A 55016-nucleotide genomic window follows, 5' to 3' on the forward strand; every position below is an offset into this window, starting at 1 on the left:
GGCTTTTTGGCTATTTAGAGATTTTTGATCGAAACCAACGCTATTTTCGAGCCGGAGATGAAAGGACTTTTGGGTTTGTTATCCCGGATCTCTTTAGAATTATGCCTTCAGATGTACTTGTAACAGACGAAGAATACGAAAGATATTTTGAAGAGGAAGCCAAAGGCAAGAACTTTCGCTGCAAAGAAATCATGCCCGATACTGGCAGTCTTTTTGACATGATTGAGGAATATACACCAGAGATTCCGGATTTACCGCCAAGCCCGACCCAGGTGCTGCAGGAACAGGTTCTCCAGCAGCAGTTAGCGACAGCTGAGGCCATTGAGAAGCAGGAAGCAGACAAAATTGAGCAGCAGCTGGCCCAGGCAGAAATGTTTGAAACCATCTTACAGATGTTAGAACCACAGGGAGGGGGTGAATAGAATGGTCGCAATGTACGCAGATTTAGTTGAGTTAGGCTTAAGAGCCTTAACCGCAGAAGATGCAGCAGAGTTTAATTGCCCGATGGTACCCGCGTTTTTAAGAGCGCAGGTCAAGGCAGAAGTGGACAAACGTGGGAAGTTATACGCGTAAGGATTCAGGAAGAGGGCGTCGATTGACGTCCTTTTTCGATTTTGAAAGGACAACCGAGTGGAGCATTTTAGATTAATTGTGGAGATCGCCATCGGCATCACAGCACTGGTGGCCTTTGGAAAGCTGGTGCTGCAGCCTGTTCGAATCCAGGCACAAAGAGTAGCTGTGATCGAAGAAGGGATTCAAAGCATGTTACACGACCGGATTTATCAGGCGTGCACTTTTTATATCAAACGCGGCTGGGTAACCGTTTCGGATTTAAAGAATCTGGAGCACATGTTTGAGCCATACGAAGACATGGGCGGCAATGGAACAGCGAAAGAATTGTATGAGCGGGTCAAAGACCTGCCCATTAGGGAGGAGTAGACATGGAATATATCGTACAAGACTTCTTGATTTTAGTCCCTGTGCTCTACGTGCTGGGACTTTTTTTAAAGGGCACACCCAAAGTACCCAACTGGTTAATCCCCTGGGTCATCGGCGTTTTAGGCGTTGCTTTGGGCTTTGGTATCGGCGGGTTTAATGTGGCCGCGGCGATCCAGGGCATTCTGGCAGCCGCAGCGGCGGTTTATGGGAACCAGCTGTGGAAGCAGGTGGTAAATGGGATTAATGAAAAGAAGGAGGATAAAGAATAATGGCAAGTATTTTTTTAGCAATTGGGCATGGTATTTCCAGTAATGGCAACTGGGATTCTGGCTGTGTCGACGGCGATTATACTGAAGCGGGTTTAATGCAGCCAATCGTCGGCGCTGCCATCGAGGTTTTGAGAAAATACGGCGTCGATGTGCATACCGACTATCCGGAAAATGATATGAATATTTCCGCATGCGTAGAATACGCGAATAACCACGGTTTGGATTTATACGTTTCGTTGCACTGCGACTGGAACCAGGCACCGTCTGGGACCTATCCAATTGTGCATCCGAACAGCAACAGCGGCTATCAGCTGGCACAGTGTATTAACGCTTCTGTGATGCTGCGTATGGGGATTGGCACCCGCGGCATTTTAAAGCGTGACGACTGGGAAGTGACCGACACCAATATGACCGGCTGTATTTTTGAAACCGGTTCGATTCGAGCGGATATCAACACGCTGTTAAACGCGAGTGCTTACGGACAGGCAGTGGCTTACGGGATTCTGGATTATCTGGGCATCGCTTATGACGGAAACGCTCCGGCGCCAAGTCCAGAACCAACACCGACGCCAGACCCACAGCCAAGCAATGATAACCCGTATGGCTTTACGTCCATCTTCAGTGGCAGCTATTACCTTTCTTACGGTGATGGCCCCGACGAAAATATCCGCCAGTTCCAGAGAGACTGCAATTTTTGCGGCTACTGGGGCGAGATAGGTCCGCTAACCGAAGATGCGCTCTACGGATCCGAAAGCCAATACGCTTGTGAATGCATCCAGCGGTTCCATGGCTTAACCGTTGACGGTGAGTACGGAATCAAGACGGACATTGCGCTCATGACCGAGATCGCGCGGATTCAGGAGGCACTGAAATGTCATGGTTATGATGTAGCGATTGATGGCGGTGCGGGACCGGTCACCATTGCTGCGCTGAAAGACTTCCAGGCGAAAAATGGACTGGAAGTGGACGGCATCTGTGGCGATCTGACCAGAGCTGCTTTAGGGATTTAATTCTCGTGCAAATCTCGCGATAAAATGGCTTTGAATAGTCGATTCTTTTAATTTTATCGTATAAATCTCGTGTATTCAGGCCGTCCTTCGGGGCGGCTGTTTTTTGTTGTTTCATCTTAAGAAAGGTGATATACTTAAGGTAAACATAGGAAAGGGGAGAAAGATATGTTTGGTAACAATAATCAGCAGCCCACCAGCGATCCTGAATTTGGTCAGAGAGCATTTTTATACGCAATGTTTACACTGGGCCTTTAGGTCGTCGCGATCATCGGGAGTTGGACCGGTATCGAGATACTTCGGTATATTGGTTATGCATCTATTGCACTTGGAGTATTGGCTTTCATCACAGGAAACAAAGAACTGGCGGCAGATCCATCAAATAAAAAGGCTAAAATAGGGAAGTGGATCGGCCTGATTTTTGTCCTATTACAGCTCTTGGGTGCCGTTGTCGTCATAGCGTTTTATAGCTTTATGGTTTAAATATGAGATTGGGAAGCCCATGAGGGCTTCTTTTTGTTTAAAATCCACTCCGCAGGGGTATAATTAATCTCGAACACACATACCTCTTACTTTTTAAAATACAAATTACTCTCCCAACTAACTTTTCCTTTTTTAGAGCTCTCGGTCTTCGGATCGGGAGTTTTTTATTGTCGTGTATATAATAATCCCTAAGAATAGATGGAATTTGTCTCGCTTGCTTTTTGAGAACGAAAGTTCTATAATTTAGACACAAACGTTCTTTGGTGAGGTGGTTTTATGCGACGTAAGTACAGTAACGTAAGGGTTGATCTACTAAAGATGTGCACTAAGTATATTCCAAAAGGGTTCTACGCCGATGGGAAGCAATACGAGATTAAAGAAATTGTAGAAGTTAAGAAAGGTTTTATCCGCTGCGGCTCGCCCGGACTGCGCTATCTTGTCATAACGGATAAGAAGAATGCGGAGCTGCTTTTCGACAACCGAACAAAGCAATGGACGGCCATTATTTTCGACCCGCTAAAAGAGGAGAAAAAGGCCAGGGAAGAAATACTGGAAGACCTAAAATATTTAAATTAAAATGGGGGATAAAAATGAAAATAGCGCAAGAGTACAAAGGCTACTATTTGGATGTATTCTATAAGGATGGGGTTGTGAATGGCATCATCCAGCAAACACAGGATCGACTTCAGGGGATGACGGTTGAGGAAGTTGTACGGGAGTTTAAAAAGAAAGTAAACCACATTAGCTAAGTTACTATAATTAGTATAGGGATTCATCGAGCACGCATGTTGTCGTGCTTTTTTTATGCGATTTTTTGCATTAACTAAAATCAAGAAAAAGCTTAAGACCTTCAGTGGTCTGAGCACCGATGAAGCCATCGCCACACCCGAGGCGGTGGTGCGCACCGCCAAAGCCCTGGGCACTCTGATGGACCCCATCATCAGCGATATTACCAATGTGATGTATTACGATAATATTGAGACCGCCTGACCCGGCGCTAAGGTTATCTAAAAAACACGAAAGGAGAAAAAAATGGAAACTGTCACCACAAAAAGCCTGGATCTGGAATTTCTGTTAGAAAACGGCGATACCGATACCCTGAGCCTGCCCGACTATCTGGACGGCCTTACCCAAGAGCAGATTACCGCGGCGGCTGACATCGTCATCGCGCAGAATATTTTCCACCCCGGCGGCTTTGCCTACCAGAAGCTTAAGAGCTACGAATACGTTGATAAAACCGTCCGAAAGACCGAACTGGAGATCTGACGGAAAACCCCTGGGGCACAGCACACTTTTGCGCTGTGCCCCTTTTATGATGACAGCGCCACCCCAGGTTGCGGATATGCAAACAACGGCTGGTAGACGGCCGGGACACTTTCGGTTAAAATAAGAGGAAAAGGGACGGAGGTGTCTGAACATGGGCTTTAGCGAAAATTTAAGGCGGATCCGGAGGGAGCGGGGTATCTCCCAGGAGGAGCTGGCAGAACAGCTGAAGGTGAGCCGCCAGGCTGTATCGAAATGGGAGCAGGGAAACGGCTACCCCGAGGTCGAGAAGCTGCTTTTCCTTTCAGAGGTGTTATCGGTCTCTCTGGACCGTCTGATGAGCTTGAATACAGAGGTCGGCGGGGAGGAACACGCCGGCGCCAAAGGCAGCGGACAGACCGGGCGGATTTTAATCGCCTCCTTTGATGGAAAATCAATTGTGAACTGCTGCCGTGTACAGGCGTCCCCCCGGTTCAGGACAAGGAAAGATGCGCCCAAATACGCCCTGTTCGGCGTGGACGGCAGCTCTTTCTGGGGAGACAATAACACGGTGCTGGGCTGGTATCGTGAGGAGGAGGCCCTTGATCGGGAAATTTTGGAAATAAAGAATGCTCTGGCGGAAGGCTGCGTCTCCTATACCCTCAAGTATGCGGTTAAGGTAAAGCGGCGCTGGGGTAAAATAAAGATTGTGGAATAGCACCATCTGTGCTATGCTTGATGCAGTTGAAAAGAGAGGTGGTATTTCTTGAAACGCTGCATTGTAATGACTGGAATAGCCTGCAAATCATTTTAAAATAACAGGAGGATAAAATGACTATTCCAGAGAAAAAAATCTATCCCCGTACGGGTGACAGACAAACGATTTATTTAAAGAATGTGATCACCAACCCCAGCATAACGGTTGGCGATTATACCATGTATAACGACTTTACCAGCGACCCCGCATTGTTTGAGAAAAACAATGTTTTATACCAGTACCCTGTAAACCACGACCGGCTGCTGATCGGGAAATTCTGTTCCATCGCCTGCGGCGCGCGTTTTCTGTTTAACAGCGCAAACCACACCATGCGCTCGCTCTCAACCTATCCCTTCCCGCTTTTTTTTGAGGAGTGGGACCTTGACCCACGAGACGTGGCAGCGTCCTGGGACAATAAAGGAGACATCGTCATCGGCAATGATGTCTGGATCGGCTATGAGGCGGTCATACTGGCTGGCGTGACCATCGGTGACGGGGCAGTCATCGGCGCCCGGGCGGTGGTCACAAAAGATGTTCCGCCCTACACCATCGTGGGCGGGGTGCCCGCCCGGCCCATTAAAAAGCGTTTTTCCGACAGGACCATTGCCGATCTGCTTGAAATAAAGTGGTGGGACTGGCCCAGGGAAAGAATTGCCCGGAACCTCGCCGCCATACAAAAAGGCTGTACCGGACAGCTGAAATAAAATTGACCGGATGATCGAAACAGAGGCACGGCACATTTTTGTGCTGTGCCTCTCGTTTTATGTTATACTAAAGCCATAGTTACTGAACCGGAGGAAATCAGAATATGTCCACCCTGTTTCTTCACGGGCTCGGCCAGAACGAACTGAATTTGAGCTTGGACCCGCTGCTTTACTATCTATCCCTTGACGATGGAGAAATCGCATGCCCGGCACTGGTGCTCTGCGGAGAAAAGGACAGGGCCAACAAGCTATAGTAATAAACTTTTAAATTGGAGGGAAATACGATGAAATTAGGCATTATCCGATGTATGCAGACAGAAGATTTCTGTCCGGGAACCATGGATTTTAAAGTGATTAAGGAAAGAAAAGGTGCCTTTGAAAATGTAACAGAAGATATTGAGCTTATCGGCTTTACCAGCTGCGGTGGGTGCCCTGGAAAGAAAGCCATTCTCAGGGCAAGAGAGCTTGTGAAAAGAGGGGCGGACACCATCGCCTTTGCCTCCTGTATCCAGAACGGAAACCCTATCGGCTATCCATGCCCATTTGCCAGGAAAATGAAGGAGATTGTCCAGAATGACCTGAAGGATGAAGAGATTCAGATTATTGATTATACGCATTGAGTACTTCTGGGATGATTGTTTAGATAATTTCACTTATCCGGAGGAATCCTATGAATCTTAAAAAAATTGGTTTTGATGAAATTTCAAACTGGCTGAAGGCTCTGATCATGGATTATGGGTTTAGTATTGAGACACTTTCAAATTATCTTTTTCTAACGCGTGAGCAGATCCTTTGGCTTTCAGATGGAAAACTGGATTTTCTCTCAGATGAAAATCTGGATAGCGGCCGTGTTTTCGATAAAGTGGCTGCCCTGTATCTCAGCGCCGAGGAGGATAGAGACCTGGAGCTGGCTGGATTTTTGGGTGTGCTGATCAACTATCACCGCCTGTCACAGCAGACGATTGCTAAAATGTCAGGTGTTGAAGTAATGGATGTCGAGAACCTTTTGCAGGGCCGGTATGAAATGATCTCTGAAAGCGCCAAATACCGCATGGCGGTAACGGTGATGTCCTTGCGGTTCTGTTTAAAAGAAAGTGAGCCTAAAGATTATAGAATTAAGTTTAAAAAGAAGTAGAATTTAAAATCCTTGCCATAGTGTTCTTCTTTGGACATTATGTGATCGTATTGGCGATATTTCAGTCGTATATCGTTTGGATTTGTTATATGGTTATCGTACAAGTCAAGATTGGAGGTGCGCGGCAAATGAATTTCGGCTACAGCACAGAAGCAACCGATTATCTGAAGCAAAAGGATAAAAAACTGGGTGAAGTCATTGAGAAAATTGGGATGATTGAGCGCGCCGCGGATACGGATCTGTTCGCATCGGTCGTTCACCATATTGTTGGCCAACAGATTTCAACAAAGGCCCAGGCGACGATCTGGCAACGGATCAACGATGGCCTCGGCACCTTAAACGCGGACGTCATCCTGGACGCGGGCATCGAGCGGCTGCAGGCCTTTGGAATCAGTTTCCGCAAAGCAACGTACATTACCGACTTTGCAGAAAAGGTTAAGACCGGCGCTTTTGATCTGGAGGGAATCTGGGATAAATCCGACGAGGAGGCCATCGCCAGCCTTGTGTCCTTAAGGGGCATTGGCGTATGGACCGCAGAAATGATTTTACTGTTCTGTATGGAGCGTCAAAATGTTTTCAGCTATGACGATCTGGCCATTAGGCGCGGCCTGCGCATGGTGTACCATCATCGGGAGATTGACAGAGAGCGTTTTGAGCGGTACCGCAGGCGCTACAGTCCCTACTGCAGTGTTGCGAGCCTGTACCTTTGGGCTGTGGCAGGCGGCGCGGTTCCTGAGATGAAGGATTACGCGCCAAAGAGAAAGCCTGTTAAAAAGAAAAAGACGTGTAAAGCCACAGAATAATTGAAAGCAGGAGGATGAAAATGTCAGATGTAAGAATTTATACCACTCACTATGCTTCGCCCCTGGGCGGAATTACCATTGCCAGCGACGGCGCAGCGCTGACAGGGCTTTGGTTTGACGGGCAGAAATACTTTGGTGATACGCTGCCAGAGCAATACGTGGCGGGGGAGCTGCCTGTCTTTGATGCGGCAAAAAATTGGCTGGATATTTATTTTCAGGGTAAGTCGCCTGATTTTACGCCGCCGCTGCTGCTTGACGCCAGTCCCTTTCGCAGGGCAGTATGGGAGATACTGCTTACCATTCCTTTTGGGCAGACCATGACTTACGGAGAAATCGCGGATAAAATCGCAGAGCAAAAGGGCACTGACAGAATGTCCGCCCAGGCGGTCGGAGGCGCTGTGGGGCATAATCCCATTTCCATTATTGTGCCCTGCCACAGGGTGGTGGGAACGAGCGGCAGCCTGACAGGCTACGCGGGCGGCATTGATAAAAAAGTAAAGCTGCTCACACTGGAAAAAACAGAGATGTCGGGCTTTTTTATTCCTAAAAAGGGAACGGCGCTGTAAAATAAGAGAGCTAACAATGAAAATTAGAAGGATGATCATTGACGATTATGACAAGGTTTATGCGCTTTGGACGCTTTGTAAAGGAATGGGTTTGAATGATTTAGATGATTCAAAAGAAGGCATTGAACGTTTTTTAAACCGAAATCCTGATACATGTTTTGTTGCAGTAAATAATGGCCGTATCCAGGGTGTGATTTTGGCTGGAAACGATGGACGCAGAGGCTATATCCATCACACAGCGGTTCATCCTGATTATAGAATGCAGGGGATTGCAAGCAGACTGGTCAAAAACGCAATGGTCGCTTTAAAGAATTGCGGCATCAATTCGAACAGATATATAACCCAATACTGCACAAGGAAATAGCCTGTTCTGGCGGTTTTAAACCCTCAAGCCCACTGCAAACAGAGGGCTTGAGGGGATATGTCTGGTAAATCAGCTGACCACACTGCTGCCTAATCTTCTGAGTTCTTTCTCAAGTTTCAGAATCAGATGGTTCAGTGAAAAGATACAGACATCTTCGGTTTTGACAGCGGTTTCCCTTTGGAGAATTTCACCACTATAGATCAACCGCCCTTCAATCAGCGTCTGAAAAATCAGCTCGAGCTCAGGTCGATCAAAGCCCGTGTTTCCAGAAGTAACTTTGATCTTAACTTTTTCGAGAAGAGCATCTTGACCGTTATACAGAGCATCTTTTTGAGTGGAATTTACAATGCAATCAAATATAATTTGTATTATTGTAATATCAGAATCGGAAAATAAAGGGAAAGATATTTGTGTCATGGTAAAACCCCCTTTCTGCATTCAGGTAAACCATTACTTTCTTTTATTATACCACGATTTATTATATGACAAAGTTAAAAAAGTGGTAAAAATTTGCTATATTTAGAATATAGGTTTCTCTATGGTAATTAGCATTCATAAATATTCATTAAAATCTATATAACACCATGTCTATATAAAGATACAAAAGTAGAATCACTTAAAAAGGTTGTTTTAATATTAAAAACGTTTAGAAGCTTTTCAGATAATTTGAAAATAACCAATACTTCTTTGTTGAAGGTAGATAATTTTTTTAAGAAACACTAAAGAATGGCCGGCGGATTTGGAAAATTTTTTATTTGTATCAAAATAAAAGAATGCCCTATAGTCAATATAGATAATATTATTTAAAAGATAATATAGGGTGCAGCTATCTTTTGTATATGGAGCACGGCGCATTTTTGCGCCATGCCTTCTTTTTATGCTATACTTACCTTAGCTAAAAAGTCGAAAAAAGCAGGGAGGCTGCAAAAATGATGAGAAACCCAGAACAGACAGTCGGCAATATGGCGGATAAAGCCAGTATGGCCCTGATCAGCTATATTGATGGGGAGGGATATCCGGTCACAAGGGCCATGCTGAAGCCCAGAGATCGGGAGGGAATAAAAACTTTCTGGTTTACCACCAATACCTCATCCAATAAGGTAAAGCATTTCCTTCAAAACCCTAAGGCGAGCATCTATTTCGTCGACAGGCGTTATTTCCGTGGAGCCAGCCTGAGCGGAACCGTCGAGGTTTTAGAGACGCCCGAGGCCAAGGAGCGGATCTGGCGGGACGGTGATACCATGTATTACAGTGAAGGCATTACAGACCCAGACTACTGCGTGCTGAAATTCACAGCCACGAAGGGCAGCTATTACAGCAATTTTAATTCGGAAGATTTTGAAGTGTAAAGGACATGCGGTTTACAGGCATGAGAGAGCAGGCGGGACATGATTAAAAAAGCAGAGATCGATAACGGACGCGGCTTTGACTGGGGGCGTGCCTCGCGGGATTACGCCAGATACCGGGATATCTACCCCCGGGAGTTTTACCAGAAAATCCTGGACATGGGCGCGTGCGTCAAAGGACAGCGTGTGCTGGATATGGGCACCGGCACCGGCGTGCTGCCCCGCAATTTATATCCATACGGCGCAGCCTTTACGGGCATTGATATTTCGGAAAACCAGATTCAGCAGGCCATCCTCCTGGCAGAGGAGCAGCGGGCAGAGATTGACTTTTTCTGTATGCCTGCCGAGAAAATGGATTTACCAGACTTAAGCTTTGACGTGGTCACCGCGTGCCAGTGCTTTACCTACTTTGACCATGAAGCCCTCGCGCCCAGGCTGTCTAAAATACTCTGCGCCCAGGGGCGCTTAATTGTCCTATACATGGCCTGGCTGCCTTTTGAAGACCCCGTTGCGGGGCAGAGCGAGGCTCTTGTTTTAAAGTATAATCCTGAATGGACCGGCTGCGGAGAAAAGAGGCACCCCATTGCCATACCCGAAATCTACAGCCAGTACTTTACCATTGAAAGCCAGGAGGTTTTTGATTTAAGGGTGCCTTTCAGCCGGGAGAGCTGGAACGGACGGATGAAAGCCTGCCGAGGGATCGAGGCGTCTCTGCCTGAGGAGGACATCGCCGCCTTTGATGCGGAGCATCGACATCTTTTGGCCGCGGCCGCGCCAGAGAAATTCAAGGTTCGGCACTACGCTGCCATAAGCGTCCTGAGGAAACGATAAGCATGGCCGCTGCCAGTATTTCTCTAAATTAAAAAATATAATGGAAAGGTCAGACAAGGGAATCATGGAAAAAAAGAAAACAATCAAAGGCTGCCTTTGCGCCATTTTCTGTGAGATACTATTTGGGCTGAGCTACTTATTTACCAAGCATGCCACCACGTCGGTGGACTCGCTCACGCTGCTGAGCTGGCGCTTCGCTACCGCTTTTCTGGTCATCAATCTGTGTGTGTCTTTGGGAGTGGTTAAGATCAGCCTGAGAGGAAAGCGGCTGCTGCCTTTGTTTTGGATTGCCGTTTTCCAGCCGGTGATCTATTTTGTGGGTGAGACTGTGGGCATCAGCCTGACCACTGCCTCGGAAAGCGGCGCGGTTCTCTCCGTCATACCGGCAGCGACCCTGATAGCAGGGGGACTGATTCTAAAGGAAAAGCCCACGAAGCTGCAGGCTGCAGGAGTGTGCATCACCATGGCTGGGGTGATGGTCTGTGTCCTCTCCAAGGGGATGGAGGCCTCCTTTAACCCGCTGGGGTATCTTATGCTCCTGATGGCCGTGATTTCCTACAGCCTGTACTCTGTTTTTTCTGAAAAAGCCGTTTCCTTTTCCAGCGCGGAAAAAACCTATGTGATGATTGCCTTCGGCGCCGTCGTTTTTACGGCTGCTGCCCTTGTCCAGAACCTGAGAACCGGCACATTGCCGGAATTTTTATCCGCTCCTTTTACGAATCCTGCTCTTTTAACCGCGGTTTTGTACCAGGGCATTGGCTGCTCAATCCTGGCCTTTTTACTTTACAATCTGGCGATCGCCACGATTGGCACCAACCGCTCAGCGTCCTTTGTGGGGATATCCACCGTGGTTTCCATTCTGGCGGGCGTGTTTTTCCTGAAGGAACAATTTTCCACATTTCAGGCGGCAGGGGCTTTCTTTGTCATCGGCGGCGTCTATCTGGCGAATCTGACGCGCAAAAGCAAGTCTGCCCGGCCTAACAGAAGGAACGCCAAAAATGCTGAGTAAATGACTGTATTCTAAATTAAAGGAGGAAATTATCATGAAAAAGGTAAAAATCACGGTTCTCAGAACAATGCTGAATCAGGATCTGGCAGAGGAGTACGGGGTGGACGGCCTTACCGCCTGCCCTATGCTCAGGGAGGGACAGACCTTTTATGCCGACTACGCAAAGCCTGAGGGGCTCTGTGATGAGGCCTGGAAAGCCATCTACCAGTATGCCTTTGCTCTGGCCCACGGCGCGGATAAGGAGCTGTTTTATTATGGCGACTGGATCAAAAAACCCGGCGTAGCCATCTGCAGCTGTAACGATGGGCTGCGGCCAGTTATTTTCAAGCTGGAAGCCACCGACGAGGAGGGGCAGATCAACTATACGCCAGTGCGTTAGTATGAGTCTTTAGAAAAGCAGGAGCATTCTCCTGCTTTTTTATTTTGCTCAAAAATTCTGGCGTACTATTGACAAGTACACTTGGCGGTGATATGATAATAGTGCCAATAAAACTTGGCAGAAAGATGGAGGATGAGCATTATGGATAAAGAAGAAATTTTAGCTAAAAGCCGTCTGGAAAAAAAGGATGAGGGCATGACTGAAGCCGAAAACAGAGGACGCAGAATTGGGGCAATGGCATTTTCCGCTGTTTTTATCTTTATTGTGCTGTTTAACCTGTTCAACGGCCAGTCAAATTATGCGCCCATGGCCATGTTCTGGGCCTTCCTCTCAGCAGAGGCCTATCCTAAATACCGTTTTACAAAACAAAAGGCTTATCTTGTCACAACCATCGCGGGAGGGGTGGCGTCACTGGCATCACTCGCAAGCTTTGTGCTGTCTGTACTGGGGTAAAGGGCTTTGAACGGGGAATTAATTCTAAAAAACCGCTTAAAGGAAATCCGAAAGGAAAAGAAACTGTCCCAGTCCGCTCTGGCCGAGCTGGTTGGTGTCTCCCGCAACACCATCAGCTCCATCGAGACGGGTCAGTTTAACCCAACGGCAAAATTAGCATTGATTTTGTGCATTGCCCTGGATAAGAAGTTCGAGGAGCTGTTCTATTTTTAAATTTGTGTTTATTTACTTCACCGCGGTCACCTTGATCCTGCGGAAGGTCTCAAAGCAGGTGCCGTCAGCCCAGATCCAGAATGGCTTCACAACCCCTGAGCCTGAGTCCGGATATCAGCCGGCTGCCCCATTCCTTCTGATGTCTGGAAGCCTGCGCGCACTTTTCGCCGTTAAATTCAAAAGTTCCCAATGATATGAACCTCCTGTCCATAGAGTAATCCTATTATAATTCAGAACAGGCCTGAAGGCAATGCGCTGTCCCGGTATCCGCGCGCGAATGCCAAGTGGTTTAGGAAATTTCGCAGTTTAAGCTGAAATAGATTGTCTGTTCTGATCAAGATGTGTTAAAATAAAAGCACATTACTTAAAGAGAAAATTATCATATTTAAATTTAAATAAAGGGGAGCGTCATGCAGGGAAGCGCTTATATTTATTTGTTCCCACTGCACACCGGGCATAATCGAATAAAACACTAAAGGGACACTGGCTGTCACCCAAAAAGGAACTGAAGGCTGAACGCTGGCAGTTCCTTTTTTATTGTGAAAAACTTAACATCCCAGCGGGAGCAGGACAATGCTGATCTCAAAGGGAAAGCTGGAGCTGGTGGAGGAGACCCTGAAGGAGGATGGAAGAACCCCGCTGAACTATTATAAATTCATCTACGATGAAATGCCCTGCTGCCCGGACTGCGGCGCTCCCATGCACGAAAGGAGCCGTTTAAGCGGTAAAGACGGGCGGAGCTTTACTGGCATGGACGGCACCCCCAGCAAAGTCGAGATACGCCGTGTGGTCTGTGATAATGAAGCCTGCTACAACCATACCCATCCAAAGCGCGACCTTCCAGATATTCTGGTGCCTTATGGCCGTTACGATGCCGAAGTGCACCAGGCGGTCGCCGATGGCAGAAACGAGGTGCCCTGTTCGCCAAGCACGGTCCGGCGGATGCTCAAAAAGATGGCTGGTCAGCTCGTGATGCTTTTGTGGGCGTTTACCGAGATGGGAATGCGCCTGTCCATTTGTGAAGAGGATTGCAGATCCGCGGATTTATGGTCCACTCTGCGGGACGCTGCGGCTGGATTTGACCGCTGGTATCTCCGGGCGGTCAAAATGAACGTTAACCGTTTTGGCGCTTTGTACTGGCAATGCAGCGACACAGGCTGAGCCTGCGTGCTAAGATGTCTGTATCATCCAAAAGCGATGAAATTCTTAAATCAAACTGGAGGTACAGTGATGAAAGACAACAGAGAACGCCCGGGAAACACCCGCGGCTCTGTTCATGGTGCAAAAAATCAGGAAATAATGGAAAATACGGCGCGGACAGATATGGAATGCGCCAATGTGGTGGTCACCCTGTGCGGCGAGCAGCCTGTGGTATCAAGCCGCCGGGTAGCCTCGGATTTTGGCAAGGAGCACAAGAGTGTGCTGCGGCGCATCGCCCAGCTTAACCGGGAGACCACAGCGCAGAATTGTGCCGGTCTCTTTATTCCCTGGTCCTACGCCGACTCGGCGGGCAGGAAGCGAAAGGCTTATCAGATCACCCGGGACGGCTTCACCCTGCTCATCATGAGCTTTACCGGCTCCCGGGCCCTGGAATGGAAGATCCGCTATATGCAGGCCTTTAACCAGATGGAGGAAAAGCTGCGAAGCCAGACGCCAGCGCTGCCCGAGGGCGACGCCCTCATGGCCATGGCGGTGCTGGAGGCAGAGGATATCATCAAAAACTTGAAGTCTGAAGCCGAGTACGCCAGAAAGGTGCTCGACAATAAAGGCCTGACACCCATTACCGGCATCGCCAAGGATTATGGTATGACCGCCGAGTTTATGAACCGCCTCCTGCACAGTCTGGGCGTACAGTACCGCATCGGCAAGCGCTGGTATCTTTACTCGGACTACCAGGCCGAGGGCTACGCGGCTACCAAGACCGGCACCATTTATAAAAAGGATGGCACTGCCAAGGTGGTGGAGAGCCTGCAGTGGACACCGAAGGGTCGGCGTTTTCTGTACGATCTGCTTGGAGAAAACAACCTGTATCCTGTACTGGAGCGTGAACAGCATGAATCTGCTGAGTGAATTTCTCGCCTTTTTCGCCTGGCTCAGCCGCCACCCCAGAAGGGGGCTGGAATACAAAGGCTTCTGGATTTATCTGCTGTACCAGAACAACCAGAGCGCTGTCAGAGACCCAGGCGGCGACTGGCGCTGGCCCGTATGGTTTGAGGTGGATAATCCCGGGCTCAAAGCCTTTTTGAACATTGAGGACCGGCGGCAGGTCGCCTACTACAGAAGCCGGCTGATCCGGGATGGGCGCATCGATTACCGGAAGGCCGGCGGCGTTTATCAGTATGCCTTAAAGCCCTTTGACCACAAAACAATCCAGACGACCATCTGTCTGGAGGACCACACCAGCCTGCGGGTATGGACCGCAGCGGGGGATAACGGCATGGGTTCCGCCAAGGCCGGGAATCCCTGCGGGTTCTGGATTCCCCCGGCCCTCACCGAGGAGGAGCGCAGAGAACTGGCTCTGAAATACCCAAATGATATTCAGCGTTTCTGGGCAGAGCAGGACTTAAGAGAGCAGAAAGCAAGAGAGGAGGAAGCCAAATGGGCCTATTAAAGGAAACCTACGCCGATCTTTACGGTGAGCGGTTCGACACCAACCCTGCCTATACCGAGTATGACTGCATGGCCGAGGGCACCCTGCACATCAGCCTGATGGCACGCACCCTTTCCGAGGCCGAGGATGCCTTTGCCGATATCCTGGGGCATGCCGAGGACAATGTACCGGGTCTTAAGCTCAGGCTCCAGTGGGTAGACGAACAATGAGCATTGAGCTTGCCCGCTGGGTACGTGGCAATCGAAACGCCAGAGGCCTTACCCAGCCTCAGTTGGCAGAGGCCGTTGGCGTGAGCGATAAAACGATCTTCAGGGCTGAGCGGGGCGATTCCATCAGCGCCTACACCCTCGATCAGCTTGTCCGATATTTTGGTAAGCCCCTGCCGGAGGAGCCTCCCAGCTTTATCGGCCACTTCTCCCTGATCCTCTACCGTGAATATCTGTAACGCACAGCCCGGGACTGCGCCTTTTATCCAGATAAGAAAAAAGCCGAAAGCCTGAATCAAAGCTGCTTCAATGGAGAATTGAGAATGCAGAATGGAGAATTAGAGGGACAAAATGCTGCGCATTTTGATTGGATTTGCGGCCAAAGGCCGCTGTTTCAATCGCTTTTTCACCAGAAAAAGGGTCCAATCATTCTCAATTCTCAATTCTACATTCTCCATTAAACAACACTCTTTTTAAAGCATTGCTTCTTATATTAAAGTTTTTATACAGCCCTAAGCACAGCACATTTCTGCGCTGTGCTCTTTTAAAAAAAGTTTTCTTAAATTAAATCCTCATGGCCGATTCAAACGTTATATAATACAAGGGGACGCCCGGAGGAGGAAAAACTTGACGCGTGAAGATATTTTACTGAGAAAAATTGAAAATGGCGACCGGCAGGCACTGGATAGGCTGATTAATGACTATTATCCGGATATTTTAAGGTACTGCCTCTGGCACACCCGGGACAGAACCGCCGCTGAGGACACTGCCCAGGAAACCTTTCTTAAAGTGGTGCGTTTTTGGGACAGCTACCGGCACCAGGGGCATTTCAGGGCCTGGCTCTATAAAATCGCCGCCAATGTGTGCCGCGACGCGTGGCGCAAAGCTGACGAGGAACCTTTGCCGGAAAACCTCACCTATGATGAAGCCGGCTTTGGCCGCGCGGAATCGGACGCGGATTTTATCCGTATGGTAGAGGCGCTGCCGGAGGATGCCCGTGAGCTGGTGCTTCTGCGCTTCGCTCAGGACCTTACCCTGCGGGAGATCGCGGAGGTCACCGGGCTTCCCATGCGCACTGTTCAGTCACGCCTGAGGGCAGCCCTGAAAAAAATTAAAAAACAGCTGTTAAAAGGAGAGCTATGCCATGAATCATAAATTAGAAAAGAAAATGAGGAGAGCCTTAAAGGCGCCGGTTCCAGTATCCGAGGAGCATCTGGAAGCGACAAAGGAGGCTGCATACGGGCTTTATGCCGGCCGCAGTCAGCGGCAGAAAATATCCTTTCCAGCGTTTCTGTTGGCGCAGGTACGTTTTTGCGGCGTTTGGGTCTGGCTTCTGCAGGGCGGTGCCCTGTTTGCCCTCTTTCTGGTTTTAAACAGCGTTCTTGGCGGTGATTTAAACGCCATAAAGCCGCGTCACCTGCCAGAGCTGCTCAGCCTGTGCGCAGTGTTAATCGCAGCCACAAGCCTGCCGGGCATCAGCCGCTCTTTCAGGTACCGTATGGTTGAGATGGAGGCAGCGACACGTTTATCATTGCCGGGTCTCATTCTGTGCCGGCTGCTCATTCTGGGGCTGACGGACTTTTTCATTCTGGCCGTCACCTTTGCCGCAGCCATCTGGCAGACCAGCCTGAGCGGGCTGGACGCTGCGGTGTATCTGCTGCTGCCCTTTTTATCCGCCTGCCTTGGCAGCCTCCTGATCATCCGGCATGCGCCCGGAGAGCGCCTGCTGTTCTTTGGCACTTTGTTCTGCGGCGTGCTTTTTCTGGCTTTGTGGCTGGCTGGAAATCTGAAACCAGGCATCTATGAGCAGACCGGGGCGCTGGCGGTGCTCGCGGTCCTCTGCGGCGCGGCTGTTTTAGTGCAGTGCCGGAAGCTCATCAGAGATTATCACATTGAATAGGAAGTGAAACGATGGAACTTAAAATCAACCGATTGACCAAACAATATAAGGATAAGCTGGCCGTGGACAATGTCAGCCTGAAGCTGACGCCGGGCATCTGGGGGCTTCTGGGTGCCAATGGCGCGGGAAAAACCACCATGATGCGCATGGTGGCAGGCATTTTAAAGCCGACCTCTGGCGGTGTGTTTTACGACGGTTTAAGCATTGACGACCTGGGGGAGAGCTATCGGGATATTTTCGGGTATCTGCCCCAGACCTTTGGCTTTTATCCTGAATTTACAGTAAAAAGTTATCTGGAATATATGAGCGCTTTGAAGGGGATTGGCAAAAAGGACGCGTCTCTGACAATTGAGCGCCTGCTCCAGATGCTTGCGCTGAGCGATGTGAAAAACAAAAAGATCCGCAGGCTGTCCGGCGGCATGCAGCGCAGAGTAGGGATTGCCCAGGCCCTGCTCAACGATCCTGAAATCCTGATTCTGGATGAACCCACCAGCGGCCTGGACCCGGGCGAGCGGGTGCGTTTCCGAAATATTCTGGCCGAGTTCGCGAAAGAGCGGATTATATTAATTTCCACCCATATTGTATCCGACGTGGAAAACATTGCCACCCGCAACGCTGTCATGAAGGACGGACGGATTATTGCGGCAGGCAGCACCGATGCGCTGGTGGACGTTATGAAGGGCCGCGTATGGCGTACCGAGGTGTCTGAAAGCGATCTGTTTAAATGTGAGCGCCTTGTCCGTATCGCCAATATCCGGAGCGAATCCGGAGGGCGGGTCTCACTTCGCTATCTGGCAGAAAACCCCGTACTGCCGGGCTCAGCGCCAGAAACGCCGCGTCTCGAGGACTTATACCTCTGGCTTTTCCCAGAGGATTCAGGCACAGAGGAGGTGCGGTGATGCTTAGCGTACTCTATATGGAATTTAAACGTCTTTTCCGGAGCCGTATGGTATGGATACTGTGCGCCGCGTCTCTGGTGGTCGCTCTGCTGCTCTGCGTGATGGTGGTGGACAACGTCAGCTATGGCCGCCGGGATGACCCAGAAGCCAAAATTGGCCTGGGGGCAGTCGCAGCGGTCAAGGAAGCCTACAGGCCTCTTTATGGGGCGGTTACACCTGAAAAGCTGGAGTCCGCCTTTGAAACATATATCAACACATCAAATGCTTATGAGGAAAAAATGCCGGCCTCGGTTTATAAAGAAAAAATAGTGCCAATTCAGCCGGCCCTCAGCTGGATTTTCAGCGCCTTTGACGATTCTGAAATCACAAGCGCCGACGAGGTGGGAGGCTTTTACGCCCAGCGCCTCCGCAATATTGAAAACCAGCTGGCGGATAAATACGCCAACGCGCCGCAGGCAAAGCAAGCGGCACTGGCGCTTAACAGCAGGGTAGAAACTCCTTTTAATTATGTTTACGGTTATGGGGATACCAGTCCGGATATCATCGTTTTGCTGCTCCTGGTTCTTGGGCTGTTCTGTACCGCCATGGCCGCGCCGGTTTTTTCCGCGGACTACCATAGCCGGGCCGATGATATCCAGCGCTGTACCCGCTATGGCAGAGGCAGGCTGGGCGCCGCGCGGTCACTGGCGGTGCTTATCCTGGTTTTAGCCATAGCAGTCGTCAGCATGGGTGTTTATCTGATTATTTTAAACAGCATTTTTGGCTGGGAGGGGCTTTCATCCTCCCTTCAGACCGCCTTTGCGGCCTGGGGGATCGCCCCCATGAACGTGGGCGATATGGTGCGTATGACTTTTTTTGCCGGTATTCTCACCCTGCTGGCCACAGCTTCCTGCAGCCTGTTTGTGTCCTCCCGGTGCAAATCGCCCACAACAGCGCTCATCATCAGCTTCTGCGTCACCCTTCTGCCTGTTTTCCTGGGCTTTGCGGGCGTTAATGTAAAATGGCTGTACGCGCTGCTGCCCTCAGGCGGAACGGCCATAGAGAACAGCTTCTACTACGCTCTGACACTCAACAGCCTCGAGTTCCTTCACCTTGGGAGCTTTACCCTGTGGCTGCCCTACGCTTATATTCTTTTTGCCGCAGTGGAGATCCCGCTGTTTATCCTGCTGACCATACTGTCCCACAAAAAAAGAGAAGCTTATTAAGAAGAGCACGGCGCAAAAATGCGCCGTGCTCTTTCTATTCGCCGATAATTTTGATGAGCGCGTGCTTATCGCGCTTGCCGTCAAACTCAAAATAAAAGATCTGTTCCCAGGTTCCAAAATCCAGACGGCCATTTGTGACCGCTACGACCACCTCGCGGCCCATGACGGTCCGCTTGAGATGTGCGTCGGCGTTATCCTCAAAACCGTTATGATGATACTGGCTGTAGGGCTTTTCCGGAGCCAGTTTTTCGAGCCATACCTCATAATCGTGGTGCAGGCCGCTCTCGTCATCATTGATGAACACACTGGCGGTGATGTTCATGGCGTTGACCAGCACCAGGCCCTCACGGATTCCGCTGTCGGCCAGCGCCGCCTCGACATCCGGTGTAATATTGACAAGACCTCTGCGGGTCGGCAGGTTAAAATGCAGTTCTTTTCGATAAGATTTCATAAGTCCTCCTATAAATAAAATTAATAACATTCAAAGAAGCGCTCAAAGACGCGTTTCTGATAAACAACGGAACCGATGACCTGAACATTGTCCTTATTAAGGTCATAAATCTCCACTTCAAAGGCAGGATTGTGGGGCTGGAGAATAACCTGATTCTTCCGGAAAGAGACCTTCCGGATCTTGAGATCCGACTCGCCCACATGCAGGGCGGTCAGATCGCCGGATTTTAAAAAGGTGTTGAGCCTGACCACCACAAAATCGTTTTTCATGAGTGTGGGTTCCATGCTGGCGTCGGTAATCTCCATGGCGAAGACCGGGCCCCATTTTGCCAGCTGGTCGCTGGGCAGTGTGAGGGTGTGGATGGTTTTCTCGTTGGAAAAAACCGGCAGCTGGTATTTGATGCTCCCGAAAACCGAAAGCGTCACCTCCGCCCCAAAGGGTTCGGTGTCGTCGAGCACCTCGCGCTCATACATGGAGCCCGGCCGGCCCATCAGCCACAGAGGGCTGACGTCAAAGTACGCTGCCATCTCCCGGATGGTGGTGATTTTTGGTGCCATCTCGCCCCGGGTATAACGTGAAATACTCGGGGGAGAAAGGTTAAACTTCCGGGACATCGAATAGGTGGTTTCATTGAAATTTGTCATCAGGTATTTTAGACGCTGGCCAAAGACCTGCTTATCGACGGTATGTTTTTTATCCATCGTACACCTCCGCTTTTGTATATCATACACCAAACGAGTGCAAAACACAATATCAAGACATGTATCTTCTATATATATTACGTAACACAACCTTATAGCGCGGTCTCTCTTAAAGCCTGCGTGTATTTTCCTGAATACAATTGATTTTTCTGAGTTCAGGGTATATAATACAAGTACAAATTCGTTTACAAAAACTAAAGAATCGAGGGTGGAAAAATAGTGTTAAAAAACCTGATTGAGTCGATATACTGGCGCCTGTTCTATGTGAAAATGCGGAATAATTATTCCCACCAGGACCAGTAGATCCGTAAACGAAACAAAAACGGCCGGAGCGATCCGGTCGTTTTTACGTTGTTCAGTATCTCTGGCAACCGCGCTTCATGGATTTTGCCCATTTCAGACTTCCGGCAGGGCTGTCTCTAAAAATAAGCTCAATCACTTTATTTCCTCCACTCTGTACAGATCTGTTCTTCTGGCTGACAGAATGGGCAGCTCCTCCCGGACTGTGTCAACGACACGAGTGTCGATTTCGACCGAGACCGTTCCGGGCTTTTCATCAAGACCGGCGATTCTATCGCCCCAGGGGCCAATTACGCAGGAATGTCCCCAGGCCGCGTACTTGGCTTTTTCATCCCGGGCAGAGGAGCAGGCTGCGATATAGAGCTGGTTATCCACAGCCCGGGAGCGCAGCGCCAGTTCCCAGTGGGCAGGCCCGGTAGTCATGTTAAAGGCGGCGGGCAGTACTGCCAGCTTTGCCCCGTGTTCTGCCATAATGCGAAACTGCTCAGGGAACCGGATGTCAAAACAAACCGCCACGCCCACAGGGCCGAAGGGGGTTTCCACAACGGTGATGGAATCTCCAGCAGTTAAAACATGTGACTCTTTAAAGGAGATACCGTTTTTGACGTCTACATCAAAAAGATGAACCTTCCGGTGCCCTCCGAGCAGGCGGCCATCCGGGCCGAATACGAAACAGGAGTTATAGATATGCCCATTCTCCAGCTCGGGGATGGAGCCAGCGAACAGCGTGATTCCCAGTTCCCCGGCCAGTTTGGACATACGGGTATTGGCAGGCCCGTCCGCAGGCTCGGCCGCGGTCAGGAAATCACTCCCGGCATAGGGGCATACATACATTTCGGGCAGCAGCACCATCCCGGCGCCATCCGCCGCAGCGGCACGGATCATTTTTTCAGCAGTGTTTATATTTGTTTCCTTATCCGCTGTCAGCGGCATCTGACAGCAGGCGAACTTTGTTTTCATGGGAACCTCCGGTTTTTTCGCCATAATTTGCGGTTTCTTTTATTATAACTGAAAAGACTGAAAGAAGTTTTTAATTACCTGGGGAAAACTTCAATTAATTGTAACCCTTTCCTGATTTAAATAGTTCTAAAGAAAACTTTGATAAATTCTTGAAGATTTGTTATAATAGTGGTCGTTTAAGAAGTGCTATATAATAAATAAGAAGAAATTTGATTTTGAGGTTAAGGTTTGGAGAAGGAATTAGTTTTAACCATTGATTGTGGCACCCAGGGCATTCGGGCCATTGTGTTCGACAAAACAGGACGGGCGCTGGCAAAGACCGAGAAAAGGTTTGAGGGCTACTACTCTAAGAAGCCGCATTACGTGGAGGCGCCGCCCGCCATGTTCTGGGAGGATCTGGCTTCGGTTACCCTGGAGATGAAGCGCTGCTATCCTGAATACATCGCGGCGCTTTCGGGTATGAACATCGCGGTGCAGCGCGATATTGCCACCATTGTGGACGAGAAGGGCGAGGGGCTGCGGGATTTCATCAGCTGGATGGACCGGCGGACGCTGGAAAAACCGTTGACGATTCCGCAGCCTTACCGTTTCGCCTTCTGGATAGCGGGCAAAAAAGCCTTTACCGAGAGCTTTAACACCGGCACCCACGCGCACTGGATTAAGGTGCATGAGCCGGAGCTGTGGAGCGCTGCAGATAAATACATTTTTCTTTCGACTTACCTGATCAATAAACTGACCGGCCGGATGGTGGACGCGACCTCCAATATCGCGGGCCACTTTCCCTTTGATTTCAAGCATAAGAAATGGTGCGGTCCTTACGAAATCAAGCGCCAGATCATCCAGATCGAGCGTGAAAAGCTTTGTGACCTGGTGGATTCCTGCCAGGTCATCGGTGTCATTACACCCGAGGCCGCCCAAAAAACAGGACTGCCAGAAGGTCTGCCCCTTGTAGGTTCCGGCACCGATAAGGGCTGTGAGACCATTGGCGTCGGCTGTGTGAACGAAGGCTGCGCCAGCGTATCCCTTGGCACCCAGGCCACTGTGGAGACAACCTCCAGGCGTTATTATGAGCTGGTTCCCTTTTATCCGCCCTTCCCCGGGGTGGACCCAAAGGCCTTTAACCCTGAGATCACCGTTTACCACGGTTTCTGGATGATCAACTGGTTTATCGAAACCTTTGCCGGTAAGGAGCGGGAGGACTGTGAGAAGCGGGGCGAGAATCTGCTTGATTATCTGAACGGACAGCTGCTTACGGTGCCCGCGGGTTCCGGCGGCCTGGTGCTGCAGCCTTACTGGGGGCAGGAATCCTTTAAACCTGAGGCAAAGGGTTCAATCATCGGCTTCAGCGAGCGCCACAGTAAGTACCATATTTACAGAAGCATCATCGAGGGGCTGGCCTTCGCGCTCCTGGAAGGCCTTGAAACCATTGAGAAGAAATCCGGCGTTCGGGTGGAAACCATCGGCCTGTCCGGCGGGGGCTCCCGCAGTGACAACATCGCCCAGATCATGGCCAACGTTTTTGGCCGGGAGGTCTACCGGGTTCAGACCTATGAGACAACCGGGCTCGGCGGCGCCATGGCCACCTATGTTGGCCTGGGCGTCTACCCGGACCTTGAGACAGCCGGGGCGGAGATGGTGCGAAAATCACGCCGTTTCCTGCCAGATTTCGAAGAAAACAAGCTTTACGCTGATTTATACCGCAAGGTGTACAAAAGAGCGTATAAGCGCTATAAACCGCTCTATAAACGGCTGGGAAAAATCGAGAGCGCGCAATAACAAGCAAGCATTACAAATAATGATTGATGATTAATAAAAATGAGGCATAATACATGAACAAAACTTACAAAATGGGCCTTGACGTAGGCTCAACCACCATTAAGGTGGTTGTAATGGACGAGAACGACACGATTATTTACAAAGAATACCGAAGGCATCTGTCCAATATCAAGCTGACCATGGCAGAGCTTTTAAAAGAAACCTTTGAAAAGGTGGGCGACATCACGACCAGAGTCTGTGTGACGGGCTCCGGCGGGCTGATGATTTCAAAATGGCTGGACATTCCCTTTATTCAGGAAGTGGTGGCCGGGACCGTTGCGGTTGAACGGCTGATTCCTGAAACGAACTGCGCCATTGAGCTGGGAGGCGAGGACGCCAAGATCACCTTCTTTGAGGGCAATATCGAGCAGCGAATGAACGGCACCTGCGCTGGGGGAACCGGGGCTTTTATCGACCAGATGGCAACCCTGTTAAAAACGGATGCCGCCGGCCTCAATGAGCTGGCGAAAACCCACCAGACCATTTATCCCATCGCTTCACGCTGCGGGGTATTTTCCAAAACGGATATTCAGCCTCTGCTCAATGAGGGAGCCGCCAAAGAGGACATCGCGGCTTCCATTTTTCAGGCAGTGGTTAACCAGACCATCAGCGGCCTGGCCTGCGGACACCCCATCCGTGGAAATGTCGCCTTTCTGGGCGGCCCGCTTTACTTCCTGTCTGAGCTCAGACAGCGTTTTATTGAGACCCTGAAGCTGTCGCCAGAGCAGGTGATCTTCCCGGAAGGCTCCAACCTGTTTGTGGCTGTGGGCTCTGCTTACTCCTCCGATAAATACGGCACACTGCCGCTTTCCGAGCTGGTCAGACGGGTGCAGAACACTGAAGGGGCGGGTGACAGCGAGGTCAACCGCCTCGACCCTCTCTTTAAAAACCAGGATGAGCTGGACAGCTTTCTCTCACGCCACCAAAAGGACCGTGTGGAGCGGGGAAGCCTTGAAGCCTACACCGGCGCGTGCTTTCTGGGCATCGACGTCGGCTCTACCACCACCAAGGCCGTACTCATCGGCCGTGAGGGTGAGCTTCTGTATCACTACTATGGCAGCAACGAGGGAAGCCCTCTTAATCAGGCCATTAAGATTGTGGAGGATGTTTATAACAAGCTGCCCGACGGTGCGGTCATCGGTAAATCCGCTGTCACCGGCTACGGCGAGGGGCTGATCAAGACAGCCCTCAAGGTGGATATCGGCGAGATTGAAACCATCGCTCACTATAAGGGCGCCAAATATTTCATGCCAAAGGTCGATTTTATCCTGGACATCGGCGGCCAGGACATGAAGTGCATGAAGATAAGAAACGGCACCATTGACAGCATTATTCTCAATGAGGCCTGCTCATCCGGCTGCGGCTCTTTCCTTGAAACCTTTGCCAAGTCCCTGAACCTGAGCATGGACGCCTTTGTGTCTCAGGCGCTTCTGGCCGAAAAGCCAGTGGATCTGGGCACACGCTGTACGGTTTTCATGAATTCCAAGGTAAAGCAGGCTCAGAAGGAAGGCGCCGAGGTTGGGGAAATCTCGGCCGGCTTATCCTATTCGGTTATCAAGAACGCCCTGCAAAAGGTTATCAAGGTGCATAATCCCAAGGATCTGGGCGAGAATATCATTGTCCAGGGCGGTACCTTCAACAATAACGCGGTGCTGCGCGCCTTCGAGAAGATTACCGATAAGGACGTAGTGCGGCCCGACATCGCCGGGCTGATGGGTGCCTTCGGGGCTGCGCTGATCGCCCGGGAAAACTATGCCGAGGGGGACAGGAGCACGCTTCTGGATCTGGACAGGCTCTACAGCTTTGAGGTGGAGGTCAGCCACCGAAGGTGCGGTGGATGCAGCAACAACTGCCTGCTCACCATCAACCGTTTTAATGACGGCAGCCGCCACATCACCGGCAACCGCTGCGAGATTGGGGCGGGCGAGGGGCGCAAAAACAAGGACCTGCCCAACCTTTACCAGTATAAGTACAAGCGTGTTTTCGATTACCAGCCCCTGCCCACCAACCAGGCGTCCCGCGGTGTGATCGGCATCCCGCGTGTGCTCAACCAGTATGAGAACTATCCCTTCTGGTTTATTTTCCTGACCAGCCTCGGCTACCGGGTCGAGCTGTCTGAGGAGTCCAACCGCAAGGTTTATGAAAAGGGCATGGCCAGCATCCCATCCGAATCGGTCTGTTATCCCGCTAAGCTGGTGCACGGCCATATCCAGGACCTGATCGACCGGGGAATCAAAACCATTTTTTATCCCTGCATTCCTTATGAGGAACGGGAATTTGAAAAAGTGGACAACTGGTACAACTGCCCCATTGTCATGTCCTATCCCGAAACCATCAAGCACAACATGGAATCTCTGAGGGAAAACGACGTGACCTTCCTGAATCCTTTCATCGCACTGGATGACCACAAACGCCTGGAGGAACGGCTCATCGAAATCTTTGGCGGGCTGGGTATTCCAAAGGAAGAGATCAGCGTTGCCCTCAAGCTGGCTCTGGGTGAAAAGGACCGCTTCCGCGATGACATGCGCGCAAAGGGCGAGGAAACCATTGAATGGCTGAAGGCGAACAATAAAAAAGGTATCGTGCTGGCCGGACGGCCGTACCATATCGACCCTGAGATCAACCACGGACTCGACAACATCATCACCGGCCTTGGCATGGCAGTTCTCACCGAGGATTCCATTGCCCACCTGGTCACAGACATTGACGAGGAGAAATTCCGGGTGCTGGACCAGTGGAAATACCACAGCCGCCTTTACAAGGCAGCAGAGGTGGTCGCCCGGTATGATTTTCTGGAGCTGGTACAGCTGACCTCCTTTGGATGCGGCCTGGACGCGGTCACCTCTGAGCAGACTCAGGAAATCCTGGAGAGCAAGGGCAACATTTATACCCTTATCAAAATTGACGAGGTCAACAACCTGGGCGCGGTCCGTATCCGGATGCGTTCGCTGAAGGCCGCCATGGAGGAACGTGAGAAGAACCACGTCAAGCTCCCGTGTGAAGAACTGCCTGAAAAGGTGGTGTTCACGAGGGAAATGCGCAAACGCCACACGCTGCTGGCCCCCCAGATGTCGCCGATTCATTTCGAGTTTATCGCGGACGCCATGGCCACCAGCGGCTATAATGTCGAGGTGCTGCCGAGTGTGGATGAGAAGGCTGTGGATGAAGGGCTGACCTATGTCAACAATGACGCCTGCTATCCGACCATCATCACCACCGGACAGATCATGGCGGCGCTGAAATCCGGCAAATATGATCTGGACAACGTGTCTGTGCTCATGACCCAGACCGGCGGGCCCTGCCGCGCGTCCAACTATGTGGGCTTTATCCGCAAGGCGCTGAGGGAAGCGGGCATGGAACAGGTGCCGGTTATCTCTCTGAACCTGGTGGGCCTGGAGGACAATCCGGGCTTTAAGATCACACCGGGGCTGACGAACCGCGCCGTGATCGGCATGGTTTACGGCGACCTGTTCCAGCGTGTGCTCTACGCCACCAAGCCCTACGAGCAGGTGCCCGGCTCTGCCATGGCCCTGTATAATAAGTGGAAGGAGCGGGTCAAGATTGATATCCGCAAGCCGAAATGGTCGGTCTTTAAGCGCAATGTCACTCAGATTGTCGAGGACTTTGACCGCCTGCCCAGAATTGAGAAGAAAATCCCCAAGGTCGCTATCGTCGGGGAAATTCTGGTCAAGTACCACCCGACCGCCAACAATAACCTCATTGAGGTGCTGGAGAACGAGGGGGCCGAGGTGGTAGTGCCGGATCTCATTGACTTCTTCCTGTACTGCTGCTACAACTCGATTTACAAGTATGACGAGCTGTCTGGCAGCAAATCGGGCAAAGTCGCAGGTATCGCCGGGATTAAGGTGTTGGAAATGTACCGCAAAAACATGAAGAAGGCTCTGGATAAGAGCCGCCATTTCCATGCGCCTTCTACCATTTATAAAAAAGCGGAGAAAGCCAAGGAGCTCATCGCGCTGGGGAACCAGGGCGGGGAGGGCTGGTTCCTGACCGCTGAAATGATGGAGCTCATCGAATCGGGCGTTGAAAATATCGTCTGTGTCCAGCCCTTTGCCTGCCTGCCAAACCACGTTATGGGCAAAGGGATGATCAAGCCGATCCGCAAGCGTTATCCGAAGGCCAATATCGCTCCCATTGATTATGACCCCGGCGCTTCCGAGGTTAACCAGATCAACCGGATCAAGCTGATGATGGAAACCGCCAATAAAAATCTTGGAATCTGACAGGGGGCAAAAAAACCCTTGAAAGCTAAGAAAAACCTGACGTTCAGAGGCATTCTGTTCACAGGTTTTTCTTTTTATTTATCTCAGTTCATAAATTAAAATCTGCAAACGATATTGCAAAATTTGACCTTGCAACTTGGGATCAATAACTCTATAATAATAAATATCACATATAATCCTTTTTCCTTTAGAATTACTCCCCTTTTTCTATAGGAAACCGAGCGGAAGCCTTAACGGGTTTCCGCTTTTCTTTTTTGTTTTCCGGCAAGGCTTGGGAGTAAATTTTGCAAAAAAATAAACCCATCTTTAAAAGACAGGTTCTCTTTTGTTTAGTTATCGCCCTTTATAAAGAGTGCGTAGGCGTCGCTCATCACCTTCAGTGCTTCCTCACTGGCGCCCTGGCTTTCGATATAGCTGATAAAATCATCGGCTGAGCCGTCATCCGGAAAGCCTTTATCCTCGGCCACATCCTTTGCCAGATCACCAAAATAAGACGCGTCGTCTGAATACCTGGCACAAAGCCATTCTTTAAATAATACTTTTTCGCCCATTTTCAAGCCCCCTTTTTTTCTTTATTATAACATATCTGTAAACGACTTGCTTGAAAAATTCTTTTTATTAAGGGTAAAAAAATGGAGAATCCACAACAGAAAGTTCTGGATTCTCCACAAAACCGGATGGCCTGCTTTAAGCCTCCGGCTCGGCAGTCACTTCTGTTTTTTCCAGTTTTCTGCTGGAGAGACGGTGAAGCACGAACAGGGTAACAGCCAGCAGGATAATGCCAGTGCCAAGTGTCAGGGCGATGTTGCCGTACGAGAATCCGGCGACAATGTAGCCGAAAAAGCAGCACGCCGCTACCAGACAGGCGTAAGGCATCTGGGTGGCCACATGCTTGATATGGTCACAGCCCGCTCCGGTAGAAGACAGGATGGTGGTATCCGAGATCGGTGAGCAGTGGTCTCCGAAAACAGAGCCTGCCAGCGTTGCGGACAGGGTAACAACCATCAGCTCCGGCGCGGATGCCTGACAGATGAATACAACGATTGGGATAAAGATCCCGAAGGTTCCCCAGGCAGTACCAATCGAGAAGGACAGGCCGGCCGCTACCAGGAATACAATGGCTGGAATCAGGCCCATCGGCAGGTTGCTGGCTTCCACAAGCTGGCCAACGTAAATGCCTGTACCCAGGTAATCCTGGCATAAGGAACCGATGGTCCACGCCAGCGTCAGGATAATGTATGCTGGAACCATGCTCTTGACGCCTTCGCCGATGCCGCCCATGAATTCCTTAAAGGTCACAAGCTTTCTCGGGATAAACAGCAGGAAGGTTACAACGAGCGCCCAGAAGCCGCCCAGTACCAGGGCCGCAGAGGCGTCACAGTTCCCAAAGGCTTCACCGATGGTCAGGCCTTCGCCTGCCCAGTAGCCGCCATTCCACAGCATGGAAATGATTGAGAACACAATCAGCGCGCCGATGGGGATGATCAGATCCCAGACGGTCCCTTTATCAGAAACCTCCTGGTTGCTTTCAAGGTCATCGTTCACAGCGCCAAGGTCACCCTTTTTCTCGGCCTTGTACTCTTCTTTAGCCATCGGCCCGAATTCCAGGTTGGTTGCGGCCAGCGCCAGTACCATAATAATGGATAAAATAGCGTAAAGATTGTATGGGATGGTCGCGAAGAAAGCCTGCAATTCATTGGTGAAGGCACCGGTTTCGTACAGGGTTGACCCGACAGCCGCCGCCCAGCTTGAGATCGGGGCGATGATACACACCGGCGCCGCGGTGGCGTCGATGATATAGGCCAGCTTTGCGCGGGATACATTGTACTTGTCTGTGACGGGCTTCATAACGGTACCGACCGTTAAGCAGTTGAAATAGTCGTCGATGAAAATCAGCATTCCCAGAAAGCTGGTAGCCAGCTGTGCGCTTCTCTTGCTTTTCAGCTTAGTTGAAGCCCAGTTACCGTAGGCTCTTGAGCCCCCGGCCATTGTGACCACATAAACCAGCGCCCCAAGCAGGGCCAAAAAGAGAATGATGTTAAACTTGCCAGGCGAACCAACGGTCTCAGCAGTAACGCCGAAGGCTACGCTGCTCATCTCAATGATGCCGCCGCCTGTGTTTAACGCGTAGATAAGTCCCCCTGAAAGTATTCCGATTAACAACGATGAAATAACTTCTTTGGTGCATAACGCCAGAGCGATCGCAATGATCGGTGGTAACAGCGATAAGAAACCAACATCGATTGTTTCCATAAATACTCCTCCTTATTTTTTTATATTTGCTTCCACAAACAAGCCAATTTTAACACAAAATTAATGCAAATTAAAGGAAATATATAGAATAAGGTATTCTGAACCTCAAAAAAATTTTTCAATCAATAAAGCCACGCCTGTTGCAAACATAAAAATGCCTTGAAAAGCATAATAAAGGATTTACTTTTACCCCCTTAACTGTCATTTTATGGTTTTTTTATGCTACAATAGACCTATATGAAAATAAAAGGCAGGGATTACCATGAAGCTGATCATAACCAAAATCAAAGAACATCTGGGATTGTTTCTGACCGCCATCTTTTTCCTGACGGTCGAGTCCCTCAGCGACCTTCTCCAGCCCACGCTCATGTCCCACATTGTCGATGACGGCGTAAAAAACCAGGACGTGGGCACAGTGCTCTTTTTTGGGGGCATTATGCTGGGGGTAGCCTTTGTGGGGGCGGCTGGCGCAGTGATCCGCAACAATCTTTCCGTCCGCACCTCCCAGCAGATTGGAAAGGAGCTCCGCTCAGAGCTATACCGGAAAATCCAGGCCTTCTCTTTTGAAAATATTGACCGGCTTCACCCCGCATCCCTGATCACCCGCATCACCAACGATGTCACCCAGATCCAGAATTTTATTAACGGGACCATGCGTATTCTGGTCAAGGCGCCCATTACCTGTATCGGCGCCATTATCCTCATTGTAACCCAGACACCCAGACAGATCCCCATGATTGTGGTCATCCTGGTCATTTCGACCCTGCTCATCGCCGGGAATATGCGCTTTGGCTACCCGAGATTTGTCCGTCTTCAGCGCAGGCTGGACCGGCTGAACAGCGTAAGCCGCGAATTTCTGACCTCCATAAGGGTCGTCAAAGCCTTTGGGCGGGAAGATTATGAGACCGGCCGTTTTGGCACTGCCGCCGAGGAGCTGGCAGCCTCTGGTATTTCAGCCACCCGGGTGACCGCGGTGTTTGGGCCGCTGATCAACCTGACGGTCAACATCGGGATTGTGGTACTGCTGTGGCTGGGCGGCACCGGAGGACACCAGGATGTGGGAAAGCTTATGGCCTCTGTCAATTACATGACTCAGGTGCTCTTTGCCCTGTCCATGGTTTCCAATATCCTCAACACAATGGTGAGGGCCACAGCCTCGGCCGAGCGTGTGCAGGAGGTTCTTTCTGAAAAGGCCGCCATGTGCGAACCGGAAATACCCACAGCCGAAAAGCCTGATGGCCGTGTGGCCTTTGAGAATGTTTCTTTCTCCTATATCCACTCGCCTGAAAAGTCGCTGGACAATGTATCCTTCTGTGTTGAAAGCGGCCAGGTGCTGGGTATCATCGGAGCAACCGGCTCCGGCAAATCCACTCTGGTCAGCCTGATTCCAAGATTTTACGACGTCACCGGAGGCCGGGTGCTCGTGGGGGGAAGGGATGTGCGAAGCCAGAAAACTTCCCAGCTTCGCGAGGCCATCGGCATGGTTCCCCAAAAGTCACTGCTGTTTTCCGGCACCATCCGGGATAACCTGAAGTGGGGAGATCCTGAAGCGGACGATAAAGCGCTCGACGCCGCAGCACATGCGGCCTGCGCTGATGAATTTATAAATGGCTTCTCCAAGGGCTACGACACGGTTTTGGGGCAGGGCGGGGTAAACCTGTCCGGCGGGCAGAAGCAGCGGCTCTCCATCGCCAGAGCGCTGATCCGCCATCCCGCCATACTGGTGATGGACGACAGCACCAGCGCCCTTGACGCCACCACCGAGGCGGCTGTTATGACCCGTATCCGGGAATACGCCAGAGGAACCACGGTGATTCTCATCAGCCAGCGCATCGCCTCGGTCATGCGGGCGGATAAAATCCTCTGCATGGATGAGGGGCGCGTCTCCGGTTTCGGCACCCATGAAGCGCTTATGGCAGAAAGCCCGGTCTACCGTGAAATCTATAAATCCCAGATAGGAGATGATGAACATGCCAGCCGCTGATCCCGCAGGACTGCCTCCAGTCAAACGCTCACCCGGAAAACACAGGATCGCTGAGGTGGTAAAGCCTAAAAACATGAAAGGGACACTGTCCAGGCTCTGGAGCCTGACAAAAGGCCGACGGCAGGGCCTGTGGCTGGTTTTTGTCCTGTCAGGGCTGGCTTCCCTGTCTGCCATGCTGACACCTCTGCTCATTGGTAAGATCATTGACAGCATTAACAACGGCCATCTGTCCGTCACGCTCCTCGTGTTTCTGCTCTTGGCCTACATCGGTGACTGGGCTGTCCGTTTTGCCCAGAACTACATCATGGCCTCAGTATCTCAGCGCATGATCTGCTATATCCGCAAAGCGTTGTTTGACGTGATGAAGGATCTGCCGCTGGCCTTCTTTGACCGGAGTCCTCACGGCGATCTCATGAGCCGCCTGACCAACGACATCGACAATATCAGCTCCACCATCTCAGATTCACTGGCGCAGCTCATGATGCTTGTCTTTACCTTTGCGGGAGTCCTCGGTATTATGCTCGCCCTCAATGTGTGGCTGACACTGGCCGCCCTGGCGGTAGTGCCGCTGGTCTTTTTACTGACCCGCACCGTTACCCGCGTTACCCGCAGGCTGTTTAAAAAGCAGCAGGCAGCCCTCGGCCGTCTGGATGGAGAAATTGAGGAGACCATCTCAGGGCTCACTCTGGTTAAGGCCTACGGCAGAGAGGAAGCGGTCATTGAGGAATTTGAAAAAAATAACGCGGCGCTCTGCGATGTTGGCACCAGGGCACAGGTATGGTCCGGCTATCTTATGCCGCTCATGAACGTGATTAAAAACCTCAGCTTTATATCGGTCTCCATTGCCAGCGGCGTCATGGCTGCCAGGGGAATGGTGAGTATTGGGACCATCTCGAGTTTTCTGCTCTACTCAAGACAGTTTACACGCCCCCTCAACGATATTGCGAGCATCTATAACGTCTTTCAAACCGCTGTGGCCGGCGCCGAACGGATTTTTGAAATTTTTGACGAGATTCCAGAACCTCCTGATATTCCAGACGCACTGCCCATTGTCAATCCAAAAGGCGACGTGGCTTTTGAGCATGTGTATTTCGGCTATGATCCAGACACACCGATCCTTAAGGATGTAAGCTTTAAAGCCAGCGCCGGAGCCCGCATGGCGGTCGTCGGCGCGACCGGGGCCGGGAAAACCACAATCATCAGTCTCCTGACACGTTTCTATGATGTCACGGACGGACAGATTCTTCTGGACGGCCATGACATCAGGGATTACCGACTGGCAGACCTGAGGCGCTGCTTTGGTGTTGTGCTCCAGGATACCGCACTGTTTCATATGAGTATTCTTGAGAATATCCGATATGGCAGGGAGGACGCCGAGGACAGCGCGGTCGTTGAAGCCGCCAGAGCCGCAGGCGCCCACGGTTTTATCAGCCGTCTGCCTGAGGGCTATCAGACCCTCATCACCGGCGGCGGCGGAAGTCTGAGCCAGGGTGAGCGCCAGCTCATCACCATTGCCCGCGCGATTCTGGCCGACGCGCCCATTCTCATCCTCGATGAGGCCACCAGCTCTGTCGACACCCGGACTGAAAGCCGGATACAGGAAGCCATGCTGCGGCTTACCGAGGGCCGGACCTCCTTCATCATTGCGCACCGCCTGTCCACGATCCGGGACGCTGACCAGATTCTCCTGCTGAAAAATGGCCGTGTCGCCGAGATGGGGAGCCATCAGGAGCTCATGGCTCTGGGCGGCATTTACAGCCACATGTATAAAACCCAGCTTGGCATTGATGACTGATAACAAGTCCTAAACAAAAGGATGCCGTGATACTTGGTGAATGCTCCATAATAAAGTTTTTTGATGCTCTGAACCACAGGATACGCTGTTCTGTGGTCTTTTATAATACATTGAAAAAACAGTAGACAAAAAAGTAAACCTTTTATACAATAAAGAAAAAAGGGGATTGATATGAAATATTCAAGACTTTTATTTTCTATGAGTATTGCCGCCGCGCTTTTAACGGTTTCGGCGTGCAGCTCCGGCCATTCCGGCACAGTTTCTGACGCATCTGTAAAGGAAGCCACCAAGACGACTCAGGATAAAAACAAAGAGGTCTACGCCCTGCTGGACTTTTCCGACGAGCAGGAACGGGAATTTTATGATCACACTGCCGGAGTCTCTGGAAAAAAACTGGTATACCCGCCAGTATTACGGCACAGTTGCCCATAACGCCAAAGCCGTCTACCAGAAATACATGGGCTGGTACGACGCCAATCCGGTAAACCTGAACCCGCTCACACCCAGCGACAGCGCTAAAAAATATGTCGAGTACATGGGCGATACCGGCGAGGTGCTCAAAAAGGCAAGGGCCGATTTTGACAAGGGCGAATACCAGTGGGTAGCTGAGATCACCAATGTACTGGTTTTTGCCGATCCAGGCAATCAGGAAGCCCGCTATCTGTGCGCCGACGCTCTGGAGCAGCTTGGCTATCAGGCGGAATCGGGCACCTGGCGCAACGCTTATCTCTCCGGCGCTAAAGAGCTGAGGGAGGGAACCACAACCGATACAGCCCTCAAAGCCAACAGCAGCGCAGACCTCAAAAAATCCATGACGCCTGAGATGATGATGGATTATATGGGAATCCTGACCGATTCCAACGCGGCACAGGACGTCAACCTGAAAATCAACCTCAATTTTACCGATACCGATCCCTACCTGCTGCGAGTGGATTCTGGCGTCCTTCTATACCAGAAGGGCATGCAGGCAGACGACGCAGATGCCACCCTGACACTGCCGAGGGTTGCCATGTTTACCATTCTGAATAAGGATGAAGCCAAACAGCAGGAAACCATCAAAATCGAGGGAGACCAGGATATCCTAAAAAAACTGACGGAGCACATGGTGACCTTTGAGTATTTTTTCAATATTGTCGAACCCTAAACCGGACAAGGGCACAGCACATTTTTGCGCTGTGCTTTTTTTGAATCCTTTTTGACTTTTATCCGTACTTATTGTAAGATAGGAGGGCTAACGAAATAAAAAACAAAGAGGAACCAATGCATTACGATAAAGAGTTGATCAATAAAAAAGTGCTGCCCCTGGTGACAAAGCCCATCACCTACCAGGGCAATGAGGTGGGAGCAGTCCATAAGGATCTCAAGGATACCACGATCCGGTACGCCTTTGCCTTTCCTGATACCTACGAGGTGGGAATGTCCCACCTGGGCATGAAAATACTGTACAGCCTGCTAAACGACCAGAAGGATATCTGGTGCGAACGGGTCTTTGCGCCCTGGGTGGATATGGAGGCGCAGATGCGCAGCCGGGAGATCCCGCTTTACGCGCTGGAATCCATGGATCCCATTTCAGCGTTTGATTTTGTGGGCTTTACCCTCCAGTACGAGATGAGCTACACCAATCTCATCAATATGCTGGAGCTTGGCGGCATCCCACTGCTCTCAAAGGACCGTGGCGAGGATATGCCTTTTATTATGGCGGGCGGCCCCTGCGCCTACAATCCCGAGCCACTGGCCGACTTTGTGGATATTTTTGTCATCGGTGAGGCCGAGGAAGCCATCCTTGAGCTCATGGACGCATACCGGCGCTTTAAGGCAGAGGGCGGTACAAGGGAAGACTATCTGAAAAAAGCCGCGTCCATCGAGGGCGTCTATGTCCCGGCCTTTTACGAAGCGGCTTATCATGAGGACGGCACCTTAAAGGCCTTCACACCACTTATCGAAGAAGCGCCCCGCAAAATTCGCAAGCGTTTTATAAAAGACCTTGACGACGCCTACTATCCCGAAACATATGTTGTGCCTTACACCGAAACTGTCCACGACCGGGTGAGCTATGAAATTTTCAGAGGCTGCGGCCGAGGCTGCCGTTTCTGCCAGGCGGGAATGATCTACCGCCCGATCCGCGAAAAAAGTCTGAACACCATCGAGGAGGGGATTAAAACCCTGCTTAAAACAACCGGTTATGAGGAGATTTCACTGGCGTCACTGAGCTCCGGCGATTATTCAAAAATTGAAGCCCTGATCGAGGATCTGGTTTTTGATTACGAGGACCAGTGTATTGGCGTATCACTGCCGTCGCTGCGCATTGATTCTCTGAGCATTGATATGCTGGAGCAGATTCAAAAAATAAGGAAAACCGGCATTACCCTTGCGCCAGAGGCCGGTACCCAGCGCATGCGGGATGTCATCAATAAAGGGGTGACCGAGGAAAACCTTTTAACCACAGTACGCACCGCCTTTGAACGCGGCTGGGGCCATATCAAGCTTTATTTTATGATTGGACTGCCCACAGAGACAGAAGCCGATATTGCCGGAATCGCTGACCTGGGGCAAAAGGTTCTGGATGAATATTACGCTGTACCGAGAGAAGAACGCAATAAAGCCGTGAAAATTGTGCTGAGCACGTCCTGTTTTGTGCCCAAGCCCTTTACACCCTTCCAGTGGTTTGGACAAAATACCGGTGACCAGTTTATCGAAAAACAGAAAATGCTGAAATCCCTGATTAAAGACCGCAAAATCTCCTACAACTGGCACGACGGCTCCCTGAGCTATCTGGAAGCTGTATTTGCAAGGGGCGACCGCCGTTTGGGCAGGGTGCTCCTGAAAGCCCACGAGGCAGGCTGTAAATTTGACGGCTGGCAGGAGCATTACAACCATCAAAAATGGCTCTCTGTTTTTGAGGAGGCCGGGGTCGATCCGGATTTCTATGCCCTGCGAAGCCGCAGCTTTGATGAGCTGCTGCCCTGGGATTTTATTGACATCGGTGTGACAAAAGAATTCCTGCAAAAGGAATGGAAAAAATCAACAGAAGAGACTCTGACGCCTTATTGCCGTGAGGGCTGCAGCAGCTGCGGCGTCATGCAATTCAGTAAAGGATGGAAATGCCATGAGCACTATACGGTTTAAATTTACACGCGGCGAGGAGCTGCGCTTTATCTCACATTTAGATCAGCAGCGTCTGTTCCAGCGGGCCTTTCGCCGGGCCGGGCTCGATATTGCCCACTCAAACGGCTTTAACCCACATCCTAAACTGTCCTTTGCCCTGGCTATGTCTGTCGGGCTCATGAGCGACAGCGAGTACGGTGATGTGGTGCTGACCCGCGATATTGATCTGATGGAATTTACCAAAAGGCTGAACGCCGCACTGCCTGAGGGCCTGAAAGTGGTGGAGGCCAGAAAAATTCCCCAGGGAAAAACTTCTTTGAGCGCGTCTTTAACAGACAGCCGCTACCGGATTGAGGTCGCGTTGGAAGACGGAATAGACGAGACATCCCTATCGGATATTTTAAATACCTACAAGTCCCTCGATGAGGTGATACTTGAAAAAAGAAATAAAAAGGGGAAGCTGGTTCCCAAAAATATCCGGCCTTTTATAAAGGATATCCGGGTTCTTTCCGTACAGGAGGGAAATGCCGTGCTTGAGCTCAGACTTAAATACCTTGAACAGCAGAGCGTAAAGCCCGAGCTGGTTCTGCAGACTGTTAACCAGTCCGTGAACCCTTGCTTTGTCATAGACCCGACCATTGTCATGACCCGTGAAGCGCTGAACCTCAAATCCTGATCATATTTACAGAAACGTTTAAGCCATATAATAAGCTGCGGAACCCTTTAAAACAGCGGGTTCCGCTATAATTTACCACTTTAATGTGTACGTTTACAAAAACGTTACGTTTTGTTTACGAAAAAACCGTTTACAAAGGTTGAAATCGTGGTATAATATAGACAAATCAAAGATCAAAGAAACATCAGTAATCTTTGAAAGGTCTTTAACAAGTGAATAGAAGCTCAGCTTTGGTAATGAAAATCAAAAAGGTGATTATTGAAAGTAGGCTGTATCAACACCTAAAAGAAGTAAACCCCAAAAGATTTTTATTAGAAGTATGAAAAAAAGGAAAACCAAAAATATCCGTAATAAGATGTTGATGCAATAAGTCAATAATCGTAGTAAGATGTTAATGGTCGAATGGAATTTCAGAATTTAATAAACCCTAAGATAACAACAATCTAATGGTATCACTTGCTGGCTTGAAAAGTACATAAGTAGAAAATCAGATAGGGGCATAGCCTAAAGCTGGAGGAGTACACGACTTATAGCATATAGAGACTTAAGCGTCGAAGAATCCATGGAGTAGGTGATATTACATAAACGTGTTCCATATCAAAAAGGATTTTGAACGTGTAACCCAGTAAAGGACTGTAAGGATCGCAAGTTGAGGAACTATTCAAAAAGATATAAAGATACTGAATGAAAAATTTGATATTTGGTTTAAAGATTCGAAAGGAGTGAGTCCAAAAGACATGCTAACTGAATCTGAACGCTGAGACCAGTTTTACAGAAACGCTGAAACGAAGTAAAACTGGTCTTAGTCATTTTTTGAGGCCAGGCCTGATTTCTATGTGAAGTTGGCGGGCTTTTTTTATTTTCATTTTTTTTTAAAAAATATTCCAAATAATTTTAAAAAATGCTTGACAAATCAATATGTAACAAATATAATTACAGTATAAACAGTAACAAAAAAAGTTACGAATAAATCGGAAAAGCAATTACCGAAAAATTCAAAAAAGTTGAAGGAGTAAGAGAAATGAGAACACAGGAAGAAAAATTGTATGCAAACCCGTTATTGAACGAAAACGCAGTGGACAAGGCACCGGGCGCCGGCTACCACAATCCGCTTCAGGAATCAAGAGAGTCCAGAAATGAAGAAGCTGTTCTGGCAAGCTGCAAATGCAAAAAGAACGACCCGAACGATATGGCACCAGAAACGCCGGCCGAAGAAAACGCCGGAAGTGAAGTGAAGGCTGAAATGTACGCTAACCCGTTATTGGACGAAGACGCAGTGGACAAGGCGCCGAGCGCTGGCTACCACAATCCGCTTCAGGAATCCAGAGAGTCCAGAAACGAAGAAGCTGTTCTGGCAAGCTGCAAGTGTAAGAAGAATTAATCAGAACGATCGAAAACGCCCAAGACTATTTTTCCAAATAGCTTTGGGCGTTTTCGACTTTTTTGAAATTTTTTGGCACTTTAGGATTTTTTAATAACTTTCCGTCTATACTAAAGGCATCACTTGAGAGAGAGGTGTCAATTTGTTTTTCAAAATTTTCAAAAATGACCTGAGAAAAAAGAAAACCACTAATATCGTGCTGTTAGTTTTTATTGCTCTGGCCTCCATGCTGGCTGCAGGGAGCATGAACCTCATGTTCACAACCACCACAGCACTGGACTATTTCTTTGAGGCGGCCAAAATATCGGATGCTGGCTTCACCATAAGCTATCCAAAAGAAACAGAAGCGGCAATGACCGATAAGATACAGCGATGGGCCGAAGACAGCCCAATCATTACAGATTATCAAAATGCCCGGGTGATCAGTTTAAAGCCCGAGGAGCTTATTTTTACCGGCGATGCCTCTGAAAAAGAGGTTTCCTCCTCCACGATGCTTTATCTCCAGACCATTCCGGAGGACATGAACCTTGTTTTTGACGAGCAGGACGCACGCTTTACGCTCAGCCCTGGCGAGATCGCCATTCCGGTATACCTGAAAAGCCAGTCTGAACCGGAGCTGGGCGACACCGTAAAGGTAAGGATTGGGAAAACGGAAAAAGATTTCCGTATCACAGCCTTTACAAAGGACGCCGCCTGGGGAGCTTCTATGGTCGGTGTAAAAAGGCTCATGGTATCCGACAGCGATTTTGAGCTTCTGAGGCAATACACAGAGGACAGCGGCCAAATGCAGGGAAGTCTGCTTTCTGTACAGACCACCCCGGGGACCAGAGACACCGATCTTTTTACCAGCTACAGCGACGCTGGACTGCCGGATGTGGGCAACCTGACCAAAGAGCTGGTGCGTGTCGCCTATATGGCTGTGGATGGCGTTGTGGCGGCTTTTCTCTTTCTGGTCTGTGTTTTTCTGACAGCCATTAGTTTTCTGATTTTACGTTTCACCATTGTCTCAGCAGTGGAGGACGATTATCGCGAAATCGGCGTCATGAAGGCCCTTGGCTTTAAAAACCGTCAGATCAGGCGGCTGTACCTTTCTAAATACATTATTCTGTCTGCCACGGCGGGGCTGACCGGTTTTCTGCTCAGTATTCCTTTTGCCCGCTATATGTCCAGGAGCATCTCTGAATCTCTGATCATACCTCAAAATGGTTCGGGCATAATCATGGCAGCGCTCGGGGCTGCGCTGGTCATCGGCATAACCCTTCTGTTCTGTCTGCTCTGTCTGAGGCGGATTGCCAGAATCTCGCCCATTGACGCTATCCGTCAGGGCAGCACAGGAGAACGCTTTAAACCTGTTGGGCGGAGTGTCCTGTACCGCAGAAAAAAAATGCCGCCAGTGGTGTTTATGGCCGTAAACGACCTTCTGTCTCGTTTCAAGAGCTATACGGTACTGGCCATCACCTTTATGCTCTGCATCGCAGTGATGATTATTCCGCTCAATCTCCGGCATTTTATTACAGGCACAGAGATGATGACTTACCTCGGTATGAGCGGCGGTGACTTTTATGTGGCCGGCAGCAATACCTATATGGATACAGAGGATATTGAGTCCATGCGCCAATCCATGGAAACGGAGCTTAGAAAGGATATCCCCGGGCTTGAGCTGCAGAGCGAGTACATCTCTTCAGTTAAAATCAGTACAGACGATGAAAAAACAAAGGAAACCGTCAGCGAAACCATGATGGCCTGGCCCTTGGATCAGTATTCCTATACAAAAGGGACGGCGCCGAAACTGGACAATGAGGTCGCCCTTACCGAAAGTATTGCAGAACGCTACGGTAAAACGGTTGGAAACACCATACGGATCACAACCGATGGACAGGCGGAAAAGGATTTTATCATTACAGGCCTGTACAACAGCGGCATGAATCTTGGGAATGTGCTGCGTCTGGGGACGGGTAACTCCCTCAGGCAGGGTTACAATGTGAACTTTGTGGGAAAGCTGCCCGCAGGAGACCACGAAACCATGGTCAATACCTTAAAGGAAAACCATAAGGAGCTGAAGGTTATGACCCCGGCGGACTACTCAGCCCAGTACAGCGGCGGCTTTGCAGACCAGCTCAATACCATTGTCCTGATCGTTCTGATGATCATCGCCCTCATTGTATTCCTGATCACCGCTCTGTTTATCCGCCTGAGGATTCTGGAACAGAAGCAGAGCATTGCCATTATGCGCAGCAGCGGCTTTCGCGTCTCGCAGATCAAAGCCGGACTGGCGCTTCAGATATTTCTGGTGCTTACGGCCTCAGCCATGGTAGGGAGTATTCTTTCCGGCGTCTTTGGGGAACCGATGATGAACGGACTGTTCAGCCTCTTTGGCGTCGGGGGGCATATCAGCTTTAACGGAAACTTTTTTGAAATCTATATTCTTTGCCCGCTGTCGCTTTTAGTGGTGGTAATGACCGCTGTATTCACCGGCTGCGGCAAAATCAAACAGATCCATATCTGGGATATTACAGGAGAATAGCATGAAAACATTACTTAAGGTAAAGGACCTCTGTAAAACTTATATTGTCAATAAGCAGCAGAACAATGTGCTGCGCAACGTAAACATGAGCATTGGGGAAGGAGAGTACACCGCGGTGATGGGACCTTCAGGATCAGGAAAATCCACGCTGCTTTACACTGTAAGCGGCATGGACAGGCTCACAGCCGGAGAAATATTTTTTGACGGCAGAAGCCTGTCCGAAATGAAGGAGGAGGCCATGGCCTCTCTCAGGTTGACGGAGATGGGCTTTATCTTCCAGCAGATGTACCTTTTGAAAAATCTCTCTATCTATGAGAACATCATCTTATCTGCCTATATGGCCAACAAACGCAGCCGGTCCGAGATAAACGCCGATGCCGACGCACTTATGAACCAGCTCGGTATCATGGAGCTGGCCGACAATGATATTTCTGAAACCTCAGGCGGCCAGCTCCAGCGGGCCTGTATCTGCCGCGCGCTCATCAACCGTCCAAAGGTTCTCTTTGCCGATGAACCCACAGGGGCGTTGAATTCAAGCGCCGCTCAGGAGGTGATGAATGTGCTGGATCAGGTCAATGCCCAGGGAACCGCCCTCATGGTGGTCACCCACGATCCAGCTGTGGCTGCCCGGGCCGACCGGGTGCTTTACATAAGAGACGGGAACATCAATGGTGAATACAAGCCGGAAAAGACAGCCAACGATCCCAGAGAGCGGGAACGCGGCCTGAACCAGTGGCTTATGGACATGGGGTGGTGAAAATACGAAAAACAAAGGAGGGCGTATGGCAACGGATATTCTGCTCATTGAGGACGACAGGTCTCTGGGAGCTGTGATAAAAGACTTTTTGGAAAGAGAGGGCTACCTGGTACAGTGGTGCACCACCGGGGAGGATGGTTTAACTTTTCTTGAACGCACAGCCGTAAAGCTGGTGCTGCTGGACATTATGCTGCCAGACATTGACGGCTTTACTGTGTGTGCGAAAATCCGGAGCGCCCAGAGCCTGCCGGTAATCATCATCAGCGCCCGCAGCGGTGACGATGACCAGATTACAGGCCTTAACCTGGGCGCGGACGATTATATGGGCAAGCCCTTTTCCATCGGGCTGCTCCTGGCTAAAATAAAATCACAGCTCCGCCGCAGCTATGGGAATCAGGCGGAAAATCCTCTTTTGCGGGATAAAGACCTGGTGGTTGACACCGCATCCCGCAGCGTATACTTAAATGAAACGCCCATCAATCTGACGGTTAAGGAATATGAGCTTCTGGTACTGCTCTTGGAAAACGCCGGCAAAACATTGCAGAAGGACTGGCTTTTTGACAGGGTATGGGGTGTGGACTGCTTCAGCGAGCCCTCCACCTTAACCGTCCATATCGGCAAGCTCCGCGAAAAGATTGAAGCCGATCCCAAAAAGCCCAGGCGTATTAAAACAGTCTGGGGAGTAGGCTACCGATATGAGACGCTATAGGCTTCTGATCCTCACGCTGATTCTGGGCGGTATTGCCGCGGTTTTATTTTTAATCTCACAGACACAGCTTCATTTCGAGCAGAGCAGCCGCGAATATCTTGTTGAAATCAACCGCCTGACAAACGCTCTTTCCCTGGGCGATGACAGCGCCAGCGCGCTGCTCCCCCAGATGAAGCGGGTAAAAAACTATGACTGGCTGCCCGCTGCGGCTGATGCGCAGGAAACTTCAGCATTCTTCGCCGGTGCGGGCATGGCTGAGGACTACAAGGTCATGCCCATTTACCGCGGCGGCACTTTATCTGGCTATGCCCGGTTCGCCTACACACCGGAGCAGGACACCCTTTACCGGCTTGTAGAGACTGCCGCCCTCTCTGTGGCGCTGATCACGCTGGCCGCTGTGGGTATACTTATCTATGTGGAGCAAAAAATACTAAAGCCCTTTAACCGGGCTTCAAGGCTTCCGGAGGAGCTGGCAAAGGGAAGGCTGAGCGAAGGCCTGGAGGAGGAAAAAAGCCGGTATTTTGGCCGTTTTATCTGGGGACTTGACATGCTGCGTGAGGCTCTCAGCGATGAAAGGCAGAAGCGTCTGAGCCTTGAGCGTGACCGTAAAACCCTGGTGGCCTCCCTGTCCCACAATATCCGGACACCACTGGCCGCTATCCGCCTTTATGCAGGCGCCCTTTACACGCATCTGTACCAGACACCCGAAAAACAGGAGGCATGCGCTCACTTAATCGAGGACAAGGCTGTGCAGATCGAGGGATTAGTCGATGAGATTATTAAAAGCTCCTCGGAAGCCATCAGTGAAATCCAGATCAATAACCGGGATTTCTATATTGCCGATTTCATGCGAGAAACCAGGGAAAGCCTGGCCTCCCAGCTGGAGCAGCGTCATATTCTTTTTACGATGAGCTGTGATGAGAACCGGCTGGTATATGGAGACCCTGACCGTCTGACAGAGGTCATCGGAAACATTGTGGAAAACGCTGTAAAATACGGGGACGGCGGCGCGATACAAATCCAGTGCGCACTCGAAGAAGGGCACGAGCTTATCCGTATCCAAAACACCGGAAGGCCTGTAGGGGAAAGCGAGATGTCCAGCCTTTTTAACAGCTTCTGGAGAGGCGCCAATGCAGAGGGCCAGCCTGGGAATGGGCTGGGCCTTTATATCAGCAGATTGTATCTCAGGCAGATGGAGGGCGAGCTGTCAGCCGAGCTTCTGGAAAACGGCATGGCCTTTATACTGGTTCTCAGGATTTCGTAGAAATTAAACATTTCTTAAATTTTACAAATTAGTTACAAGAAAAACCTTTACATTTCTATGTAATCGTATTATAATATAGATAAATCAAAGATCAAGATCAACAAAAGTTGAAAATGACAGATTTGGAAGGTCATTGAAAAGTAAATAAATCCCAACGACCAAAGATTAAACTATAAAGAGCAACAGTGACTTACTCGGAAACAATAATTTATTATAAAACAGTAAGGCACGTTAATCATATATTTTGATCATAATTATTTAACACAAATTATCGTTAATGTTTCGGTTGAGTGAAGAATTGAAACGGATAATCGAAAGTCATTTAGTAGGTAACCTTAAAGAGTGTGAAGACAAATCTGAAGGACAATGAGTATTACATTTACAGCGTATAGAGTCTTAAATGTGAAAGTTGTTGAGTAAGGCGTCTCACAAAGATAAATAATAAAAGATAGACACAGGATACACTGAAAAATACGAGTAGAGGATTACAATTGAATAGGGAATAAGGTTGGGATGGTGTTTACTTAACAACAGAAGAAGATTTTGAAATTTGAAAATCAATTGAAGGGAGTGAGTCCGAAAGACATGCTAACCGAGATTGAACGCTAGAGCCGATTTGCCAGAAGTTATAAAAAGCAGATCGGTTCTAGTTATTTTTTGTGCTTTCTTTTGGACTTAAGCGCTTGTCAAAAAAATTAATTTATGGTAAGGTTATCTCTGGAATTTTTTAAATACAAAGGAGATTATCATGCGATACGAATATACAACACAGGGCGTCTGCTCACGCTCCATCAGCTTTGATGTGGAGGACGGTATCATCAGGAACCTTGAGTTTTTGGGCGGCTGCAATGGCAATGCCAAGGGCATCTCTGCTCTGGTCGAAGGCCAGAGGGTGGAGGATGTCATTTCAAAACTCAGCGGTATCACCTGCGGGTATAAAACCACATCCTGTCCGGACCAGCTGTCTAAGGCTCTAAAGGCGCTGGAACAGGCATAAACATCCGTTAAAAACAAGTAAAACTATTGTATACAATCGTATAATCAGTGCACTTTTATTCATTTGAATCCGCCATCTGCTTAAATGCTTGAATTATTATGCATAATGCTGTATAATAGGACTTGAGTTTAAAATCATTAGGAGGAGAGAAATGAAAATGAAGAAAAAACTAGTCGGCGTTTCTGTTGCGCTGATGCTCGTAGCTTCCCTGACACTGGCTGGCTGCGGCGGTAAAACAGCAGAAGATCCGCTGGCAGACGGTGTACTAAAAATCGGCACCAATGCAACCTATGTTCCCTTTGAATATCGTGATGAAAACAATGAAATGGTTGGTTTTGATATTGATATGGGAAATGCGATTGCAGAGGAACTTGGTGTTAAAGCGGAATGGGTCGATACCGGCTTCGATGGTATTTTCAATGGCTTAACCTCAAACCAGTATGAAATGATCATCGCAGGGACCAGTATCACAGAAGAACGTCAGAAAACTTTCAATATGTCTTCACCTTATACGGCCAATGGTATTGTCATTGTATCCAGAAATGACGGTACACCGGCAAAAACGGCTGATGATTTAAAAGGGAAAAAAGTAGGGGTTCAGATTGAAACCACCTCTGATTATGCCGCTGAAAAAATGATAGAAAACGGCACTGACATGAACCTCAGCAAATTTGACGCAATGCTGGATGCTTTCACCGCGCTGGAAGGAAAGACCATTGATTATATCTTAACTGATAAACCGGTTGGACAGTTCTACACCAGCAAAAAACCAGATGTTTACAGCATTACTTCTGAAACGCTGTCCAATGAGCCAATCGGTATTACCATGCGTAAGAATGACACCGAATTCGCCCAGAAAATCGAAGAAACACTTCAGAAGCTGAGAGATAACGGTAAATTAGCTGAGCTGTCTCAAAAATGGTTTGGTGAAGACATTACCGAAAACATCAATACAGAATTAAAAGATTATTAAAAAAGAGCCTTCGGGCTCTTTTTTATTTTTCAGACGTATTTCTAAAGAATTCTGAAGAAATCTGAAATTCTAAGCTTTTTCAAGAGAATTCTGGTAGAATAGAGGCAAATGATAAGGAGGAGTATATGATATGAAAGCAAAAAGAATTTTAACCCTTGCCCTTGCGGCGCTCATGGTTTTCTCATTGACAGCCTGTGTAAAAAAGAATAATACAACCCAGCCAGGCGATACAGCCGGTATGGAAGTAACAGCAGACCCATCAACCCCGGAGGGAACTGTAAAAATCGTATTTGACGCTTTTAAGGACAAAGACGCAAAAACCCTCAATGAAAATGTCGAGATAAGCCTTGGCAGCGAATTCGGCGCGCTGAGCGGCCTGACTTCGAATGACAATCAGCTGCTCACTGACGCACAGGATCCTGAATCCCAGGAACTTCTCACAAATCTGACGGAAGACTTTTCCTATAAGATTCTTGACAGCCAGACAAATGGCGGTGAAGCAACTGTTAAGGTGCAGGTTACCAACCGCGACCTCTCCCAGATTATCAATAAACTGATTGGCGAAGAACCCTCTGAAGACCGTTTTTTAAACCTGGTAAAGGAGGCCAAGGGAAAAACAACTACCACTGAGCTGGAGCTTCCAGTCGTGAATAAAAACGGAAAATGGACCGTGAATCTTGATACGAACGCAGTTAACGCAGTTTTCGGCAATATCATGAGCGCAGATATCCTCAATGCCATCAAGGACAGCCTGAAAAATCAGCAGAACTAAAAAAAGCCGGTACCCCAAAACAACAATGTGTTGATGGGGTACCGGCTTTTTTGTACCGGTCTGCCTATTGCCGCACTGGCCGGACATACTTACAAAACTGCTCTGGATTAAAATATAAATAAATAATCCGGTCCGGGGAAGTGTCAAAGCGGTAGCCAGTATCCGTAAAATCAAAATCCGCCATTGCCTTTTCAATTTTTTCCTCTACCGTACGGTTTTCCTGCTCATAGTCAAAGGGGCCGTGCTCAAAAACAAGATACTCTGCCTCAGGGACATCCATCATGAGCATTTGCGGCGGAACCTCACCTTGATAATCAATGGGAAGCCGTACTCCATAGCACTCCGTGCGGGGAAACCCCCAATCGCAGAGTCTGCCTTCCGGGTCATTGATGTACGCCATAATCTGGCCGCTGCCGCTGTTGGTCTCGCTCCCGCCAACATCATCCAATTTCCCCTTGATACTGTCGAGCAGACCGCAGATTGTTTCGCAGTCCTGTCCTGGAATTAGGCTCTGCTTCTGCCAGAAATCCCAATAGCCGTTGCTCTCATAGTTTTTAATGTGCAGAAATTTATGCGCGGGGATGGTTACAAAATAGATTTTAATATCTTCTGTGGATTTTATCATGCCAATCTCTCCAAATCCTAAAAAGTAGCGGTCAAAGGGGTTTATTTTTGTACGGAGAATGACGGGCCTGGGATTTTTCCGGTATTCGCTTGGCGTTACACCGTAGGTTTTCTTAAAAGCCCTGGTAAAAGCCTCATGGGACGAAAAACCATAATCGAAAGCAATATCCAAAAGGCTTTTTTCACTGTCCCGAACCTCCTTAAGCGCAAAAGCCAGCTTTCTGTGCCTCAGATAATCCCTGAAAGACATACCGGATATTTCTTTGAATTTCCTTGTTGTATAAAACTCAGAGTAACCCAGATGGCGGGAAAGAACCCGCAGTGTCAGGGCTTCGCCGTTATATTTTTTTATGCATTTGTCAATTTCATCAACAATGGTCTGAATCTGCTTCCGCCATTCATACATGTATCTGTCCACCTCGTTTCATCCGCTCTTTCTTTATTATAAAGAAAGCGTACATTTGCCGCTTGATTTTACTTGCGGTCATTTTGTCCTTCTGGTTTTCAGCGCTCCAGAAGGGCCGGAAGCTCCTCAAGGGTGTATATTTCATAATCAGGGTGGATATCAAGAAGATTCTTCTCCCTGCCAGGGTTGTACCAGCAGGTATCAATGCCAGCATTGATACCGCCCTGGATGTCAGAGGTTAAGGAGTCACCGACCACCAGCGCCTCGCTGGGATCATAGCCTGGAATACGGGCCGCGATATAGTCAAAAAAGTCCTTCTGGGGCTTTTGAGCGCCGGCGTCCTCAGAGACAAAGATGTCCTCCATGAGCGCATCAAGCCCTGTGGCTGAAAGACGGCTGTACTGAGTGCTTGAAACGCCGTTAGTGACAATATAAAGCCTGAAATCCTTCTTTAAAACCCTGCAGAGGTCATAGGCGCCGTCAATGAGAAAAGCGCCCTGTCCCAGGGCTGGCTGATAATCCGCCTCGAAAGCTATTCCGTCAATATCCAGTCCAAGCTCCAGAAACAAAAGCTGGAAACGGCTGGTGACCAGTGTGTCCTTGTCGATGAGCCCGTTCTCAAAATCTTTCCAGAGGCCGTGGTTAATGTCTGCGTAAAGATCCAGAATCTCCCTTGTCGGGTGAATACCATATTTTCTGAATGTCTGGTCCAGTGCCTGGGCCTCGGACTTTTTAAAATCCATCAGAGTGCCGTCGGCGTCAAAGAGAAGCGTCGTGTATTTTTTCATGTTCAGCGTGAATGTCCTTTCATAATCTGCCGCAGACGAAAATAATAAAAGAGGATCGTCCCGGCAAATAAAACTGCAAAGCCAATGATAATATAGAGTGTCACTCTGTGCTGTACCAGAACGCTGTCCGAATAAATCATGGACAGAAAGACCGCGTTAAACAGATTGACAAAGAGCAGGTCCGTAATGAGGATAATGGTGCGTGTCAGCAGGCGTATATGCTCCAGGGCGGATTGATTATAAATGTTCAGATCATCCTGTATATGCTTTGTGGCATTTATATTGGTCACCGCTGCCGGAAAAAAGCTGATAATGGTGATAATCACAAACAGGATGCCCTCAATCATGATCATGGGAACCAGCGTAAAGGCTTTTTTGCTGTAGCGGATCACCTCGCCGCCGGCATTGAATTTTGAGACCAGCCGTTCCGGAATCTGGTCCCAGCACAGAACCAGATAAATGATAAAGCCGAAAAAGCTGATCAGCGTGAGGACCAGCAGAATTTTCTGGCAGACAGTCCAGCGAACCTTATCGTCCATAGCTTCACCACTCCAGCGTCAGACCGACACCAACCTCCCGCTTAAGGGGAACTGCCTGATGGATAGCCGCTCTCACCCGGAAGGAGGTGCAGTGGCAGGGGAGGAGGTTTTCGATATGGTTGTCTTTAAAATACTGGATCGTCCGGTCAACCTGTTCACCCAGCTTAAACAAATGAAAGCCGCCGATGATACCAAGTACACGGCTGTCGCCTGTAACCCTTTTGGCGTGCTCCACAATATTACAGATCCCGGAGTGTGAGCAGCCTGTCACAATGTATATCCCTTCAGGCGTGGTATAGACTAGGGCGGAATCATCGAACAGGAAATCGGATTCGCCTTCGCTGTTTTCTGCCATTGTCGTCCCAATGGCCTTTCGCGGCTCAAAGTCTGTAAGCTGCGGAATTTCGCCTAAAAAAGTAAAATTTTGGCTGACTTTATAGGGTGCCTTCGTCAAAATCAGCTGGCTGTTTTCAAGCAGGGTCATCTCCGACAGGGTTATCCCGATGTTTTCGCCGTCAAACTGTTTTTCAGACAGTGCCTCTGGGTGAGCGATGATCTTAAGCCCCGGGTTATCAAAGTGTTCAAAATAGGCGGGAAGACCTCCAGTATGGTCGTTGTGGCCGTGAGAGAGGACGATGGTGTCAATATCGGATAAATCAATACCGAGACGCCGGGCGTTTTCGATGTAAATATCTGAATAACCCGTATCCAGAAGAAAGCGTGAGCCTTCATCCTCAATATAGTAGCACAGGCCTGGCTCTCCCAGGTAATAGTGGTCAATGCTGGTATGATTATCAACAAGTACGGTCAGTTTCATATAAAAGACTCCTTTCAGGATTCATTTAATCTTATTATAAAGAAAAGGCATTGACTTAGCAATGCCTTTAACTTAGAATACAGGAACTGAGGTTAAAAGATGTCATCCTCGGTATGGCGCGAAAAAAAATCGTTGCTGCTGTCAAAGATATCCACCTGCCTCGCAGAGATCACGCGCCGGGCAGCCGCACGCGGTCTGCGGTAATCATCTGTTCTGGTCTGTCTTGGATAACGGGTTCCCGGATTCGCTGCGCTGCGGGGGACAGCTGACCGGCCATAGCCGCGTGTTTCTCTGGCAGAACGCACCAGCAGCACCAGCGCAATAATGCCCATAACCATACTGACTGTAACGGCAAGGCCCATAAAATAATTGGTGAAATCACCGATGGCAATACTGCCAAAGCCTTTCCCATAATTAAAGAGAAACGGCGAATTTACCGCTACAAAAGCAGGCGTGGCACTCGAAAAATCGAAAGCCGCAGCTTTGAAAAAGGCCGGCAGGTTTAAAACAACGGCCAGCAGCACAAACAGACAGGCAATGTAAAGAATCTGTCCGGGAACGGCTGAGCCGCTTGTCTTTTTCAGCGATAAAAAAGACAGGATCAGGGTGATAACCGCAAAGGCTGCGTACAGAGCAAAACTCACAAGCGCAAAGGCTTGAAAGCCTGTAAAGTCAATGGACAGCGAAGTGTCAACGACCAGGGTGGAAAGGCGGATCAGAAGCGCCGTAATCCCGGTGGTCAAAAGAAATCCCCAGAAAGCCAAATGCCGTTTATTCATGGCACAGCCTGTCTAAATCCTCTATAAACGAATCCACCATGGCGTCGGTCATGGCCCAGGAGGTCACAAACCGTACGGCTGTATGCCCCTCGTCAATGGTTTCCTGATCTCTGAAGGAGGTTTTTCGCCTCAGCCCAGCGATCAGCTCATTGGGAAGAATCGGGAAAATCTGGTTGCTGGAAGAATCTACCAGAAAAGAAAAGCCCTTATCCTCAAAGGCAGACTTCAGCCGGGCTGCCAGCCTGTTGGCGTGAGCGCCAAGCTCCAGATAAAGATTATCTTTAAAAAGCTCCTCGAACTGAATACCGAGAATACGTCCCTTGGCAAAAAGGCCGCCGCGCTGCTTTAAGGTAAAATTAAAATCCTCTGCCAGTGCCGGGTTAACCAGCACTAACGCCTCGCCAAACAGAGCCCCGCATTTTGTGCCTCCGATATAAAACGCATCGCAGAGCTTCGGAAAATCTGTGAGCGCCAGATCATTGCCCGGTGCGGTGAGGGCAGACGCAAGGCGGGCGCCGTCCATATAAAGGTACAGGCTGTTCCTGTCACAGGCCTGCCGGATGGCAGATAACTCGTCCTTTGTATAAATCGTACCGATCTCGGTTGAATCCGAGAGATAGACCATTTTAGGCGCAACCATATGGTGGTCGGTATGGGCATCTACCGCGGCCTGGATGAGCTGCGGGGTCAGCTTTCCGTCCTCTGATGGCACGGCGATAATTTTATGGCCAGATGCCTCGATGGCGCCAGTCTCATGTGTACAGATATGACCGGTTTCAGCTGCAATCACAGCCTGCCACGGCTTTAACGCGTGGGCGATAAAAGCCATGTTGGTCTGGGTACCGCCAGATAAAAAATAAATGTCACAATCCGGACAGCCGACCGCCCTTTTGATTAAGACCCGCGCGTTGTCACAGTGGGGATCTTCCTCATAACCCTCGGTCTGTTCAAAATTGGTGCGGGCCAGGGCATCCATAATTCTCGGATGCGCCCCTTCACAGTAGTCACTGCTGAATAGAATCATACGCGCTCCTTTCGATTGGCCTTGCCAGTAAATTCATGGACTGTCAGTTTTAAAACGGTGGTGTGGTTCAGTACCTTCTCATCATAATCCCAGTCGTCACGACCACTGTAGTGGCGCATCAAATGACTGAGAGCAGCCTTTTTAGCCTCAGGCTCAGTCAGCCTTTCCAAAAGCCCCCATCCCACAATACTCATAAACTGAGTGGAATAATGGCAGGCTTTCGGCCCGGTCACCAGCTTTTGTCCGCAGTCCAGTTCAAATCCGGCGCGGTTATCAGCTGCCATGAGCTCAAGCTTGCGCCCCTCATCCGCGCAGTGAAAATAGAGGGTTAAGCGATTGTCCTCCAGGGTATAACCATAACTGAGCGGAACGATATAGGGCGCGCCGCCAGTATTCAACGCCAGACGGCATGTATCCGCTGTCTCCAGCGTCTGGCGCATGAGCTGTTCATCTTTAATCTCTCGGTTTGCTTTACGCATTTTGTATTTACCTTTCCTTTACAGATTCAGCAATGCAATGCTGTTGCCATTGCTTTCGATGCATTTAACGAGATCCTCATAGCTGAGGACAACTGTAGCCGTATTGTCACAGGGATGCACGCCAAGGTTCGGACAGCCCTCCAGGTCCTTATCGAGAACAACCTCCACATTGGCTTCTGGGTTTCCGAATACGCCCAGCGGGGTGACAGCCCCCTTGGTCAGCTGAAGGTGCTTCATCAGCCGCTCTTCCGAAGCAAAGCTGAGCTTTGAACAGCCCACCTGTTCACGGATTCCTGCCAGATCAGCCTTTTTATCCTTGTCGAGCACCACAAGAAAATGGCGCTTCCCCTTGGCGTCGCGCAGGAACAGGTTTTTAACTACATTACACTTAGAGGTAATGTCCAGATTATCCATCTCCCCGATGGTATAAACCGCGGGATGGTCTAATTTTTCGTAGGTAATGCCCAGGGCATCCAGCCTGCTTAAGGTTTCTTCACAATTCATTTGCTGGTCTCCTTATGTCATGGTATGATAGTCTTACTATACCATACTAAAGAACCGCCGTAAAGAATACAAAATTGCATCAGCGAAAGGAGTCGGGTAAAAATGATGGATATTGACCAGTTTGAGGCAGTGCTTGACACCATTGCCAATACGCTGCCGCCGGCTTTTTATGAAGAGCTCAACGGCGGCATTTTGCTTCTGCCAGAAGCCAAACGCCACCCAAAAGCCAGAGGGGACGACCTCTACATCATGGGCGAGTATCACCGGGACCAGATCATGGGGCGTTATATCGTCATTTATTACGGCTCTTTTGAGCGTGTGTACGGCTATCTGAGCGATGAGGCGTTAAAAAAACAGATGGAAAAAACACTCCGGCACGAATTTCGGCATCACATGGAATCCCGGGCCGGCCTGCGTGATCTTGAAATTGCGGACCGTATGCAGATGGAGGACTATGAAAACCAGAAAAAATGAGCACGGCGCAAAAGTGTGCCGTGCTCATTTTTCAGTTGCAAGGTCTCTGAAAAGGTGCTATGATGAAAAAAGAAAATCTTTTGAAAGTGAGGAATCAGAAGTGAAAAGGTTAACAGCAACAGCACTCATTTTGGCAGTCTGTCTTTGTTTTTCAGGCTGCGTCAATATTTACACCGATGGTGGAAAAGGAAAGGAGAAAGGGGAGACGCCAGCACCCGCCGCTACAGCCGAACCCACTGCCAACACCTCAAAAATTGACACCGGCTCGGCCAAGGCGTACGAGGATTATGGAACCCTGCGGGCCGCCTCAGGCGGAGAAAACATTCCGAGAACACAGGACTACCAGATCAGCGCATCTTCGACCAAGACACCCATGGCCGGGATTTCCTACGGCGCCGAAAATTTGAAGGACAACAGCCTGGACACCGCCTGGGTAGAGGGCACGTCCGGCTCCGGCGTGGGTGAGCGGCTTCTCATCACACCTGTCCACAGCATGGAGCTGAAGGGCTTTCTCGTCCGAAACGGCTACTGTAAAAGTGACAAATCCTTTGCCGAAAACGGGCGGGTACGCCTTTTGAAGGTGCACCTGTATGACGGTTCGCCCCTCTGTACCCTCCAGCTGGAAAATGACCGCGGCGCACAGTACTTTGCACTGCCCGAGGTGGTGCCCCTCCACGGTGGCGACACCCTGAGCTTTACCATTGAGGATACATACTCGGGTCCTGAGGACGGCGAATACGATACGGCCCTGTCCGAAATCGCACTCCTTGGTTTTTAATGACAATGAGATGCACATTGTTAAAGTAAAAACAGTATCAATGGACTGCATAAGTTTGATGCGCTTTACCGCTGTCCGTAGGTTAAAAAACCCACTTTTGGTAAAAATGGAAATTTCAAGAATTCGTTTTTAATCTCAAACCGGGTGTTCTTTTAATTTGCAGACAGCTTTTTTGTGCAATCCATTGGCTTTAAAACACTTCTGCTCTTTCTAACCACTTGAGCTTTTACACCCCGAGTGACGCATGGACGTAGACGTATAGGTTTAGCGTGATCCGGACTTTTCATTTCTTGTGTTTGGTACTATATTTTCTTAATTTTGTTTTTGTTGACAAAAGCAAATTAAAAAGCTATAATTTAAAAAACATACATGCGTATGTACAGGAGGTGTTTATATGCCACGTCATGATCCAGACCAAAAAACAAAACAGAATATATTGGAAACTGCTATGCGTCTTTTTGCTGAAAAGGGACTTGAAAATGTGAATGTCGAAGATGTTGTAAAGGAAGTTGGTGTAACACGGGGAGCATTTTACCATTATTTTAAATCCCGGGAAGAATTGATTGGAAGTGTTATGTACAAATCTTTCGAAGATAATAATCCATACTTGCTCGCTGATAAACAAGAGGGGCTCAGTGCCTTGGAAAAGCTTCGTTTTGTAGCCAAATTTAGTCTGCGTGCCCATATGGATATAAGCGACAGTATGAGGGCACAGATGGAGAAGTTAGCAAATAATCCTGTTGTTTTTAAGAATGAGATGATTTTCCAAATAAATGTCATGGCTCCATATATGGAAAAACTGTTGAATGAGGGAAACAAAGA

The 55016-nt window shown here is 49.4% G+C and carries 66 protein-coding genes (1 of these 66 running past the window's edge); 51 read left to right on the forward strand and 15 right to left on the reverse strand.

Annotation, left to right across the window (positions count from 1 at the left end; genetic code table 11):
* From FYJ53_RS21230 to FYJ53_RS17330, 17 genes are all read left to right on the forward strand, one after another.
* The coding region (locus FYJ53_RS21230) for a hypothetical protein (RefSeq protein ID WP_195840267.1) at positions 1 to 422 on the forward strand (422 nt) is incomplete at its 5' end.
* A gap of 1 nt (position 423) precedes the next feature.
* Positions 424 to 573, forward strand: coding sequence for a CD1375 family protein (locus FYJ53_RS17260; protein WP_013379625.1), 150 nt, complete (start codon positions 424 to 426; stop codon positions 571 to 573).
* Between the two features lie 57 nt (positions 574 to 630).
* On the forward strand, positions 631 to 939 hold the full coding sequence (locus FYJ53_RS17265) for a hypothetical protein (RefSeq protein ID WP_270658218.1): 309 nt from the start codon (positions 631 to 633) through the stop codon (positions 937 to 939).
* Positions 940 to 941: 2 nt separating this feature from the next.
* Positions 942 to 1208 carry a phage holin family protein gene (locus tag FYJ53_RS17270; RefSeq protein WP_154557510.1) on the forward strand — a complete coding sequence of 89 codons (267 nt, stop codon included), beginning with the start codon at positions 942 to 944 and terminating at the stop codon, positions 1206 to 1208.
* Positions 1208 to 2218, forward strand: a complete 1011-nt coding sequence (locus tag FYJ53_RS17275; RefSeq protein WP_154557511.1) for a peptidoglycan-binding protein — start codon at positions 1208 to 1210, stop codon at positions 2216 to 2218. Before FYJ53_RS17270 ends, FYJ53_RS17275 begins: the two co-directional genes overlap by 1 nt.
* Before the next feature lie 756 nt (positions 2219 to 2974).
* Positions 2975 to 3274: a hypothetical protein gene (locus FYJ53_RS17280; protein WP_154557512.1), complete on the forward strand. Its 300-nt coding sequence runs from the start codon at positions 2975 to 2977 to the stop codon at positions 3272 to 3274.
* A 14-nt stretch (positions 3275 to 3288) separates the two neighbouring features.
* The gene (locus tag FYJ53_RS21235; RefSeq protein WP_195840268.1) at positions 3289 to 3447 is read left to right on the forward strand and encodes a hypothetical protein; all 159 of its coding nucleotides are present in this window, start codon (positions 3289 to 3291) and stop codon (positions 3445 to 3447) included.
* 55 nt (positions 3448 to 3502) lie between these two features.
* Positions 3503 to 3688, forward strand: coding sequence for a hypothetical protein (locus FYJ53_RS17285; protein ID WP_154557513.1), 186 nt, complete (start codon positions 3503 to 3505; stop codon positions 3686 to 3688).
* A 42-nt stretch (positions 3689 to 3730) separates the two neighbouring features.
* Positions 3731 to 3964, forward strand: coding sequence for a DUF2922 domain-containing protein (locus FYJ53_RS17290; RefSeq protein ID WP_154557514.1), 234 nt, complete (start codon positions 3731 to 3733; stop codon positions 3962 to 3964).
* A 151-nt stretch (positions 3965 to 4115) separates the two neighbouring features.
* The gene (locus FYJ53_RS17295) at positions 4116 to 4658 is read left to right on the forward strand and encodes a helix-turn-helix domain-containing protein (protein WP_154557515.1); all 543 of its coding nucleotides are present in this window, start codon (positions 4116 to 4118) and stop codon (positions 4656 to 4658) included.
* Positions 4659 to 4771: 113 nt separating this feature from the next.
* Positions 4772 to 5401, forward strand: a complete 630-nt coding sequence (locus tag FYJ53_RS17300; RefSeq protein ID WP_013380408.1) for a CatB-related O-acetyltransferase — start codon at positions 4772 to 4774, stop codon at positions 5399 to 5401.
* A gap of 104 nt (positions 5402 to 5505) precedes the next feature.
* Positions 5506 to 5655 carry a hypothetical protein gene (locus tag FYJ53_RS17305; protein WP_013380409.1) on the forward strand — a complete coding sequence of 50 codons (150 nt, stop codon included), beginning with the start codon at positions 5506 to 5508 and terminating at the stop codon, positions 5653 to 5655.
* A gap of 30 nt (positions 5656 to 5685) precedes the next feature.
* Entirely contained in the window at positions 5686 to 6021 is a 336-nt protein-coding gene (locus FYJ53_RS17310) for a CGGC domain-containing protein (RefSeq protein ID WP_154557516.1), read from the forward strand.
* Between the two features lie 50 nt (positions 6022 to 6071).
* Positions 6072 to 6536 carry an HTH domain-containing protein gene (locus FYJ53_RS17315; protein ID WP_154557517.1) on the forward strand — a complete coding sequence of 155 codons (465 nt, stop codon included), beginning with the start codon at positions 6072 to 6074 and terminating at the stop codon, positions 6534 to 6536.
* A gap of 128 nt (positions 6537 to 6664) precedes the next feature.
* The gene (locus FYJ53_RS17320; RefSeq protein ID WP_154557518.1) at positions 6665 to 7339 is read left to right on the forward strand and encodes a DNA-3-methyladenine glycosylase; all 675 of its coding nucleotides are present in this window, start codon (positions 6665 to 6667) and stop codon (positions 7337 to 7339) included.
* 20 nt (positions 7340 to 7359) lie between these two features.
* Positions 7360 to 7905 (forward strand): methylated-DNA--[protein]-cysteine S-methyltransferase, encoded by a 546-nt coding sequence (locus tag FYJ53_RS17325; RefSeq protein ID WP_013380414.1) that lies wholly within the window; start codon positions 7360 to 7362, stop codon positions 7903 to 7905.
* 16 nt (positions 7906 to 7921) lie between these two features.
* Positions 7922 to 8269: a GNAT family N-acetyltransferase gene (locus FYJ53_RS17330; RefSeq protein ID WP_154557519.1), complete on the forward strand. Its 348-nt coding sequence runs from the start codon at positions 7922 to 7924 to the stop codon at positions 8267 to 8269.
* 69 nt (positions 8270 to 8338) lie between these two features.
* On the opposite strand, the gene FYJ53_RS17335 is transcribed toward FYJ53_RS17330, so the two are convergent.
* The gene (locus FYJ53_RS17335) at positions 8339 to 8686 is read right to left on the reverse strand and encodes a hypothetical protein (RefSeq protein ID WP_154557520.1); all 348 of its coding nucleotides are present in this window, start codon (positions 8684 to 8686) and stop codon (positions 8339 to 8341) included.
* A 512-nt stretch (positions 8687 to 9198) separates the two neighbouring features.
* On the opposite strand from FYJ53_RS17335, the gene FYJ53_RS17340 reads away from it, so the two are divergent.
* From FYJ53_RS17340 to FYJ53_RS17365, 6 genes are all read left to right on the forward strand, one after another.
* Positions 9199 to 9618, forward strand: a complete 420-nt coding sequence (locus tag FYJ53_RS17340) for a pyridoxamine 5'-phosphate oxidase family protein (RefSeq protein WP_337926993.1) — start codon at positions 9199 to 9201, stop codon at positions 9616 to 9618.
* Between the two features lie 39 nt (positions 9619 to 9657).
* The gene (locus FYJ53_RS17345) at positions 9658 to 10446 is read left to right on the forward strand and encodes a class I SAM-dependent methyltransferase (RefSeq protein WP_154557521.1); all 789 of its coding nucleotides are present in this window, start codon (positions 9658 to 9660) and stop codon (positions 10444 to 10446) included.
* A gap of 64 nt (positions 10447 to 10510) precedes the next feature.
* Positions 10511 to 11455, forward strand: coding sequence for a DMT family transporter (locus FYJ53_RS17350; RefSeq protein WP_154557522.1), 945 nt, complete (start codon positions 10511 to 10513; stop codon positions 11453 to 11455).
* A 34-nt stretch (positions 11456 to 11489) separates the two neighbouring features.
* The gene (locus tag FYJ53_RS17355) at positions 11490 to 11834 is read left to right on the forward strand and encodes a TIGR04076 family protein (RefSeq protein WP_013380425.1); all 345 of its coding nucleotides are present in this window, start codon (positions 11490 to 11492) and stop codon (positions 11832 to 11834) included.
* A gap of 141 nt (positions 11835 to 11975) precedes the next feature.
* Positions 11976 to 12287 carry a DUF6442 family protein gene (locus FYJ53_RS17360; RefSeq protein ID WP_154557523.1) on the forward strand — a complete coding sequence of 104 codons (312 nt, stop codon included), beginning with the start codon at positions 11976 to 11978 and terminating at the stop codon, positions 12285 to 12287.
* A gap of 6 nt (positions 12288 to 12293) precedes the next feature.
* Complete coding sequence (locus FYJ53_RS17365; RefSeq protein ID WP_090412360.1) at positions 12294 to 12500, forward strand: helix-turn-helix transcriptional regulator; 207 nt, start codon at positions 12294 to 12296, stop codon at positions 12498 to 12500.
* Positions 12501 to 12564: 64 nt separating this feature from the next.
* Here the strand turns inward: FYJ53_RS17365 and FYJ53_RS21700 are convergent, their stop codons facing one another.
* A complete protein-coding gene (locus FYJ53_RS21700; RefSeq protein ID WP_256168567.1) occupies positions 12565 to 12690 on the reverse strand; it encodes a hypothetical protein in 126 nt (41 codons plus the stop codon).
* Positions 12691 to 13073: 383 nt separating this feature from the next.
* On the opposite strand from FYJ53_RS21700, the gene FYJ53_RS17370 reads away from it, so the two are divergent.
* The 9 genes from FYJ53_RS17370 to FYJ53_RS17410 all read left to right on the forward strand — a co-directional run bounded on the left by FYJ53_RS17370 (position 13074) and on the right by FYJ53_RS17410 (position 19321).
* Positions 13074 to 13661, forward strand: a complete 588-nt coding sequence (locus tag FYJ53_RS17370; RefSeq protein ID WP_154557524.1) for a DUF6431 domain-containing protein — start codon at positions 13074 to 13076, stop codon at positions 13659 to 13661.
* Between the two features lie 69 nt (positions 13662 to 13730).
* Positions 13731 to 14570, forward strand: a complete 840-nt coding sequence (locus tag FYJ53_RS17375; protein ID WP_154557525.1) for a phage regulatory protein/antirepressor Ant — start codon at positions 13731 to 13733, stop codon at positions 14568 to 14570.
* The gene (locus FYJ53_RS17380) at positions 14554 to 15111 is read left to right on the forward strand and encodes a hypothetical protein (protein ID WP_090412365.1); all 558 of its coding nucleotides are present in this window, start codon (positions 14554 to 14556) and stop codon (positions 15109 to 15111) included. Before FYJ53_RS17375 ends, FYJ53_RS17380 begins: the two co-directional genes overlap by 17 nt.
* Positions 15099 to 15320 carry a hypothetical protein gene (locus tag FYJ53_RS17385; protein WP_013380435.1) on the forward strand — a complete coding sequence of 74 codons (222 nt, stop codon included), beginning with the start codon at positions 15099 to 15101 and terminating at the stop codon, positions 15318 to 15320. Before FYJ53_RS17380 ends, FYJ53_RS17385 begins: the two co-directional genes overlap by 13 nt.
* Positions 15317 to 15556 (forward strand): helix-turn-helix transcriptional regulator, encoded by a 240-nt coding sequence (locus FYJ53_RS17390; protein ID WP_154557526.1) that lies wholly within the window; start codon positions 15317 to 15319, stop codon positions 15554 to 15556. Before FYJ53_RS17385 ends, FYJ53_RS17390 begins: the two co-directional genes overlap by 4 nt.
* Positions 15557 to 15944: 388 nt before the next feature.
* Positions 15945 to 16472, forward strand: coding sequence for an RNA polymerase sigma factor (locus FYJ53_RS17395; RefSeq protein WP_154557527.1), 528 nt, complete (start codon positions 15945 to 15947; stop codon positions 16470 to 16472).
* Positions 16462 to 17217: a hypothetical protein gene (locus FYJ53_RS17400; RefSeq protein ID WP_154557528.1), complete on the forward strand. Its 756-nt coding sequence runs from the start codon at positions 16462 to 16464 to the stop codon at positions 17215 to 17217. The genes FYJ53_RS17395 and FYJ53_RS17400 overlap by 11 nt, the downstream gene beginning before the upstream one ends.
* An 11-nt stretch (positions 17218 to 17228) precedes the next feature.
* Positions 17229 to 18116 carry an ABC transporter ATP-binding protein gene (locus FYJ53_RS17405; RefSeq protein ID WP_154557529.1) on the forward strand — a complete coding sequence of 296 codons (888 nt, stop codon included), beginning with the start codon at positions 17229 to 17231 and terminating at the stop codon, positions 18114 to 18116.
* On the forward strand, positions 18116 to 19321 hold the full coding sequence (locus FYJ53_RS17410) for an ABC transporter permease subunit (protein WP_148428898.1): 1206 nt from the start codon (positions 18116 to 18118) through the stop codon (positions 19319 to 19321). The genes FYJ53_RS17405 and FYJ53_RS17410 overlap by 1 nt, the downstream gene beginning before the upstream one ends.
* A 34-nt stretch (positions 19322 to 19355) precedes the next feature.
* On the opposite strand, the gene FYJ53_RS17415 is transcribed toward FYJ53_RS17410, so the two are convergent.
* The 3 genes from FYJ53_RS17415 to FYJ53_RS17425 form a co-directional block, all read right to left on the reverse strand.
* Positions 19356 to 19772 carry a secondary thiamine-phosphate synthase enzyme YjbQ gene (locus FYJ53_RS17415; protein ID WP_013380443.1) on the reverse strand — a complete coding sequence of 139 codons (417 nt, stop codon included), beginning with the start codon at positions 19770 to 19772 and terminating at the stop codon, positions 19356 to 19358.
* A 20-nt stretch (positions 19773 to 19792) separates the two neighbouring features.
* A complete protein-coding gene (locus tag FYJ53_RS17420; protein ID WP_013380444.1) occupies positions 19793 to 20473 on the reverse strand; it encodes an XRE family transcriptional regulator in 681 nt (226 codons plus the stop codon).
* Between the two features lie 435 nt (positions 20474 to 20908).
* On the reverse strand, positions 20909 to 21733 hold the full coding sequence (locus FYJ53_RS17425) for a carbon-nitrogen hydrolase family protein (RefSeq protein WP_227930289.1): 825 nt from the start codon (positions 21731 to 21733) through the stop codon (positions 20909 to 20911).
* A gap of 228 nt (positions 21734 to 21961) precedes the next feature.
* Between FYJ53_RS17425 and FYJ53_RS17430 the strand changes: the two genes are divergently transcribed.
* Both FYJ53_RS17430 and FYJ53_RS17435 read left to right on the forward strand, forming a co-directional pair.
* On the forward strand, positions 21962 to 23509 hold the full coding sequence (locus FYJ53_RS17430) for an FGGY-family carbohydrate kinase (protein WP_154557531.1): 1548 nt from the start codon (positions 21962 to 21964) through the stop codon (positions 23507 to 23509).
* Positions 23510 to 23562: 53 nt separating this feature from the next.
* Entirely contained in the window at positions 23563 to 27792 is a 4230-nt protein-coding gene (locus tag FYJ53_RS17435) for a 2-hydroxyacyl-CoA dehydratase (RefSeq protein WP_013380448.1), read from the forward strand.
* Between the two features lie 329 nt (positions 27793 to 28121).
* Here FYJ53_RS17435 and FYJ53_RS17440 read toward each other — a convergent pair whose 3' ends face one another.
* Both FYJ53_RS17440 and FYJ53_RS17445 read right to left on the reverse strand, forming a co-directional pair.
* On the reverse strand, positions 28122 to 28343 hold the full coding sequence (locus FYJ53_RS17440; RefSeq protein ID WP_013380449.1) for a YozE family protein: 222 nt from the start codon (positions 28341 to 28343) through the stop codon (positions 28122 to 28124).
* 136 nt (positions 28344 to 28479) lie between these two features.
* Positions 28480 to 30045, reverse strand: coding sequence for a Na+/H+ antiporter NhaC family protein (locus FYJ53_RS17445; protein WP_013380450.1), 1566 nt, complete (start codon positions 30043 to 30045; stop codon positions 28480 to 28482).
* Positions 30046 to 30307: 262 nt separating this feature from the next.
* Here FYJ53_RS17445 and FYJ53_RS17450 point away from each other — a divergent pair, with 262 nt between their 5' ends.
* The 14 genes from FYJ53_RS17450 (at position 30308) to FYJ53_RS17515 (ending at position 46982) form a co-directional block, all read left to right on the forward strand.
* Positions 30308 to 32029, forward strand: coding sequence for an ABC transporter ATP-binding protein (locus FYJ53_RS17450; protein WP_154557532.1), 1722 nt, complete (start codon positions 30308 to 30310; stop codon positions 32027 to 32029).
* Positions 32016 to 33824: an ABC transporter ATP-binding protein gene (locus FYJ53_RS17455; protein WP_154557533.1), complete on the forward strand. Its 1809-nt coding sequence runs from the start codon at positions 32016 to 32018 to the stop codon at positions 33822 to 33824. The genes FYJ53_RS17450 and FYJ53_RS17455 overlap by 14 nt, the downstream gene beginning before the upstream one ends.
* Positions 33825 to 33995: 171 nt before the next feature.
* Positions 33996 to 34256 (forward strand): hypothetical protein, encoded by a 261-nt coding sequence (locus tag FYJ53_RS17460; protein ID WP_143074416.1) that lies wholly within the window; start codon positions 33996 to 33998, stop codon positions 34254 to 34256.
* On the forward strand, positions 34186 to 34968 hold the full coding sequence (locus FYJ53_RS17465; RefSeq protein ID WP_154557534.1) for an alkyl sulfatase dimerization domain-containing protein: 783 nt from the start codon (positions 34186 to 34188) through the stop codon (positions 34966 to 34968). Before FYJ53_RS17460 ends, FYJ53_RS17465 begins: the two co-directional genes overlap by 71 nt.
* 116 nt (positions 34969 to 35084) lie before the next feature.
* Positions 35085 to 36950, forward strand: coding sequence for a TIGR03960 family B12-binding radical SAM protein (locus FYJ53_RS17470; protein ID WP_154557535.1), 1866 nt, complete (start codon positions 35085 to 35087; stop codon positions 36948 to 36950).
* Positions 36931 to 37605 carry a TIGR03936 family radical SAM-associated protein gene (locus FYJ53_RS17475; protein WP_013380457.1) on the forward strand — a complete coding sequence of 225 codons (675 nt, stop codon included), beginning with the start codon at positions 36931 to 36933 and terminating at the stop codon, positions 37603 to 37605. The genes FYJ53_RS17470 and FYJ53_RS17475 overlap by 20 nt, the downstream gene beginning before the upstream one ends.
* Before the next feature lie 1021 nt (positions 37606 to 38626).
* Positions 38627 to 38986 carry a hypothetical protein gene (locus FYJ53_RS17480; RefSeq protein ID WP_154557536.1) on the forward strand — a complete coding sequence of 120 codons (360 nt, stop codon included), beginning with the start codon at positions 38627 to 38629 and terminating at the stop codon, positions 38984 to 38986.
* Between the two features lie 142 nt (positions 38987 to 39128).
* Positions 39129 to 41510 carry an ABC transporter permease gene (locus FYJ53_RS17485; protein ID WP_154557537.1) on the forward strand — a complete coding sequence of 794 codons (2382 nt, stop codon included), beginning with the start codon at positions 39129 to 39131 and terminating at the stop codon, positions 41508 to 41510.
* A gap of 1 nt (position 41511) precedes the next feature.
* A complete protein-coding gene (locus FYJ53_RS17490) occupies positions 41512 to 42267 on the forward strand; it encodes an ABC transporter ATP-binding protein (protein WP_154557538.1) in 756 nt (251 codons plus the stop codon).
* A gap of 25 nt (positions 42268 to 42292) precedes the next feature.
* Positions 42293 to 42976, forward strand: coding sequence for a response regulator transcription factor (locus tag FYJ53_RS17495; protein WP_090412403.1), 684 nt, complete (start codon positions 42293 to 42295; stop codon positions 42974 to 42976).
* A complete protein-coding gene (locus FYJ53_RS17500; protein ID WP_154557539.1) occupies positions 42963 to 44240 on the forward strand; it encodes a sensor histidine kinase KdpD in 1278 nt (425 codons plus the stop codon). The genes FYJ53_RS17495 and FYJ53_RS17500 overlap by 14 nt, the downstream gene beginning before the upstream one ends.
* Positions 44241 to 44988: 748 nt before the next feature.
* Positions 44989 to 45237 carry a TIGR03905 family TSCPD domain-containing protein gene (locus FYJ53_RS17505; RefSeq protein WP_013380463.1) on the forward strand — a complete coding sequence of 83 codons (249 nt, stop codon included), beginning with the start codon at positions 44989 to 44991 and terminating at the stop codon, positions 45235 to 45237.
* A 151-nt stretch (positions 45238 to 45388) separates the two neighbouring features.
* Positions 45389 to 46210, forward strand: coding sequence for a basic amino acid ABC transporter substrate-binding protein (locus tag FYJ53_RS17510; RefSeq protein WP_038351670.1), 822 nt, complete (start codon positions 45389 to 45391; stop codon positions 46208 to 46210).
* 130 nt (positions 46211 to 46340) lie between these two features.
* Positions 46341 to 46982 (forward strand): hypothetical protein, encoded by a 642-nt coding sequence (locus tag FYJ53_RS17515; RefSeq protein WP_148428919.1) that lies wholly within the window; start codon positions 46341 to 46343, stop codon positions 46980 to 46982.
* A gap of 64 nt (positions 46983 to 47046) precedes the next feature.
* Here FYJ53_RS17515 and FYJ53_RS17520 read toward each other — a convergent pair whose 3' ends face one another.
* From FYJ53_RS17520 to FYJ53_RS17555, 8 genes are all read right to left on the reverse strand, one after another.
* The gene (locus FYJ53_RS17520; RefSeq protein WP_013380466.1) at positions 47047 to 48012 is read right to left on the reverse strand and encodes a helix-turn-helix transcriptional regulator; all 966 of its coding nucleotides are present in this window, start codon (positions 48010 to 48012) and stop codon (positions 47047 to 47049) included.
* A gap of 98 nt (positions 48013 to 48110) precedes the next feature.
* The gene (locus FYJ53_RS17525; protein ID WP_148428921.1) at positions 48111 to 48800 is read right to left on the reverse strand and encodes a YjjG family noncanonical pyrimidine nucleotidase; all 690 of its coding nucleotides are present in this window, start codon (positions 48798 to 48800) and stop codon (positions 48111 to 48113) included.
* Positions 48801 to 48802: 2 nt separating this feature from the next.
* A complete protein-coding gene (locus tag FYJ53_RS17530; protein WP_013380468.1) occupies positions 48803 to 49339 on the reverse strand; it encodes a DUF1648 domain-containing protein in 537 nt (178 codons plus the stop codon).
* Between the two features lie 4 nt (positions 49340 to 49343).
* Complete coding sequence (locus FYJ53_RS17535; protein ID WP_090412414.1) at positions 49344 to 50156, reverse strand: MBL fold metallo-hydrolase; 813 nt, start codon at positions 50154 to 50156, stop codon at positions 49344 to 49346.
* 92 nt (positions 50157 to 50248) lie between these two features.
* Positions 50249 to 50935, reverse strand: coding sequence for a hypothetical protein (locus FYJ53_RS17540; protein WP_090412416.1), 687 nt, complete (start codon positions 50933 to 50935; stop codon positions 50249 to 50251).
* Positions 50928 to 51959, reverse strand: coding sequence for a low specificity L-threonine aldolase (locus tag FYJ53_RS17545; RefSeq protein WP_154557540.1), 1032 nt, complete (start codon positions 51957 to 51959; stop codon positions 50928 to 50930). Before FYJ53_RS17545 ends, FYJ53_RS17540 begins: the two co-directional genes overlap by 8 nt.
* Positions 51956 to 52438, reverse strand: a complete 483-nt coding sequence (locus tag FYJ53_RS17550; RefSeq protein ID WP_013380472.1) for a pyridoxamine 5'-phosphate oxidase family protein — start codon at positions 52436 to 52438, stop codon at positions 51956 to 51958. The genes FYJ53_RS17545 and FYJ53_RS17550 overlap by 4 nt, the downstream gene beginning before the upstream one ends.
* Before the next feature lie 18 nt (positions 52439 to 52456).
* Entirely contained in the window at positions 52457 to 52942 is a 486-nt protein-coding gene (locus tag FYJ53_RS17555) for a prolyl-tRNA synthetase associated domain-containing protein (RefSeq protein WP_154557541.1), read from the reverse strand.
* Positions 52943 to 53044: 102 nt separating this feature from the next.
* On the opposite strand from FYJ53_RS17555, the gene FYJ53_RS17560 reads away from it, so the two are divergent.
* The 3 genes from FYJ53_RS17560 to FYJ53_RS17570 all read left to right on the forward strand — a co-directional run.
* Positions 53045 to 53416, forward strand: coding sequence for a metallopeptidase family protein (locus FYJ53_RS17560; protein WP_013380474.1), 372 nt, complete (start codon positions 53045 to 53047; stop codon positions 53414 to 53416).
* Positions 53417 to 53516: 100 nt separating this feature from the next.
* A complete protein-coding gene (locus FYJ53_RS17565; RefSeq protein ID WP_154557542.1) occupies positions 53517 to 54194 on the forward strand; it encodes a hypothetical protein in 678 nt (225 codons plus the stop codon).
* A 394-nt stretch (positions 54195 to 54588) separates the two neighbouring features.
* A protein-coding gene (locus FYJ53_RS17570) for a TetR/AcrR family transcriptional regulator (RefSeq protein ID WP_090412422.1) crosses the window boundary here: on the forward strand, positions 54589 to 55016 show its 5' portion. The gene runs 223 nt beyond the window's last position; the window shows 428 of its 651 coding nt (coding positions 1-428); it begins with the start codon at positions 54589 to 54591; its stop codon lies off the right edge, out of view.

It is taken from the genome of Eubacterium sp. BL-380-WT-2B (assembly GCF_009696115.1).
In the GTDB taxonomy this organism is placed as follows: domain Bacteria; phylum Bacillota; class Clostridia; order Eubacteriales; family Eubacteriaceae; genus Eubacterium; species Eubacterium callanderi.

Coding starts and splice junctions, on each gene's coding strand:
- FYJ53_RS17260 (WP_013379625.1), top strand. CDS start 424: ATGGTCGCAATGTACGCAGATTTAGTTGAGTTAGGCTTAAGAGCCTTA.
- FYJ53_RS17270 (WP_154557510.1), top strand. CDS start 942: ATGGAATATATCGTACAAGACTTCTTGATTTTAGTCCCTGTGCTCTAC.
- FYJ53_RS17275 (WP_154557511.1), top strand. CDS start 1,208: ATGGCAAGTATTTTTTTAGCAATTGGGCATGGTATTTCCAGTAATGGC.
- FYJ53_RS17280 (WP_154557512.1), top strand. CDS start 2,975: ATGCGACGTAAGTACAGTAACGTAAGGGTTGATCTACTAAAGATGTGC.
- FYJ53_RS21235 (WP_195840268.1), top strand. CDS start 3,289: ATGAAAATAGCGCAAGAGTACAAAGGCTACTATTTGGATGTATTCTAT.
- FYJ53_RS17285 (WP_154557513.1), top strand. CDS start 3,503: ATGCGATTTTTTGCATTAACTAAAATCAAGAAAAAGCTTAAGACCTTC.
- FYJ53_RS17290 (WP_154557514.1), top strand. CDS start 3,731: ATGGAAACTGTCACCACAAAAAGCCTGGATCTGGAATTTCTGTTAGAA.
- FYJ53_RS17295 (WP_154557515.1), top strand. CDS start 4,116: ATGGGCTTTAGCGAAAATTTAAGGCGGATCCGGAGGGAGCGGGGTATC.
- FYJ53_RS17300 (WP_013380408.1), top strand. CDS start 4,772: ATGACTATTCCAGAGAAAAAAATCTATCCCCGTACGGGTGACAGACAA.
- FYJ53_RS17305 (WP_013380409.1), top strand. CDS start 5,506: ATGTCCACCCTGTTTCTTCACGGGCTCGGCCAGAACGAACTGAATTTG.
- FYJ53_RS17310 (WP_154557516.1), top strand. CDS start 5,686: ATGAAATTAGGCATTATCCGATGTATGCAGACAGAAGATTTCTGTCCG.
- FYJ53_RS17315 (WP_154557517.1), top strand. CDS start 6,072: ATGAATCTTAAAAAAATTGGTTTTGATGAAATTTCAAACTGGCTGAAG.
- FYJ53_RS17320 (WP_154557518.1), top strand. CDS start 6,665: ATGAATTTCGGCTACAGCACAGAAGCAACCGATTATCTGAAGCAAAAG.
- FYJ53_RS17325 (WP_013380414.1), top strand. CDS start 7,360: ATGTCAGATGTAAGAATTTATACCACTCACTATGCTTCGCCCCTGGGC.
- FYJ53_RS17330 (WP_154557519.1), top strand. CDS start 7,922: ATGAAAATTAGAAGGATGATCATTGACGATTATGACAAGGTTTATGCG.
- FYJ53_RS17335 (WP_154557520.1), bottom strand. CDS start 8,686: ATGACACAAATATCTTTCCCTTTATTTTCCGATTCTGATATTACAATA.
- FYJ53_RS17340 (WP_337926993.1), top strand. CDS start 9,199: ATGATGAGAAACCCAGAACAGACAGTCGGCAATATGGCGGATAAAGCC.
- FYJ53_RS17345 (WP_154557521.1), top strand. CDS start 9,658: ATGATTAAAAAAGCAGAGATCGATAACGGACGCGGCTTTGACTGGGGG.
- FYJ53_RS17350 (WP_154557522.1), top strand. CDS start 10,511: ATGGAAAAAAAGAAAACAATCAAAGGCTGCCTTTGCGCCATTTTCTGT.
- FYJ53_RS17355 (WP_013380425.1), top strand. CDS start 11,490: ATGAAAAAGGTAAAAATCACGGTTCTCAGAACAATGCTGAATCAGGAT.
- FYJ53_RS17360 (WP_154557523.1), top strand. CDS start 11,976: ATGGATAAAGAAGAAATTTTAGCTAAAAGCCGTCTGGAAAAAAAGGAT.
- FYJ53_RS17370 (WP_154557524.1), top strand. CDS start 13,074: ATGCTGATCTCAAAGGGAAAGCTGGAGCTGGTGGAGGAGACCCTGAAG.
- FYJ53_RS17375 (WP_154557525.1), top strand. CDS start 13,731: ATGAAAGACAACAGAGAACGCCCGGGAAACACCCGCGGCTCTGTTCAT.
- FYJ53_RS17380 (WP_090412365.1), top strand. CDS start 14,554: ATGAATCTGCTGAGTGAATTTCTCGCCTTTTTCGCCTGGCTCAGCCGC.
- FYJ53_RS17385 (WP_013380435.1), top strand. CDS start 15,099: ATGGGCCTATTAAAGGAAACCTACGCCGATCTTTACGGTGAGCGGTTC.
- FYJ53_RS17390 (WP_154557526.1), top strand. CDS start 15,317: ATGAGCATTGAGCTTGCCCGCTGGGTACGTGGCAATCGAAACGCCAGA.
- FYJ53_RS17400 (WP_154557528.1), top strand. CDS start 16,462: ATGAATCATAAATTAGAAAAGAAAATGAGGAGAGCCTTAAAGGCGCCG.
- FYJ53_RS17405 (WP_154557529.1), top strand. CDS start 17,229: ATGGAACTTAAAATCAACCGATTGACCAAACAATATAAGGATAAGCTG.
- FYJ53_RS17410 (WP_148428898.1), top strand. CDS start 18,116: ATGCTTAGCGTACTCTATATGGAATTTAAACGTCTTTTCCGGAGCCGT.
- FYJ53_RS17415 (WP_013380443.1), bottom strand. CDS start 19,772: ATGAAATCTTATCGAAAAGAACTGCATTTTAACCTGCCGACCCGCAGA.
- FYJ53_RS17420 (WP_013380444.1), bottom strand. CDS start 20,473: ATGGATAAAAAACATACCGTCGATAAGCAGGTCTTTGGCCAGCGTCTA.
- FYJ53_RS17425 (WP_227930289.1), bottom strand. CDS start 21,733: ATGAAAACAAAGTTCGCCTGCTGTCAGATGCCGCTGACAGCGGATAAG.
- FYJ53_RS17435 (WP_013380448.1), top strand. CDS start 23,563: ATGAACAAAACTTACAAAATGGGCCTTGACGTAGGCTCAACCACCATT.
- FYJ53_RS17440 (WP_013380449.1), bottom strand. CDS start 28,343: ATGGGCGAAAAAGTATTATTTAAAGAATGGCTTTGTGCCAGGTATTCA.
- FYJ53_RS17445 (WP_013380450.1), bottom strand. CDS start 30,045: ATGGAAACAATCGATGTTGGTTTCTTATCGCTGTTACCACCGATCATT.
- FYJ53_RS17450 (WP_154557532.1), top strand. CDS start 30,308: ATGAAGCTGATCATAACCAAAATCAAAGAACATCTGGGATTGTTTCTG.
- FYJ53_RS17455 (WP_154557533.1), top strand. CDS start 32,016: ATGCCAGCCGCTGATCCCGCAGGACTGCCTCCAGTCAAACGCTCACCC.
- FYJ53_RS17460 (WP_143074416.1), top strand. CDS start 33,996: ATGAAATATTCAAGACTTTTATTTTCTATGAGTATTGCCGCCGCGCTT.
- FYJ53_RS17465 (WP_154557534.1), top strand. CDS start 34,186: ATGATCACACTGCCGGAGTCTCTGGAAAAAAACTGGTATACCCGCCAG.
- FYJ53_RS17470 (WP_154557535.1), top strand. CDS start 35,085: ATGCATTACGATAAAGAGTTGATCAATAAAAAAGTGCTGCCCCTGGTG.
- FYJ53_RS17475 (WP_013380457.1), top strand. CDS start 36,931: ATGAGCACTATACGGTTTAAATTTACACGCGGCGAGGAGCTGCGCTTT.
- FYJ53_RS17480 (WP_154557536.1), top strand. CDS start 38,627: ATGAGAACACAGGAAGAAAAATTGTATGCAAACCCGTTATTGAACGAA.
- FYJ53_RS17490 (WP_154557538.1), top strand. CDS start 41,512: ATGAAAACATTACTTAAGGTAAAGGACCTCTGTAAAACTTATATTGTC.
- FYJ53_RS17495 (WP_090412403.1), top strand. CDS start 42,293: ATGGCAACGGATATTCTGCTCATTGAGGACGACAGGTCTCTGGGAGCT.
- FYJ53_RS17500 (WP_154557539.1), top strand. CDS start 42,963: ATGAGACGCTATAGGCTTCTGATCCTCACGCTGATTCTGGGCGGTATT.
- FYJ53_RS17505 (WP_013380463.1), top strand. CDS start 44,989: ATGCGATACGAATATACAACACAGGGCGTCTGCTCACGCTCCATCAGC.
- FYJ53_RS17510 (WP_038351670.1), top strand. CDS start 45,389: ATGAAAATGAAGAAAAAACTAGTCGGCGTTTCTGTTGCGCTGATGCTC.
- FYJ53_RS17515 (WP_148428919.1), top strand. CDS start 46,341: ATGAAAGCAAAAAGAATTTTAACCCTTGCCCTTGCGGCGCTCATGGTT.
- FYJ53_RS17520 (WP_013380466.1), bottom strand. CDS start 48,012: ATGTATGAATGGCGGAAGCAGATTCAGACCATTGTTGATGAAATTGAC.
- FYJ53_RS17525 (WP_148428921.1), bottom strand. CDS start 48,800: ATGAAAAAATACACGACGCTTCTCTTTGACGCCGACGGCACTCTGATG.
- FYJ53_RS17530 (WP_013380468.1), bottom strand. CDS start 49,339: ATGGACGATAAGGTTCGCTGGACTGTCTGCCAGAAAATTCTGCTGGTC.
- FYJ53_RS17535 (WP_090412414.1), bottom strand. CDS start 50,156: ATGAAACTGACCGTACTTGTTGATAATCATACCAGCATTGACCACTAT.
- FYJ53_RS17540 (WP_090412416.1), bottom strand. CDS start 50,935: ATGAATAAACGGCATTTGGCTTTCTGGGGATTTCTTTTGACCACCGGG.
- FYJ53_RS17545 (WP_154557540.1), bottom strand. CDS start 51,959: ATGATTCTATTCAGCAGTGACTACTGTGAAGGGGCGCATCCGAGAATT.
- FYJ53_RS17550 (WP_013380472.1), bottom strand. CDS start 52,438: ATGCGTAAAGCAAACCGAGAGATTAAAGATGAACAGCTCATGCGCCAG.
- FYJ53_RS17555 (WP_154557541.1), bottom strand. CDS start 52,942: ATGAATTGTGAAGAAACCTTAAGCAGGCTGGATGCCCTGGGCATTACC.
- FYJ53_RS17560 (WP_013380474.1), top strand. CDS start 53,045: ATGATGGATATTGACCAGTTTGAGGCAGTGCTTGACACCATTGCCAAT.